Origin of the sequence: Eggerthella sp. 1_3_56FAA (assembly GCF_000185625.1) — a bacterium.
GTDB lineage: Bacteria > Actinomycetota > Coriobacteriia > Coriobacteriales > Eggerthellaceae > Eggerthella > Eggerthella lenta.
Map to the genome: position 1 here is coordinate 420,039 of NZ_GL622580.1, position 57,671 is coordinate 477,709.

The window sequence follows — 57,671 nt, forward strand, 5'->3', positions numbered from 1 at the left end:
GACGGGCGCGGGCGGGGCGGGAGAACGGGAGGCCGACGCCCGGACGGGCGGCACCCGGGCGCCCGGATGTTTCACGTGAAACACTCCCAGCTCCCCGCCCCTTCTGCCGTCAACGCGCGCGGCGCTCGTCCTCGTCCGCACCTGCGCCTTCGAGCGCGAAGACGTGGGTGCAGCACTCGCGCATGAACTCGTTGTCGTGCGTGATGACCACCACGGCCGCCCCCTCCTCGGCTGCGCAACGCAGCGCGTCGGCCAACCGGCGCATGCTGAGGGCGTCAAGCCCGCTGGTGGGCTCGTCCAGGATGAGCACCGACCGCCTCGACGCCAGCCCGCAGGCAATGGACAGCCGCTGCTTCTGGCCGCCTGACAGCGAGGACGGATGCCTATCCCCCAGCTCGGCCAGGCCCAACCGGCCCAGCACATGATCGGCGTAGCGGCGCGCCGCGTCGTCCTGATCCGAGAACAAGAGCACTTCTTCGTCAACCCGGGAAGAGAAGAACTCCATGCTCACGTCGTTGGGGCTGTACCACACGCGGCGACGCAGCTCCCGCCGGGACAGCTTCCGCCCTCCCACGCGCACGCAGCCCTCGTCGGGTCGGCCCAAGCCAACCGCGACCTGCGCCAGGCTCGTCTTGCCCACGCCGTTTTTTCCCGTCAGCGCCATGATCTGCCCCGGTTCCACGGCGAAGCAGACACAGGAGAACAGCAGATTTCCACCGCGAGAAACGGCCAGGCCGTCCACCTCCAGGGACGCGGCTTCCAGACGCGCGCCGAAAGCTTCGCCGGACGCGGCCCGCTCGCCTTCCCGCGCGAGCCCCGCGGCAAGAGGCGCAGGCTTCAAGGAAGGCCGGGGGACGAAAGCAGGGCTGCGAACGCCCATGGCAACGCGCTCGGAGCCGTCCATGGCGAACACATCGTCGCGAGAGAGAACCGCCCGCATCCGCCCGGCCTCCATATAGCAGAACCGGTCGGCGCACTCCATCAGGTACGAGATGCGATGCTCGGCCACCACCAGCGCGTAGCCCTGCCGCTTCAGCTCCATCAGCACCGCGCCCAACTCTTGAGCCGCATCTTCGTCGAGGTTCGAAGAGGGCTCGTCCATCACCACGAGCCTCGGCGCAGGAGCAAGCGACGAGGCGATAGCCACGCGCTGCTTCTGCCCGCTGGAAAGCTCGTCCACCGCTATCGTGCGCAAACGGTCCAGACCCAAACGGCCGATCGCCGCATCGGTGCGCCTCACCACCTCCTCGGCGGGATAGCCGATGTTCTCGCACCCGAACGCCACCTCGCCCGCCAGCTGACTGGAGAAGAACTGGGCGGTCGGGTCTTGAAACACGCTTCCCACCAGCTCGGCTCTTCGCCACGCCTCCATATCGCGCGCAGAAAGCCCGCCCAAGAACACGTCGCCGGAAACGCTGCCGCGATAGTAGCCCCCGGCCAGGCCGTTCAAGACGCGCACGATCGTGGTTTTACCGCTGCCCGACGCGCCCATAAGCACGACGCATTCGCCGGCATGCACGTCCAAATCCACGGCATGCAGCGTTTCCGGAGCGCCGTAGTACGAGAAGCTCGCGCCTTTCAGCTGCGCGACAAGATCGCCGGTCATCCGAACCACCCTCCCCGCACAACCCAGACGCACGCAGCCAGCGCCGTCGCGACGGCCGCCAGGCAAACCGCGTCCGCCACTCCGAAAGGACTGCGATAGTAGCTCGTCCGCCTGGTCGGCGCTTCGGCGGCGCGGGCGATGGCGGATGAGGAAAGGCGGTCGGAGCTGTCCACCAACGAGAACATCAAGGGAACCAGCGCATGCTCGAGCGCCTGAACGGGGCTGCGCGCGACGTTTCCCGCCGAAAGCACCCCGCGCCTTTTGCACGACTCGGACAAACGCCGGAAGCTCGAGCGAACGGTGGGGAAGAACCTCAGCAGTACGAGCACGCCCACGATCAGGCGCTTCGGAATGCGAGCCTTCGCCAACGCGGCGCTGATAAGCCCCGGAGGGGAAAGCGCCACCGCGAAGAACGCAACCATGATGGGATAGGTTTTGATCGCGGCGTAAAAATGAACCGGCGAGAAAACGATCACGGTCATCTTCCCGTATGCAAGCGCCAGGCACGCGCCCCACAGCGCCGCGTAGAAAACCAGCATCTTGAAAGCCATGGAACGCTGTCCGCATGCAGCAAGGTAAAGCAGTAAAAAGCAGGTCAGCGCAGGCGACAGCCGCACGCTGTCCACCAGGGAAACCGTCGCGATCGTCGCAGCCAGCACGATGGACTTCGTCGCCATGGAGAACCGCTCCCCGTCGGGCGCCGTCGCCGAACGCCCGACGGCGCGAGCGCCCGATGAGAACCGCTCGTTTCGGATGCCCTCCTCCACGTCAGATCACCCCTGCCTTCAGGAAGTGCTTCCTCATCAGACGCTTGCCCACGAGGGCTCCCAGGAATCCGGCGAACGCCGTGAGAGCGACTATGAACACGATCCATTCTGCATTCCCGTAGTACTTGAGGTACGCGTTCACGTACTCCTCGCCCATCATCCTCACTTCGGCAAGCTCTTGCAGGTACCCCTGAAGGTTGACCAGTATGGGGATGATCGACGACAGCGAGTACAGCGCGCTGAACGTCGCCCACGCCGCTACGATGCGGTTCGGCTTAGCCCGCTGCGCGGCCGTGCGCAGGAACAGCGCATCGATAGCCAAACCTCCCACCAGGTAGAACGGCAGCATGTACCACAGGTTTCCGAACATGAGGTACACCAGCGCCATCACGCACGCGTAGAACGCCGTGACGCCGAAGCGGTTCACCCTCATAACCATGAGCATGTACAACGGCGCAACCACCAAAACGTACGTCGCCGCCATGAACAGCATGGAGAAATCCACACCCAGCATGGTAACCGACCCCACCACGAACATGACGACGATCATCAAGGCGCTGAACAGCACCGCGGTGACGACCTCCTTGACGCCCCACATCTCGAACGCGGCCCCTTTGCGGGACTTCGACGTCTCATAAGGCGAATGTTCCATATCGACCTCTCTTTCCCATGCGTTTTGCATGTCTTGGTTCATCTGATGTTCCGGCACCGAACGCGCCGGATCGAATCCGAAGCGCTACTGCTCGCTGGCCAGCCGCCAACCGGCCGCCTGCTGGCGCTCGCGCCAAAACGACCGATACCGGCCGGGCACCTTCACCAGATCGCCGTGGGTTCCCTGCTGGGTGATGCACCCCTTCTCTAGGACGGCTATCTGATCTGCGGCGGCGATGGTGGACAAGCGATGGGCTATGGCGATGACCGTGCGATCGCGCGCCAACTCGTGCATAGCCTCCACGATGGCCGCTTCGTTTTCCGCATCGAGCGCGGCCGTGGCCTCGTCGAACAGCACGATGGGCGAGTCCTTCAGCAAAGCGCGCGCGATAGCGACGCGCTGGCGCTCTCCGCCCGAAAGGCGGCAGCCTCCCTCGCCCACGGGCGTGTCCCATCCCTGCTCCAGACGGGCGGCCACCTCGTCAAGGCGCGCGACGTGCGCGGCGCGGCGCGCCTCCTCGGGCGTTGCGTCGGGGCGCCCCGCCAGCACGTTCTCCTCGATGGTTCCGTCGAACAGGTACACGTCCTGGAACACGAGGGATATCTGCTGCATGAGCTCGTCGGGACGCATGTCGCGCACGTCCACCCCGCCGATCGAAACGCTGCCCTCGGAAACGTCCCAGAAACGCGCGACCAACCGCGTCAGCGTCGTCTTTCCCGAGCCGGAAGGGCCCACTAAAGCGGTCAGGCTGCGCTCGGGGCACGTCAAGCTCACGCCTTGCAGCACCGGACGGGATTCCTCGTAGGCAAAGCCCACGCGATCGAACGCCACGCTGGATCCGCAAGGAACGCGGGGGTTGCGGGTTTCGGGCAGAGGGGGCGTCTTCAATATCCCCTCGGACGCGTCCAGCGCGTTCTTCGCCACGCGCAGCGCCATCCCCTGCGACCCGATGAGCGTCAAAGGATCGACCAGCCTCAAGGAGAGCACCGCCACGAACACGTACGATGCCACGTCGATCTGGCCCCAGGCCAAAAGAGCCGTGGCCGTTGCGAACACGACGGCGAACACGACCTGGATCAGCATCGTGTAGCGCGCCACGGGTGCCGATGCCGTGCGCAAGGTGGCAACCGTCGCCGCACGGTCCCGCTCGATGGCCTGCTGCAAAGCGTCCCAACCCTCCACCGAACGCTTCGTCGCGCGCAAAACGGGCTGGGCGTGCGCGAACTCCAACACCCGGGCCGCCACTTCAGCGTTCGAGAGCTCCTCCTGCCTATGGCCTTCGCCTGCGGCCTTCGCCATGGCGCGCGAAGCCCACAGCAGCAGCGGAGCCGCAATCACGAACACCAGGCCGATGCGCCAATCCACGAACAGGAACAACACCACCACCGCAGCCGGCGTGGTGACGGCGATCACCATCTGGCGCAAAAAAGTGCTGGGCACGTCCATGGCCATCTGCAGCTCCTTGGTGAGCAGAGCCGCAACCTGCCCCGAGCGCTCTTTCGTGAACCACCCCAGCGGTAGGCGCACGATATGGTCGCCCAAGGCGTCCTGCAGCGCATGGCAGATCTGCTCGATGCCGATACAGTAGCCGCGATTGTCCGCGAAAAAGCCGATCACGGAATGCAACAGCGCCAGCGCTGCAGCCAGCGCCACCAGATACCCCGCCGCAACGTAGTCGCCCGCTATCAGCGAGCGCAGCAGCGGAAGCAGCGCCACGTACACGGCCGCCTCCGCCAGGCCGCACAGCACGTACAGGAAAGCCTGCGTCTTCACGCCGGTCGGCCGCCCTACCAGATCGTCGATTTGGGTCGTTATCATCGTTCCTCGCTTTCGCGCGAATCGGCACCGTTCGGCTCCGCTTCGCCATCCGCTTCTTGCGGCCCCGCGGCCGCGCCGCGCATCGCGGCTCCTTCCACAAGTAGCGCCTTTTCCAGCGCATCCACCTGCTGAGATCGCCACAGCGCCGCATAATGGCCGTCGGCCGCCAGCAGTTCCTCATGGACGCCGCGCTCCACCACCTTGCCCCCGACCAGCACTAATATCTGGTCCGCATGCACGATGGTGTCCAGCCGATGCGCGATCACGACGGTCGTCCTGCCTTTCGCCAACGCGTTCAGCGCTTTTTGGATGGCCGTCTCGTTCTCAGGATCCGCATGGGCGGTCGCCTCGTCGAGCACGAGAATAGGCGCATCTTGGACGATGGCGCGCGCGATGGCCACGCGTTGCGCCTCGCCGCCCGACAGGTCCGAGCCTTCGCTTCCCAGCACCGTGTCGTAGCCTTGCGGCAACTCCATTACGCGATCGTGAATCTGGGCCTGGCGCGCGGCGGCCTGCACCTGCTCGTCGGTGGCACCGGGACGGCCCAAACGGATGTTGTCCGCGATGCTCGCTCGCAAAAGCATGCTGTCCTGGAACACCACGGCAACACGCGAAAGCACCTCGCCGGAGGCCATCTGGGGAAGCTCCGTTCCGTTCATGCGCACCGACCCTGAAACGGGATCCCAGAAGCGAGGGATCAAGCGGGCGAGCGTCGTCTTGCCGCTGCCCGAATCTCCCACGAGGGCCGTCACCGTTCCCGGCTCCAACGCGACGTCGACGTCTTGCAGCACGAAAGGCAGGTTCTCGCCGTATGCGAACGCCACGCCCTCGAACTCCATGCGCACGGGTCCTTCGGCCGCCGGGCGAGGCCGCTCGGGTTCGGCCAACGGAGCCACGTTGAGAACGGAGGCCAGATGGTCGGCGGCCTGCAGCGACATCTGCAGCATTCGAATGCTTCGAAACAGGTTGACCAGCCCCGCGGGAACTCCCACGCCCAACACCAGAAAAGGGACGCACCGCTCCAAAGGCAAAACGCCGTTCGCGACGAAGGCCAGCGTTGCAGCCAGCAGAACCACCAGCATTGCTCCCGGCGAGAACAAGGCCGACACCCAGCTGAACGCGTTGCCGTTGCGCTTCGTCCACACATAGCACGCTTTCGCCAGCTCCTCGGTAGCCGCCCGGTACCGTGCGCCCGCGCGGCTTCGGGAACCGAAGGTCTTGATGACGGCGATGCCCTCCACCATCTCCACCGCAGCGGAGGAAACCTCCACCATCGCTTCGTTGAACCTCTTGTTGAGAGGACCGAAATCCCTCATCATGAACGGCCACGCAACGCCTATCACCACGACGAAGTACGCCACCAGAAGAAGGGCGAAGCGAACGTCCACCGTGAACAGGTACACCAAGGGGATCAAGGGCGAGAGCAGCGCGGCGGTCACGTCGACCGGCGCATGCCCGACCGATTGATGCAGGTTGAGAACGTCATCGGTGGCAGCTTGCTTCACCTGCGCCGAGCTGTTGTCGTTGAACCATCCCAGCGGAATCTTCCCCAAGTGCTCTATCAGCACGGTGCGCACGTGAACGCGAAAATCGGCGTCGGCGTAATGGCAGCGGCCGGTGGCCATGCTGAACAGCATCCTTCCCGCCGCCGCGCCCGCGACGGCGACCAGAACCCACATCGCCAGCACGTCGGACGGGGGAACGCCTTCCGTGATGGACAGCTGGGCAACGCGCGCGATTGCGAGGTAGGGGACGAACTCGCACGCCGACGACAAGGCCGCGATGGCGACGTTGCCTATGATCCTCCCTTTCACCGGCTCGATCAGACGCAGATACGTGCGCCGAGCGGCGGCACTGTCGACAGATTCCATAAGCGGCACTCTTTTCTCTCTCGGAAACAGGGGCGGCGGCGGGGCAAGCCGGCCGATGTGCAGATGTTAGCCATAGCTAACTTCAAGAAATGATTTTGGGGATTTCACCATATAATCTACATACATTCTTATTCCGCACTTGCATGAGTCGGAGACAACAAGTAAGTTAGACATGGTTAACATATAGCGAGCAGACCCGCTCCCGGCATTCGGGCGGCTTATGCCCGACAAGGAAAGCGAGGAAGCTCATGGCTCGACAGGTTCTACAGCAAGACAAACGCACGCTCATGCTCACGCAAACGCCCGGCAAGCTCATGATGTCGCTCAGCCTGCCTGCCATCGTCGGCATGGCGGTCATCGGGCTGTACACGTTCATGGACGCCGTGTACGCAGGACAGCTTATCGGGATGGAGGCCATGGGAGCCGTAGCCGTGGCCTACCCGTTCACGTTCATCAATTCCGGCGGCGCTTCGATGATCGGCATGGGGTCGGCCTCGGTGCTGTCGCGCGCCATCGGCGCGAAAGACCAGCGCACCATCGACCAGGTGATGGGCAACCTCGTGGTCATGAACCTGGTGCTGTCGCTCACCGTCACGATCGTCGGCACGGTGTTCGCGCGCCCGCTGCTGGCCCTCACCGGCGCACAGGGACAGGTCCTCGACCTGGCCGAATCCTACCTGCGCATCATGCTCGTCGGCAGCCTGTTCGTGAACTTCGCGCAAAGCTCGAACATGGTCATGCGCGGCAAAGGCGAGCTGGCGCGGGCCATGGCCATCATGGGAGGAGGCGCCGTCCTCAACATGGTGCTGGCCCCTCTGTTCATCCTGGCCCTGCGCGACCAAGGGCTCGGCATCCAGGGGGCGGGCTGCGCCACGGTGATCACGCAGATGATCCAAGCGGGCGTCATGCTGTGGTGGTTCGTCAAGCGCGAGAAGACGGCGCGCATCGTCCGCGTGGCCGTTTCGCCCGCGATACTCCCCGAAGTGCTGAAGGTGGGCGCGTCCGCCATGCTCATGCAGGTGCTCGTGCTGGTGCAGCAAGCCATCGCCTACCGCGCGGCCGCCGCATGGGGCGGCGCGGAATGGCAGGTGCTGCTGGGAGCCGCGCTGCGCATCCAGGCGTTCGCCTTCATCCCTTTGTGGGGCATGAGCAACGGCCTGCAGCCCGCGGCCGGGACGAACTACGGCGCCGGACTCTACGGTCGCGTGCGCAAGCTGACGATCGTCTTCTGCCTGGGCTCGATGGCGCTGGCGCTGCTGTTCTGGGTACCCGCGATGCTGGCGCCGGAAGCCACGCTGTCGCTGCTCGTCTCCGACCCGGCCGTCGCTGCGATGGGCGCCGACGATTTCAGGGTGTTCTTCTCCACCTACCTGGTTGCAGGCCCCATGGTCATGGGCATCACGCTCTTGCAAGCGCTCGGACAAGGCGGCAAGGCGGCGATCCTCACGTTCGCGCGACCCGTGGCCCTGTTCGTCCCGCTCGTGCTGATCCTGCCGAACGTCGCAGGGCTCGGCATCCACGGCGTATGGGCCGCATCGGCCCTGTCCGACGGCGTCATGATCGTGGTGGCGGCGTTCATGGTGGCAAGCGTGATCCGCAGCCTGGGAAAGGACGAAGGCTCCGCAGCAGACCGCGTGACCATGGAAGAGGAAGCCGCCCGAGCCTAGCGGGCCGGCGCGGCGCCCTCTTGCCGCTGCCGTCTTGCTCGTGCATCATGCAGGCGTTACCCTCGAAGAGCTGGCCGCGCAACGGTTCTGCGCATACGGCATCACGAGCAAACCGCCCGATGTTTCACGTGAAACATCGGGGTTCGCACGCTGCCCGTCGCGTCGTTCAGCCGCAAACCTTTCCGAGCACGCATGCAAGCCCGTCTATGTCGACCGGTTTCGCTACATGGGCATCCATGCCCGCATCGAGCGCGGACTTCACATCTTCGGCAAATGCGTTGGCCGTCAGCGCGACGATCTTCACTTCTTCCGAGCGGGCGCTGCTGCAAGCGCGCAGAGCGCGCGCTGCCTCGTAGCCGTTCATCACCGGCATCATCACGTCCATGAACACCGCATCGTAATATCCTGCCGGGTGCTTCGAGAATGCATCGATCGCCTTTTCGCCGTTCTCAGCCCACTCCACCTTCGCGCCGCGGCAGCCGAGAAGCTCTATCAGTATCTCAGCGTTCAGCTCGTTGTCCTCGGCCAGGAGAAACCTCTTGCCCTCGAATCGATAGGAGGTGCTCTCCGGCACGACTTCAAGCGGCGGACAAGCATCCGCCGACGAGACGACGCGAAGTTCCAATGTCACGCGAAACGAGCTGCCTCGTCCTTTTTCGCTGTCGACCTCGACAATGCCGCCCATGGCGTCGATCAGCGCCTTCGTTATGGACATCCCCAACCCGGTTCCCTGTATCCGCGCGATAGACACCTCTTCGCTGCGCTCGAACGGATCGAAAATACGCTCGACGAATTCCGGCGACATGCCCATGCCGTTGTCGGTTATCGTGAAAGCAACGCTCGCATAGCTGGGCCGCGTTTTCGCCAGCTCCTGCACGACGAGGGCTATGGTGCCGCCCTCCTGCGTGTACTTCACCGCATTGGACGCAAGGTTCAAAAGGATCTGGCTTATGCGCAGCTCGTCTCCCGAGAACGCCTTATGCTTCATCTTCGAGCAATCGATGCGCAGCTCTTGGCTCTTCGCCTGAGCCTGAGGACGGATGATGGCCTCTACCCCGCCCACGACGTCATCGATGTCGAACCGACGCTCCTGAAGCTCCATCTGCCCGCTTTCGATGCGCGACATGTCCAGAACGTCGTTTATAAGCTCCAGCAAATGACGAGACGACGCGGTGATGGCATCGAGGCAACCGGCTATCTTCTCGCTGGCCTCGCCGCTTTCCCGTGCGATCTTCGTCATGCCCACGATGGCGTTGATAGGAGTGCGTATGTCGTGCGACATGTTCGCAAGGAACTGGCTCTTCGCCTCGTTCGACGATCGCGCGATATCGAGCGCCTGCTCGAGCATCAAACTTCCTTTTTGCTCGTTCGTGCGATCGGACAGCACCAGCACGTACTTATCCACCCCTTTGATGGATTCCCGGTACAACGTTTCCTGGTACCAGCGACGCTCTCCTGTGCGCGCTTGAATGCGCTCGCGAAACACTTGAAGGCACTCGCCCTCTTCCAACGACGCAATGTCATCGATTCGAGGGTCGGACGATGGATCGGCCGCCGAATCCGACAGCGCTCGTATGTTGTTCTTCACCGCTTCGACCGACACGCCCAAAAGCTTCTCCACATTGGGACTGACGTATTCGACCTCGTACGCATCGGGAGAGAACATAACGTAGATATCGTCGGCATTGCGCACCAGCATGCTGAACAGCTGCTCGCGGCTCTCGATGGCCAGCTCCTTCGCATCAGCCCGGCGCCGCACGCGGCGAAGCAGGGTCAGCAAACCCGCCAACCCGAAGATGCGCGTCCAGCGCGCATTCGGCGCTCGCTTCATGCGTCAGCCAATCTCTGAGCCATCGACATCCCCTCGATCAAACCGACCTGCCTGAGTGCAGAAATTGTTATACCTGATCAAACATAGCCTTATTGCATGCGGTGTCAGAGTATAGCACCCTATTGGGAAGGAGGTAAACCGTCGGAGCCCGCCGCGGTCCTAGGGCACGATCGTGCGGTCGACGTCAATCATACCCGCCCTCTCGAGAAACGCGAGCACGGACTGGAGCATAAGGCGGTAATACGCGGTCATCGATTGGGAGAACCCCTCGTCGTCGGCTCTGCGCGCCTGCCCGAGAGCGATGCTTTCGAGAGACGAGAGAGCGGACGCGCTTTCTCGCGAAGCCGCGAACAGCGTAAGGAAGGCTCCCCAGCGCAGCAAATCGTTCAGCTCCCGCAGAATCGTCTGCAATGCGCAAGGCTCCGTGCATTCGATCAAACCCGTCATGAGAGCCTTCGACACCGCCCAATCCCCCTCCTCGACCGCGAGGGCGCGTTCCGCAGAAGAGGCCACCTCCTCCGCATGACCTTGCACGCGGCTCAATGCAGCAGGCAGCACGGCGCACATCATCTGCGCCGCATGGACGTACGTGCCCACATCTCTCTTGAACGAGTGATCTTCCAGCCAGCGCTCGCTGAACGTCGCATTGCCCAACTGCACGCGCGTGCCCAACCCGTTGACGGTGCGCGCGACGCCTATGACGTTGAGCGCGCCGTACGCTTTCTGCACCGTGGAAGCGGAGACTCCATACTGCGCCGACAGCTCGGCGATGGAAGGAAGCAGCTGGCCGTCGACGAATTCCCCCCGAACGATGCGTTCCACAAGATTGCGAGCTATTTGTCCGTGCACGAATTCCAACCCGGCCTTCGCATTCCACGCGTACCCGAACGATCCGATGTCCACGGCGGGGGCATATGCGTTCTCGAGCGCGTCGAAATACGCCCCGACGCGCTGCGCGACGCCGCGATACATGCAACCGAACCGATACTGCACCTCATCAGCATCGCGCAAAAGCAGAGAGGAGAACATCCACGTCATCAAACCCCCGTCGACGTCGACCGCACGCGAGGCAAAAGGGCTTTCGAAACCCGGAACCACCGGCACCAGACCGATGCGCTCCAAGCTTGCGAAGCACGACGTGAACAACGGGTTGCCTGCCTTTGCCACCAGGCCGTGCAAAACAATCGATGCGTGCGATATGCGCCACCCTTCCGATACGCCAGAGCGATCAACGCGCTTCGCATCCTGAGCCAAAGCGAAAAGATCCTCGTCAGAGCAGCATCGAGCGGCTAAGTAGAACAACGGGGGCATGACCAGTTCGAGGGTTCTGTAGCAATCGGCAACCACCTCGCGACGCGCCAGCAGCGCACGGATGCGACCGTCATCCGCGTCATCGGCCGGACGGTACGCCACGACAGCGCGCTTTCGCTCCTCCACGACAATGTACCCGTCGGCCTTCAAAGCACGCTGCACGTCTCGGATGGTTCTGATGCCCACCCGAAATCGATCGCACAAGTCGTGCAGCGACGGCAACGCATCGCCATAGCGCAGCGCTCCCTGCTCGATGTCGCTGACAAGCTGACGATACACGTACTCGAATAAGGTGGCTTTCTTTTCCAAACCTCTCCTTCGCCGCTTCCATGATGCGGTATTGTACCGCGGCGGCTACCAATCAAGCAGATTGCTTATCGAATGAAGCAGAAAATATTTTATCGGATATCTAATGAAATCCCCGGTCAAACAGCTGCTACGACAACGAGAGGAAGCAAACGAGCACCGATGTCGATTCACCATGCTAAACGTGGTTGACATTAAATGTTTTACCGTCTAAACTACTGGAAGTCGTCATAATTTGACGAATTCACGGGGAATGTTAGGACATGGTGTTGATGTTTGAGCTGAACGTCAAATCCTACATCAAGCGGAACCCACGCTTACGCCAAGCGAAGATGGGTATGCTCATGAGCAAATGGGCTTGGAACCGCAAAGTCTGCCCCCGCCAGTTCAAGCGCTTCTTCTCCAGCTTCACGTTGCCGAAGACTTCCGCGCTGTTCGCCTCGTTCTTGAATACTCGCCGCGTTGCGTATTCCTCCGCAAACTACGGAGACGCCTCGGCAACCAAGCTCTTCATCTTCCTTTCCTAAGTTGGTGCCCCTCGGGGGAAGTGCGCCCTTCGTCGGGTCGCGCTTGCCTTGTATCGTTGTGCCCGAAGTAAGGAGAGAAAGGGGGTGAAGGCAGGACGTTGACGTCCTACCTTCCCGGAGGATCTCCGGATGCCCCTAACAACCGATCCTTCTCACCAGATCGTTGCCAAAAGTATACGAACACCAGCCGATCTCAGCAAGAGTTCGGCAAGCGGTCGCATATTTTCCTCCGATCTCCTATCGGTAGTTAGGTTCCGCATCCCGCCTCCCGGAAGGCGACGCGAAAGTCGAGGGCACGGCTCAGCGTCACTCCACTGAACATCGTTTTCACCAGGACCGCCTCATAGCGGCCAGGGCGAAGCACGGTCTGCGGTGGATATCGATCCGCAAGAATCGTAACTGAATCGCGGACGGTCCCTGCGACCGAACGCACACAGGAGGTAAACATGGCTACCACTACAGCCAAAAAGAAGGGGATCCACTTCGCATGGTTCGTCCTCATCGGCGTTCTGCTGATGATGGGTCTGTGCCGTGGCGGCATCAACAGCGGCATGGGCTTGTTCTTCCAGCCTATCAGCGCCGACATGCACATCGGCGTGGGCGAAGTGGCAATGATGTCGTCCATCTCGGCATTGATCACTATGTTCTGGAGCCCGTTCGCGGGTCGCCTGCTCGACAAGTTCGACATCCGCATCATCACCGTAGTCGCCGTCGCCATCCAGGCGGGCTGCTTCGCCGCGCTGTCGCTGGTCGACGCGGTGTGGGGCTTCTACGCGCTGGCCGGCATCATGGCGTTCGGCTCGGTGTTCGCCACGCAGCTGGTGGGTCCCATGATGATCAACCGCTGGTTCAAGGATAAGAACGGCCTGGCCATGGGCATCATGATGAGCTTCGTGGCCATCTGCTCCGCCGTTCTCTCGCCGGTCGTCGCCTCCATCATCGCATCGAACGGCTGGCGCATGGGCTATATCGTGCTGGGCGTGCTCGCGCTGGTTATCGTGATCCCGGCCGTGCTCATCTGGTTCCGCACGCCCGAGCAGAAGGGGCAGCTGCCCCTCGGCGCCACCGAAGCCGACATCGAAGCCGCCAAGAACGCCGATCCGAAAGCCGCCGCCGAGGCCGCGAAGAACCTGCCGGGCCTCACGTCCAAGCAAGCGCTGAAGACCCCCACGTTCTGGTTCTTCTTCATCTTCATGGTGCTGCTCACCGGAACGCTGGCGTTCGCCTCCATCGTTCCCACCCTGGCTATCGAAGCTGGTTTCGATACTGTGACCAGCGGATTCGCTATGACGGCGTTCATGATCGGCACGGCTATCGCCGCCGTCGTGTTCGGCACGATCTCCGACAAGCTGGGCCCCCTCAAGGCCACGATGGTGGCGTGCGCGTGCGGTTTCATCGCCCTCTTGGGCCTCATCTTCTTCCGCACGAACCTGTACATGTTCTTCGGCTCGCTGTTCTTCTACGGCTGCCTGTCCGCCACGCTGGGCGTCATCGGCCCGCTGGTGCTGGGCACGCTGTTCGGCCAGAAGGAATTCGGCTCCATCTACGGCATCGTCATGATGGCCACCGGCATCGGCTCCATGATCCTCATCCCGGCGTACGGCTTCATCTACGATGCGACGGGCAGCTTCACGCCCGCCCTCATCATGATCTTCTGCTTCATCGTCGTCTGCCTGATCTCCATGATCATGGCCTTCAAGACCGGCAAGAAGGTTCAGGCCATGTGGATGCCGAAGGCGTAAATCAGACGCGCCACCCGGCGCTTTGCGCGGAATGCGCTGCGCGCCACCCGTTTGGTTCCACTGCGGGGCACGAGCCCCGCAGCCGGCGGGCACCGGAAACAACCGGACCGCCCGTCACACTACAGTCCTTTTGAAAGAGGAGGAAACGCATGGCTCTGAAACTTCTGGAAGGCATGAAGGTCATCGAGATCGCCGCGTTCATGGCGGCTCCGATGGGCGGACGCATCCTGGGCGAATGGGGCGCCGACGTCATCAAGGTCGAGCCTCCCACCGGCGACAGCAACCGCGGCATCGGCCTTGCCCGCCATATCTACAACGGCGACCAGGCCGGTTGGGACTCCATCAACTCCTGCAAGCGCTGCATCACGCTCGACACCCGCAAACCCGAAGGGCTGGCCATCCTCAAAGAGATGCTGAAGGACTGCGACGTGTTCCTCTCGCATCTGCGACCGAAGGATTCCAAGAAGCTGGGGCTGGACTACGAGAGCCTGTCGAAGATCAATCCGAAGATCATCTGCGGCAATACCTCCGGCTACGGCACCAAAGGCGAGTGGGCTCCCCGCGGCGGGTTCGACGCGGCCTCCTACGCCGCGCGTGCAGGCTACGACTTGGACTGCCCCATCAAGGGCGACAACCCGATGATCCCGTACTTCGGCTTCGGCGACATCCCCACGGGCACCTATCTGGCCATGGCCGTGCTGGCCGCCTACATCGAGCAGCAGCGCACCGGCAAGGGCCAGGAAGTGAACGTGGCCCTCATGCACGCCGGCATGTGGAGCGTGGGCGTCCCCATCGTGACCGCCGCCTACGGCGACGAGTACCCCACGGATCCGAACTCCGTGCTGCCCCTGGCCCGTCCGTACATGTGCTCCGACGAGAAGGCCATCGCCCTGATGGGCCTGCAGTGGCACAATTCCTGGCCTGAGTTCGTGCATGCCTTCGGCATGGACGAAGACCTCATCGCCAAGTGGCCCGACTATCAGACCGCGCTGGCCGCTTCTGCCGAGATCACGCCGATCATCACCGAGGTGCTGGCCAACGTCACGCGCGACGAGGCCATCGAGAAGCTCATGACCACCGATATCCCGTTCGACCTCTGCCAGCATTTCGCCGACCTGCAGGATGACCAGCAGGCTTGGGACGCCGGGTTCTTCCAGGGCATAGATTATCCTTCCGGCAAGCACATCGGCATCGTCAAGGCTCCGGCCATCTTCTCGTCGGGCGAGGCCGAGTTCGGTCCCTCCGGCTATCCGGGCGAGTACACCCGAGAGGTGCTCAAGGAATACGGTTTCGACGACGCGAAGATCGACGAGCTGCGCGAGCAGGGTCTCGTGACCGAAGAGGATCAATGGGACAAGGATCAGTACAACATGGAGAAGCTGATGGCCCAGGCCGCAGCCGCTAAGAAGAAGGCCGAGTAACAGCTGAGACGCCGTTAGTGGAAAGCGGATCGCCAGCTGCGACGGCGATCCGATGAAGTACCGTTTTCAACCGCACGGATACCGGTGATCCGCGATCCGTGCAAAACAACCGCCAAGGAGGCACAGAAATGATCGATTTCTCTAAGACCGAGGAACAGGAACTGCTCATCGAAAGCATCAAGGAGCTTCTCGAGCGCGAGATGCCGGCCGAGAAGGAGCGCGAATGCTATCGCAACGGAGAGTTCCCCTGGGATGCTTGGAAGGCCATGGCCGAGGCCGGCTTCACGGGCTTGGGCCTGCCTGAAGAAGTGGGCGGCACCGACGTCGACCTCATGACGGTGGCCCTGGCCAACTTCACCATCTCCCGCTACGGCGGCCCGCTTGCGGCGTTCTACTCCATGGGCATGCCCACGATGTACGACGTGTGCGAGTTCGGCACGCCCGAGCAGATCGAGAAGTACGTGAAGCCCTACATCGCGGGCGGCGCGCCGCTGGCCCTGGGCATCTCCGAGCCCTCCACCGGCTCCGACGTTGCCGGCATGCAGACGTCCTACGCGTGGGACGGCGACACCGCGGTCATCAACGGCGGCAAGCACTACACCACCTGCGGCATGGAAGCTCCGGCCATCATCGTCATCGCAAAGGATCCGACGGTTGACAACGTCCATCGCGGTGCGACGATGTTCTTGGTCGATCGCGACACCCCCGGCGTGACTATCAACAAGCTTCCCAAGATGGGCCACGAGAACGCCCCCACCAGCATCTGCGAGGTGTTCCTGAACGACGTGCGCGTGCCCCGCTCGGCTATCCTGGGCGTCGAGCACAACGGCTTCATGCAGACCATGGCGAACTTCACCCGCGAGCGCATCGCCAACGTGTCCGGCGTCATCGCCACGGCGGTCAATGCGTTCGAGGACGCCTGCGCCTACGCCAACCAGCGCGAGCAGTTCGGCCAGCAGATCGGTCGCTTCGAGCTGGTGCAGGAGATGATCATGGAAATGTCCTGCAAGATCGAGAACATGATGAACATGCTGTACAAGCTGTGCTGGCAGGCCGATCAGGGCCAGGACGTGCGCATCCTCGCCGGCATGGCCAAGTACTACTGCTCCAAGGCCACCTGCGAAGTGGTTGACGACGCCATCCAGGTGCTGGCAGGTATCGGCGTGGTGGGCGACCATCGTGTGGGCCGTTACTACATCGACATCCGCAGCGCCCGCATCGCCGGCGGTTCCGACCAGGTCATGGTGTTCAACACCGCTCCGCAGATCCTCAAGCGCTACCGGTAAGACGACAGAACGAGCAAGGGGCGGGCTGACGAAAGCCTCGCGTCCGCCCCGTTCAACGCACATGAGGAAACGGGCAGCGCTTGCTGCTGCAGAAGGAGGTGAGTAACGCGATGGATCGATGTGACGGCATACCGATTGACAGGGTTGCTTTTTCGAAACAGCTTCAACAGCTTGCCGAAAAGTGGGGGGACGAGACGGCTCTCGTCGATGTCTCCCGCGACGGATCGGAACGGGCGTTGTCTCGTCGAGAGCTGTTCGAGGCGATCGAGAAGGTCGCCTGCCATCTCAATGATCGAAACGTTCAACAGGGAGATTACGTCGTCATAGCCCTTCCCAACGGTTACGAGAACGTCGTTGCGACGCTTGCCGCCTGGCAGCTGGGAGCGTGTTGCGTATTCATGTCCCCCAAGGGAACCGATGAAGAACGCAACCATATACACGCGCTGTTCGAGCGCAAGCTGCTGATATCGACATGGGATTGCGACGACGAGGATTGCATATCGCAGCAAGACGTGCGGAACTGGATCCGAGGAGAGTTCCCCCATGGAGCCGAGATCCTGCCGTTCTTCGCCTGCGAGCCCTCGCGGGCTATCCCGACGGGAGGGTCGTCGGGAAAACCCAAGCTCGTCGTGCAAAAAGTCAGGCCGGCCTACTGCGAGATGGATCTGTCGGCTTGGACGGCGATGACGGGGCAGACCCCTTGGTCGAAACAGCTTATCCCCGGTTCCCTGTTTCACAACCTGTACAGCAATGCCACGTACATCGGACTGTTCTTCGGGCAGACCGTGTACCTCATGGAACGCTTCGATGAAGGACAGGCGCTCGAGCTCATCGAAAAGCATGGGATTCAATTCATAGGCTTGGCTCCCACGATGATGGACAGGATGATGCGCCATCCTTCCTTCCAAACCAGAAACCTGGAAAGCCTGGAGGCCGTGTTCCACAGCGGCGGCCCCTGCCCCGACAAGGTCAAGCTCGCCTGGATCGAGCGCATCGGCGCCCGGAAGGTGTACGAGATGTACGGCGAGACCGAGATGATCGCAAGCACGTTCATACGCGGCGAAGAATGGCTGGAGCACCGCGGCAGCGTGGGACGCCCCTTCGGTTGCGAGCTGCAGATACGCGACGAGGAGGGTCGGGCGCTTCCCTGCGGCGAAGTAGGCGAGATATTCGGCAAGCCGGCTATGGGGCTTTCCGCAAAGTACGTGGGGCCGCAATCCATCAAATCCGAGGAAGACGGGTTCTTCAGCGTCGGCGACCTCGGTTGGCTCGACGAGGAAGGCTTCCTGTACATCTCCGACCGTCGTTCGGACATGATCGTGACCGGCGGGAAGAACGTGTACACCGCCGAGGTGGAGAACGCCATTTTCGACTATCCCGGCATCTCCGACGCTGTGGTTATAGGCATTCCCGACCAGCAATGGGGTCTTAGGGTGCATGCGATTCTCGAGATCGAAGGCGCGGAAAGCGAGTTTTCGACGGATGGTCTCAAAGAATTCCTCCACACCAAGCTGAGCGGATACAAATGCCCGAAGACCTACGAAATCGTACAGGACATGCCTCGCAACGAAATGGGGAAAATCCGGAGACGCGAACTGATAGAGCAACGTGTGTCCAGCTTATCCGAACGCGAACCCGGAACGAAAGCGTGAGAAAGCGATGCAAGAGTCGCATCGCGAAGACTAAAGAAAGGGAGTTTCATTATGGCAGAACGAGAGCTGAAGGCGACCTTGGCCGAAAAGCGCGACGGCGTGGGCATCATCACGCTGAACCGGCCTGAGAAGCTGAACGCCATCAATCAGGACGTCATGGACGACCTGTACTACCTGTTCGACGCGTACGAGGAGGATCCCGAGGTCCGCGTCATCGTGCTGACCGGCGGCGACGGCAAGGCCTTCTGCGCCGGTGGCGACATCGAGGGCGAGATCCAGATGGACGTCGTGGGCTCGTACCATGGCGGCATCGAGGGCAACCGCCTGAACACCCGCATCGAGAAGTGCCGCATTCCCGTCATCGCCGCTATCAACGGCTTCTGCCTGGGCGGCGGCTTCGAGATGGCGCTCGCGTGCGACATTCGCCTCGCTTCCGAGCGCGCACGCATCGGCCTGACCGAAGTGAACATGGGCGTCATCCCGGGCTCTGGCGGCACCCAGCGCCTGCCCCGCCTCATCGGCCCCAGCCGTGCGAAGCTGCTCATGATGACGGGCAACCACTACAAGGGCGAGGCTGCGCTGGCCATGGGCCTGGTGGACATGGTGTTCCCGGCCGAGGAGCTGCTGGAAGCGGCCGTGAACATGGCCAAGGAGATGGCCGCGAAGCCGCCGCTGGCGCTCGAGTACGTGAAGTGGGCCGTGAACGAGGGCATGCAGATGGATCTCGACCGCGCGCTGCTGTTCGAATCGGCCTTGTTCGCCCACTTGTACAGCACCGAGGATCAGAAGGAAGCGATGTCGGCATTCCTGGAGAAGCGTCCCACGCGTCCGTTCCAGGGCAAGTAGGAAACGCGGCTCATCCGCAAAGGGCGGGAAGGCCGCAACGACCTCCCCGCCCCGGCGGAGCCCCGCGCTCCGCGAAACATGATTTTGAAACAGCTGCGCGCATGAGGCCGCAGCGAGTGAAAGGAACGAGCAATGTCTGATTTGAAGCTTCTTGATGGCGTCAAAGTCGTCGACATGTCCGCGTTCGTCGCGGCACCGATGGCCGCCGAGATCCTGGCCGAATACGGTGCGGACGTCGTTCGCATCGAACCGCTGACCGGCGACGGCATCCGCGGCTCGGGCATGACGCAGAACATCTACAACGGCGACGCCCCGCTGTACGACGCCATCAACGGCAATAAGCGCCACATCGCGGTGAACACGCGCACGGCCGAGGGCATGGGCGTGCTGTGGAAGCTGCTGGAGACGGCCGACATCTTCATCTGCCACATGCGCGAGAAGGACATGGTCAAGCTGGGCATCGACTGGGATACGCTGCATGCGAAGTTCCCGGCGCTGATCTATGCCAACACCACCGGCTACGGCAGCACGGGCCCGCTGGCCAGCCGCGGCGGCTTCGACATGATCGCCTACGCCACGCGCACGGGACTCACCACCGACGTGGTTCCCGAGGGCGCGCATCCCTACATGCCCTACCAGGCGCAGGGCGACATCCCCACGGGCCTGTACCTGTCCATCGGCATCATGGCCGCGTACATCAACCGCCTGCGCACGGGCCTGGGCGACCAGGTGTCGTGCAGCCTGTACGGCTCCGGCATGATGAGCGCGATGGTGCCCATCCTCTCCGGCCAGAAGCCCTACAACAACCTGTGGCCGAAGGGCCGCGAGAACGTCCTTCCGTTCTCCTGCATGTACCGCGGCTCGGACGACCGCTGGATCATGGTTGCCGGCCTGCAGTGGCATAAGGACTGGCCGCGCTTCGTGGCGCGCCTGGGCCTCGACCCCGAGCTGGTGACGAAGTACCCCGACTACATGACCGCGCTGGCGAAGTCGAACGAGATCATCCCCATGCTGGACGAGCTGTTCGCTACCAAGACCGTGCAAGAGTGGAGCGACATCCTCACCGAGGAAGACATCCCCAACGACATCTGCCTGAAGTTCAGCGAAGTCGCCGACGATCCCGCGGTGCTGACCGGCAACCTTATGAAGGAAGTCGAGATGCCCAGCGGCGAGGTCATCAAGATGCCGCGCACCCCGGTCTACTTCCGCGAGGCCGGCGCTCCCGACCCGGTCGTCGCTCCCACCGTGGGTGCCGACACCGAAGTCGTGCTGAAGGAATGCGGCTATACCGACGAGGAGATCAAGAAGATGGCCGAGGAAAAGGTCGTCGGCCTGGGCGACACCTGGGATCGCTCCATGTACGTCATCAAGTTCTAACTGCATCACGAAACGATTTCGCGGGTCGCACGGAGCATCGCGCGCGACCCGCGCATCGGAACAAGAAGCGCAACCAACTGAGGAGGAGTCAGAATGCTGCAAGCACCTTTGTATTTCGAAGACGTCGAGGTCGGCTACAAGTTCCAGTCCCCCGGCGGCCGCACCATCACGAACGCCGAAGTGGTGAACTTCGCGCAGATCACAGGCGACTACAACCTGGTTCATCTGGACCACGAGTTCGCGAAGACCGGCATGTACGGCGAGAACATCGCCCACGGCGCCCTTACGCTGACGCTGGCCGGCGGCATGTTGAAGCGCACCGAGTTCTGGTCGGCCACGGCCGAGACGCTGGGAGACCTCACGGGCTTCAAGCACGTGAAGTTCATGGCCCCGGTGAAGTTCAACAGCACCATCCACCTGGAGTGCGAGATCACGGACAAGACGGACAACGGCGACGGCACGGGCACCATCGAGCTGGCCGTGCATGGTATCGACCAGGACGGCACGCTGGTTCTGGACAACGTGCGCTACTACAACATCGCCAAGAAGAACTAGCCCTCGCCCGCCATCATCCTGAAGGAGGAATTCAACATGAACGAGCAACTGCAAGCTGCTTTCGACAAGAAGTTCAAGGACACCTGGTTCTTCGAGGACGTGCCGCTGAACCATGCGACCCCGGCCACCACGGGCCGCACCATCACCGAAGCCGACATCCTCAACTTCGCCGGCATCTCCGGCGAATGGGCGCCCATCCACATGGATCTCGAGTATTGCAAGGCCCACGGCCATGACTCCGTGCTGGCTCAGCACATGCTGATCTATACGTTCACGCCGTCCATCAACCCGTCCGATCCCATGATGGCAAAGATGAACAACTCCATTCTTGCGACCAAGGGCACGAAGAACTGGAAGTTCCTGAAGATGCCGGCCGTGGGCGACACCGTGTACACCACGTCCGAGATCGTCGCCAAGGACGACAACAAGCCCGAGCGCGGCGTCATCATCATCCAGATGTCGATGATCGACCAGAACGGCGACGTGCTGCAGACCGGCGAGTACCACCTTGTCGTAGCCAAGAAGATCTTCTTCGAGAAGCAGTTCGAAGCTGCCGCCGCCAAGGCGCAGCAGTAGCACCCCGCTCGCCCGTTGCCGCGGCCTTGGAGGGAGGGTCGCGGCAACGCCCGCGGGCATGGACATGCCGGTCAAACGGGAACTGACCCTCGTCATCCTGAGCGGAGCGCCGCAGGCGCGAAGTAGAAGGATCCCGTGCGGCGCCAGCCGCAGCACTCCCTGTTAACGCAGCACGGGATCTTTCGACTTCGGCTTACGCTCGGAACGACAGGCAAGCAGTTTGCCCGGCATGTCCATGCCGCAGAACGGCAGGACGATAGGAGAAGAAAGGAAAGGCATCCATGAACATCATTGTTCCTATCAAGGTGCTGGCCGACGATCAGGACATCGTCGTAGCCGCCGACCGGAGTCTGGACGACTCGAAAGCCCATCGCATCGTGTCCACGTACGACCTGAACGCCATCGAGGCCGCCGTGCAGCTCGCCTCCGCCCACGAGGACTCGAAAGTCGTCTGCGTGTCGGTCGCCGACGCGAAGGCCGACGACTCCAAGCTGAAGAAGGGTATTCTCGCCCGCGGCGTGGACGAGCTGGTCATGATCGCCGACGACGCCTGTGCCGACCTCGACGCCCACGCGACGGCCGCCATGCTGGCGCGCCTTGTAGACGGGCTGGACGCCGCCGACCTCATCGTGTGCGGCGACGGCTCCGCCGACAACTACGCGCAGCAGGTGGACGTGCAGCTGGCCGATGCGCTGGGCCTGCCCGTGGTCACCGCCGTGTCCGCCGTGTCGGTGGAGGGCGCCGTCGCCACGTGCGACCGCATGCTGGAGACCCAGTTGCAGACCGTGCAGGTGGACTTGCCCGCCGTGATCAGCGTGGTCCCCGACATCGCGCTGCCTCGCATCCCCGGCATGAAGGACATCCTCGCCGCCGGCAAGAAGCCGTCCTCCGTGAACGCCGCTTCCGATGTGGAGGCCGCGGTCGTCGACGTCGTGGAGACCAAGGCGCCGCAGCAGGCCGAGCGCAAGATGGAAATGCTGGACGCCTCGGTCGACGGCGATCTGGAGAAATTCGCGGCCGCCCTCAAAGCGGCCCTGTAGGAAAGGTGATGTGGACATGAAAGCATGCGTTATCGCTGAAACCTCCGCCGCCGCCCGCGCCCTGTGCGCCGGCGCCCGCGGCATGGCCGACGAAGTGGTGCTGATCGCCCCCGGCGTCGAGGCTCTGACCGGCGTGGCCGACAAGGCCGTGCATATCGACGTTCCCTCCGGAAACGCCATCGACGACGCGTACGCCAGCGTGAACTCCGTCGTGGACGCCGAGGCTCCGGGCATCGTCCTGGTCGAGCCCACCCGTTCCATGAAGGTTCTGGCCGGCAGGCTGGCCGCCCATATGGGCACGGCGACCATCACCGACGTCATCGAGTTCGAAGGCGACCTGGCCACCACCATGTACTTCGGCGGCGTGGGCCAGCGCAAGAGCAGGGCTAACGGCACGGCCATCTACACGGTGGGTGCCGGCGTGTTCGACGAGGCCTCCGCTTCGGGCACCGACGCCGTCGAGGAAGCTCCCTTCGCCGCCCCAGCTCGCGCCCTGCGCGTGACGGGAACGAAGGATCTGCCGAAGAGCGACGTGGACCTCGCAGCAGCCGGCGTGGTGGTGGCCGGCGGGCGCGGGTTCGCCGAAGAAGCCGACTTGCAGCTCATGCGCGACGTGGCCGCGAAGCTGGGCGGCGAGTGCGGTTGCTCGCGTCCGCTGGCCGAAGGCGTGGACTGGATGCCGCGAGAGGCCTACATCGGCGTGTCCGGCATGATGCTGGCGCCGAAGGTGTACCTGGGCATCGGCATCTCCGGCCAGATGCAGCACATGGTGGGTGTGAACCGCGCGGGCACGATGTTCGCCGTGAACAAGGACAAGAACGCCCCCATCTTCAAGCAGTGCGACTACGGCCTCGTGGGCGACCTGAAGGACGTCCTGCCGAGGCTGGCGGCGGCTCTGTAGGCTTTTCAACCTGTCCGGGAGGGTGCCCGGCATGCCCAGACGCTCAGACAGTCCTCGCTTCGCTGTGGAACTCGCTTGGTGGGCACGCCGGGCACCCTCCCTTCGATTCACGTCGCTGCCGCCCGCCTTGGACGGCAGGGCGGCTTTGGAGAACTTGAGGGATGCCACGGAGAGAGGCGGCCCCCTTCGGGTGGCCGCTTTCGCCTCCGCGATGCGGGGGGCAGGGCGCCCTTACCGTATTGGAAAAAAGAGAAGGAAGAGAGAGGAGAGGAACGTGGCTGAGACCGATTTCGACGCGATCGTCGTGGGCTCCGGGTGCGCGGGCGCCGTGGCGGCCTACGAGCTCGCGAAGGCCGGCAAGTCGACCCTCGTGGTCGAGCGCGGCAACTTCGCCGGCGCGAAGAACATGACCGGCGGGCGCATCTACTCGCACAGCTTGAAGAAGGTGTTCCCCGACTTCGAGCGGGAAGCGCCGCTCGAGCGCAGGATCACCCACGAGCGCATCGCGCTCATGGACCCGGCCTCGCAGACGGCGATCGACTTCACGAGCCCCGAGCTCGCCGAGGAGGGCAAGGACTCCTACTCGGTCCTGCGCGCGCCCTTCGACCAGTGGCTCGCCTCCAAGGCCGAGGACGCGGGCGCGGAGTACATCTGCGGCATCGCGGTCGAGGAGCTCCTGAAGGACGGGTCCGGCAGGGTCGTCGGCGTGCGCGCCGGCGAGGACGAGATCACCGCCGAGGCGACGATCGTCGCCGAGGGCGTGAACAGCCTGCTCTGCGAGCGCAGCCTGGGCAACCCCCGCCCGAAGCCCTCCCAGATGGCCGTCGGGATCAAGCAGGTGTTCGAGCTGCCCGCGCAGACGATCGAGGACCGCTTCCTGGTGCCGGAGGGCGAGGGCGCGGCCATGCTGTTCGTGGGCGACTGCACGCACGGCAAGGTCGGCGGCGGCTTCCTGTACACCAACAGGGACTCGATCAGCCTGGGCCTCGTGGCCACCATCTCGCTGGCCGCCGACGGCGCGAACGAGACGCCGGTGTACCAGATGCTCGAGGACTTCAAGGGCCACCCGGCGGTCGCGCCGATCATCCGCGGCGCGAAGCTCGTCGAGCACTCCGGCCACATGGTGCCCGAGGGCGGCTACGGCATGGTCCCGAAGTACGTGTTCGACGGCTGCCTGGTGGCCGGCGAGTCGGCCGGCCTCTGCATGAACATGGGCTACCAGGTGCGAGGCATGGACTTCGCCGTGGCCTCCGGCCAGATGGCGGGCCAGGCGGCCGTGCGCGCGCTCGACGCGGGCGACACGAGCGAGGCGGGGCTCGCCTCCTACAAGGAGGCGATGGAGGGCTCCTTCGTCATCCAGGACCTGCGCACCTTCTCCAAGTGGCCCCACGTCATGGAGGGCTGGGACCGCATGTTCACCGAGTACCCCGTCATGGTGCGCGACGTCTTCAACGCCATGTTCAGCGTGGACGGGAAGCCCCAGAAGCCGCTCATGAAGCGCATGATGCCCATAGTCAAGCAGCGCGGCCTGCTCAAGCTGGCCGGCGAGGTTCGGAAGGCGGTGAAGTCGCTGTGAGCGAGGTCAAGGAGATCACGGTCAACGTCGACGAGTTCCTGGCCATCGACAAGTACGAGGTGGACGAGGAGAGCGCGCACATCGAGCTCGTGGACGACCCCGGCGACGAGGAGTTCCTGAAGCTCGTGCGCGTGTGCCCGGCGGCGCTCTACAAGATCGACGAGGACGGCAAGAAGTCCTTCGACTACGCCGGCTGCCTGGAGTGCGGCACCTGCCGCATCGCCTGCGAGGGCACCATCGTCAAGAAGTGGGAGAACCCCCAGCCCACAATGGGCGTGGAGTACCGGTTCGGGTAGGAGGAGAGCAGCATGCGCGAAACGTACAGTACCATCCGCCATCTCCTACATCTGGCGACGGAGCTTGATCGCGCATGCGCGCTGTTCCTCAGCACGCACGTCAGCATCACCCATGACGAAGCCCGCGTTCTGCTGGAACTGGGCGCGGCTCAGCACTTGTTGCGCCCCGGCGCGCTTGCGAAGCAGCTGAACTTGCAGCCCAGCACGTTATCGCGCGTGTTGAGAAACCTGGAGAATCGCGGCTTCATCGAACGGCACCGCACCACCGAGGATGCGCGTAGCCTATCGCTGAGCCTTACCTACTTGGGAGCGCGCACGGCAAAAGAGACCGAGCAGACGCTTGATCGGTTCTTCGACGGGCTCGGCAAACATTTGGGATACGACGACCTCGACGGTCTTTTGAATGCTTTTCAGGACGCAACCGACTATCTGTCGAGCTGCTGTCCTTCGTGCGAAACCCCATCGTAGGAAAAGACGCGTCCTTTCCCATCTAGCGGGAAAGAAAACCTCGGAGCTACGTTCGTCTGCGCTTCATGCTTCATGCGTCAAGCGGACGAACGCAGCTCCGAGGAAGATGTCGAAAATAGCGAGCGCCGATTGTTTCACGTGAAACATAAATCGTAAAGTCTCACAACAATGCGACAAGTGTTTCACGTGAAACATGTTGATACGGATAGACATCCGTTATCGCCCGTCGAAGAACGAACCCGACCTATCATCTGCCTCGATCGTTCCTCGCCCTTACTATCCTCATTGATTGTTTCACGTGAAACACCTTCATAATGCAAAAAAAGGACGGCCAAAGCCGTCCTTTTCGTCATCAGTGAGAGCGAGGTTATTTCGCAGCGCCGATACGGCAAATCGTGGTACCGCAGTCGGGGCACTTGCCCTTCGTGATAGGCTTACCGTTCTTCGTCAGGCTCTCAACGGGATCCTTCATCTCTTTCTTGGCCTTGCATTTCACGCAATAAGCTTCAATAGCCATGGCTGCAAAAACACCTCTCTGTTCTGTACTTGAGCAGGACGCTTTCATCCCGCACTTTATCGTGGCATACCCTGGCAATAACCAGCGCATACAAACCCGTATTATAAGGCAGGCTGAAAAACGCCCACCGAGGACGGATAGGGGCACCTATATATTCTTCAACAACTCCATAACAAAGTCGGCATTCGTTTCAAGCGTTTGCTCGTCAACGTTTTCCAACACATCATCGCCTTGCGCAAAGAACGCCGGTTTCGCTCCGTTCATGCCTACCAGATGCATTGCCTGGTACCCTTGTTTGATGGCGTAGGAAGCAGCGCTGTCCTTCCATTTGATCTGCGCGCCGCCCACGTTCAAACCGGTGGCTTGCGAAGCCTTCTTGATGTAACGCTTCATACGCGAGGACGTCTTCACCGTCCGGTACATGCCCTCCTGCTCGATCATGCAGAGGTCGCCAGCACCCAAGCCGTCGAGATCGATGATGATAGAGCCGCGAAGCTCCTGCTGATGCTCGGTGATGAATGCGCGCATACCGCCGTTTTGAGCGAGCTCCGAACCCAGCGCGACGAACCACACTTCCGTGTTGATGTCGGGGTTGCGGAACTGGTATATCTGCTTGAGCTCGGCAGGGACGTCGGGATCATCGAAATCGAGGGATTCAGACGATTCGTTCGAAGCGCTGTTGAGGTCGAGTTCAGCCTTCTCCATACGACGGGGCGAAAACGCTCCGCCATGCCAAGGACGACGCTCGTCAGGCCCGTATCCGTCATCGTATTCGTCAACGCCCTCATAGTCGTAAGAGCCGTCGAATCCGTCTTCTTCGATCGTATCGTACTGGCCGTTCTCGTAGCCCGCGTTGTAGGGATCCAATTGTGTTGTCGCACCGGGATCGACGACTCCCTCATCCTCTCGGAAGCTTTCCCAGCCGCCGCGCTCAGCTCCCACCGTGCGAGCATCGAAAGACTCATCCACTTCAAGCCACTCCTGAGGCGAAGGCTCTTGGTCTTTGCTCTTACGGCGCAGACGGTCGAACAGACGATGAACGCGCGATTTGGGCATTTCCACGTACCCGGGGCCGGCGAAGGCTCCCGACTCGGTGAAGTTCTGCTCGTACGCGGAATCATCAGCATCGTCGATGTAGATATCTTCAGGGTCGACATTATCCAGCAGCTCATCGCCAATAGGCGCGAACGTGCCCGTTGCTCCCGCAGGAACGAACGCGCCCGCTGCGCTGACGTTCGAAGTTTTGCCCTCTGACGCATCGGCGCGGCTGATCGAACCCGAAAGCGATGGCAGCATCGAGCGGAGCGAATGATTCTTCTCAACCGAATCGCCGCTCACGTTCGAGGCGTTTTCCCCCGATGCGCTTTCCGTCGAATCGCCGCTCACGTCGATGGAGGGAAGCATGCTCAGCAGGCTCTTCGCGGCAGATTTACCAGACGTCTCAACTTCTGCCAACGGAGCACGTTGCTTCGGCAGCTCTGATATGGGAGGCAGATTCGTAGCCGAAACTCCTATATCAGGCAACACGATAGGCCGGTGGGCAGACGTTTCGGCCTGAGGGACGGCTTCCTCGGCGGAAACCTCGTAGCTTTCGATGTCGACGTCGATTCGTCCGCTTGCGCCGATGGGGGCGCCCGTCACGTCCACTCGGTTGCCAGAGCGCTGCATGTCGGCTTGAGCAGCGCGGGCTTCTTCTTGCACCTTGCGCGGATCCAGGAACGAGGGCATGGGAACATCGCTGATGGGCGGCATGTCATCCGGACGAAGCCCGCTTACGTCAATAGGCGGCATGGCAGTTGTCGATAACGGATCGCCTTGAGCATCCTCGACGGCAGCCTGGTGCGCGGCGCTCGACGGAGCTTGCAAGCCCTCCTCGCCGGACGGGACCTCGTAATCGCCATCGTCTGAGAGGCGCTGCGAACCGTCCGCAGCGCTTGCTTCCGTCATGTGCCATTGGGGAACCTGCACATCAAGAGAATCGTTGCTACCGGAATCGAATACATCCGCCGTTCCATGATCCGAGGGCTTGCTCGCCTCGGCGAAACTTCCGGCGCTTTCGCTGTCGGCTGCATCAAGAGCGCTTGCGAAACGAGAGCGTTGCACCGGCTTGTCTGCGTTACGGGGCTTCTTCGCCTTCTCCTGAGCTTTCTTGAACCAGTCCGGAACCCCGTTGCTCGTTCCGCCCGCCTGGCTCACGGCATCGTACGACGATGCTGCCATGCCGGCCGTTGCCGCCGCAATGGCGGCCGCCTCCTCGGCGGCGCGGCGAGCTCCCTCGGCAGCTGCAGCCTCGGCGTTCGCCAGAGCCTCCTGCATGGTATCCTCGGGAATGCTGGACAACGCTTCGCGCGTCTCGTCGCGCAACTCTCGATAGCCTTCGTCAGTAGCCGCAGGCAACGGGGGTTCTTTGATCTGGACGAGGTTCTGAGCGATATCCGACGCTGTAACCCCTGAAACGGGCTTGCCTGACAGCGCGGCGATGGCGGCTTTCGCTGCAGCCAGGCGTGCTTCGGGAGTCTGCGGAGCAGGCGCAGGAGGCTTCACGTTAGCGGCTTCGTACACCAGCTGCGCGCCTTCAGGAACCAACCCCGCCTTGCGCGCCGCATCTTCTCCGTGGATCGCAGCATCGGCGTTCGCGGCCAGCTCGGCTTCGCTCACACGGCCTCGACCTACACGGCGTGCGACTTCCAGCATCACGGCCGTGCCCGCGGCGTTGCAGTTCGCTCCTTCGTTATACGAAGCCAGCTTGTGCAGCAGCGCGAACACCAGGGGCAAAGCAACCAGAACCAGCGCGATGCACGCCAGCACGTTCAACACGATGGCGGTAGCGCCTTCGGCGTTGAGGAATACCACGTTACGAACGATCAGCAGCACTGGCAGGAATACCATGGCGCCGAACGTAACCCATTGCAGGATGGGAAGAATCGAGAGCAGCGGGCCGTTGAGCTCGGCGTTCACCTTGCCGCTGTCGTAGCGCGACACCACGATCACCTTGCGCCGACGCGATCCGCCCGTTTCGGCCGAGTAGCCGGGCTCGTACTTCGCCACGACGTTCTGGCTGACACCTCGGGCGAAAGCGCGGGACAGCACGGGTCGGTTGAACACCTCGGCGGCGAACAGGAGAGCCGCCAACAGCGTGACCACGATGGACACTACACCCGCCGCTGGCAAAAACAGTGCAAGAATAGTGACTATCAGCGTAGCCGCGCAGCAGATAACGCGCGGGGCTTCGGCTCCGGGAGCTCCGCTGAAATCTTCTATGATTGCGGAAAGACCCGCATCCTTCTGCATCTGCTCGGTAATGTACAACGCCGCTTGCTGCTCTTCTTCAGTCCCCGCAGGACGAGGTCCGATTTCCTGTGATAGATATGCGACGTGATCTAGTATGTCCGGCATACTCTTTTGCCTTTCGTTGATGATTCTACAAGGCACACATAATGCAAGTATACGCTATTTGCTCTCCGCACCCAAATAATCACTAATAAAAGCGTCTGCGCTGCGCGCTTGTAAACGTGCTGTTGAATAGGCCTTTGCAACATCCGCCGTGGCTTCTGCGAAGGTTTCGTCGATGATGACCGCAGGATCTTCGGGAAGCGATTTCGCAAGCACCGCCGCTTCGGCATCGGCGATGTTGTAAGCATTGTTCTGAGCCGTGGCTTCTTCCTTGTTCTTTGCCAGAATCGCATCGTCCGACGCGATGGCATAACCGAGCGATTCCTGACGCTTGCCAATATAATCGAAGTACTGCGAGAAATCAGCCGACGCATACGTCGATTGAACGTCCGAAAAAGCCTGATAAGCCTCATCGAAGGCAGCCAGCGCTTCTTTCGTCTTGTTCTTAGACGCCTCGACGTTTTCAACCGTCGTCTCGGTGACCAGCTGAGCGGCCTGGCGCGCCAAATCGTCGCCTTTCAAAACGGTTTTCCAAGCACGATCCACCTGCTCGGCGGCGAGCTGAGCCTCCGTCGCGGCGTTCATGAGAAGCTGGCCCTGTTCGACAAGCGTGTAGCGCGCTGCGATCGCCGCTACCGTTTGGTTTGCGGCCTCCTTCTCGCGAGCACCGTTCAGCTCCAGCGAGACGGTGCGCGCTTTTTCATCAGCATCCTGCAGCTTTCCTTCGACATCCTCGAGCTGCGCTTGGATATCAACACGCTGCTCATCGCTTCCATCAGCAAAAGGATTCTTCACTACCTCATCGAGCTTTTCTATGGTCTCGTCAGCCTCTTTGACGAGCAGCAACGCATCGTCAAGTACCGCAACGTGTCCTTGTTGGGTTTGATAATCGCGATAGAGGTACACGCCTCCCGCACTCAACAGGCCGGCGCTCACCACCACGACCACCGCAATCGCAAGCCATTTGCTCAGACGACGCCGCGCTTTGCGGAGGGCTATCTCTTCTTCGGGAGAGCGTTTTGGTTTGACAGGGGCAACCGCTAAGGCCGTGGAAGGGTTTTTCTCCGTCGAGCCGGACGAACGCGGCGGCGGAGCAATCATTCCAAGCTTCGACGTCGGTCCACTATCATCAACCGACACGAAACCGCCAGTTGAAAGCGGCAATCCACGTTCCTTGGTCGGCGTGGGAGCAGGCTTTTTCCGCTTGCCCGGAAGAGTGAAGAGCGAGATGCGGCCTGGCCTGTGCTTCAGGCCGTCGTCATCGCCTTCCAGCGCGTTCTTTGCCGCGTCGAGCACGCTGAACGATATCTCGTTCGACGTGCCGCGCGTATGCCTTTTGATATGCGCGGCACGCGTTATCTTGTCTTCCCTCTTACCCATTCGTACCAGCCGGATCGCCTTGCGTTACCCGTTGTTGGAGCGCTCGAGATCGGCTACAATCTCAGCCGCCGTCATCACCTTGATGGTCCTGCTCGGAAGGGAATTAAGGAACGCTTTGCCGTAGCTTTTCGTCAACAAGCGACGATCGGCGAGAATAAGCACGCCCGTATCATCAGCTTTCCTGATAAGTCGACCAGCAGCCTGTTTCGTCTCAAGGACGGCGGCGGGTAGCACGTAGCGCCTCCACGCCTGATCGTCGCGAGCCGCCCGTTCGCACGACAAAGGATCGGTCGGCTTCGCGAAGGGCAGCTTGGGAATGACGACCCCTTTGAGCGTAGCGCCCGGAGCATCGAATCCCTCCCAAAAGCTTTTGAGAGCGAAGAGCGAAAGATGCTCGTCCGCCAGAAAATCATCGCGCAAACCTTTTACCGACACACCCCATTTTTGACACACGACGCGCAGGTCATCGACTTTGAGTTGGGGTTGTACCTCGTCAAAGCAACGCTCCATCTCGCGACGGTTCGTGAACAAGGTCAGCATCGAGCCGTTCTGCGCGCGGTGAACGTCCACCAGCAGGCGCTGCAGCGCGGCAAGATACGCGGCTTCGTTCGGTTCCGGCATATCGCTGGCCACGTACACTGTCATATGAGCGTCGAAATCATAGCTTGAATCCAGCTTGCACATCTGACAGGTCGAATGCTCCGAAGCGTTCAATCCCAGGGCGCTTTCGAATGCGTCGAATTTATCGTCCACCGCCAACGTGGCGGACGCGAACACCGTCGAGTGCGTGCGCTCGAACAACGTCTCGTTCATCACTTCGCCCACGTTGATCAGCAGCGCTTCCAGCTTTTCCGCGACGCGATCTTTCTTGCGACTCAAAGTGGCCGCATAGGCATACGTTTCCGGAGCCCTGTCCAAGATGATGTCGGCGGCGTTCATCTGGTCTTTGAGCTCCATCGCGGTCGATGCTATCTCGCGCTGGATCTCTGCCGCGCCTTCGAGCTCTTCCAGATATCCCACGAGCTCCTGACACACGCGCACCAGCTTCTCCGCTGCTTCGGTCATCGCTCGACCATAGCTTGCTACCTGGGCAAACGTTGCGCTGGAACGCACATCTGAATTGATCCACAGCTCGACGATCTCGTAGCCTTTTCCTTTTTTGTTCTGATCGAAGAACAGAAGGTCCTTGAGGTGAGCGGAGAATTCCCGCGCAGCATCAGCGTAGGCCTTGCCCGCAGAGCGCGCCTTGCCGGTAAGGGCGTAGAACAGCGAAGAACCCTCTTCCATGCCGGGCACCACCACACGGCGCTCGGCACGCACGAACACGTTACGGGAAGCCTCATCGGCACCGACACGGTTGGCCAGGCGCGTTATGTCCTCGGCCGAAAGCGACAACGAGAAAGCCCGACGAGCTTCGGCTTCGGCTCCATGGGCCTCATCCACCACCCAATAGCGGATCGGCGGCAGCAATCCACCATCTGCTACGAGATCGCAGAACAGCAAACTATGGTTGGTGACCACGATATCGGCCGCCTCGGCGCGCCGGCGCGAACCGTGCACAAAGCATGAAGTACCGAAATAAGGACACTTACGTCGTAAACAATCGTTCGCCGTCGTAGTGATAAGACGACGAGGCAACACGCGATAGTCGATTTTCAAGCTGTCCATGTCATCGTATTCAGTCTGCTCGATAAACGACAGCAAGGCGGCAAGGGAGGGAGCCTGGGTCTGCTCTTTGTTGCCGAACAGCTTCGTCTGCGCTCCTTCCTCGACGATATGGCCGATCTTACGCAAACAAGGATAGTGCGAGAAACCCTTGAGCGGAGCATACGTCAGAGACGGCCTGTCAGGGTCGGCCAACCGAAGCGCTTTTTCCAATGCAGGCAGCTCATGGTAAACCAACTGATCGAGCAGGGTATTAGTCTTCGTTGCAACGCCGACGGCTATATTGTTGGCCCGCGCCGTCAACGTGGCGGGAACCAGGTACGCCATGGACTTTCCAACGCCCGTTCCCGCTTCGACCAACAGGTTCTCCGAAGAAGAAAATGCCTTTCTCACTGCCTCTGCCATAGCGACCTGCTCTATGCGAGGCTCGAACTCTTCGTACAACGACCCCACGAGCCCGGTTTCCGAAAAGGCTTGAACGATATCCGCATCTGAAGGGAACGCAAGCGAGCGTTGCGGATCGGCCGCGATATCGTCGGCGTCCAGCTTCGCCGCGCGCTCCAGCTTGCCCAAGCGGTCACGACGAAGGGCGCGCAAAGAGAATCTCAAACTTGGTGTTTCACGTGAAACATCTTGGTTCGCTTCCACCTCGTACTTTCGGGCGAACTGCTCGAATACCATCCTCGTCGACCACTCGTCAGGAGTCGCCATATGGGCGATCTCGCACACAAGCGCCGGCGGCATCGCGGCGACACCTGCAAGCAGGATGCGGAAGATGGCGCAGGTTGCCTCGACGTCGGCATCGGCGCGATGTGTCGACAAAGGCGCGCCGAAAGCCCGTACAAGATCGAGCAAGCGATGCGATTTCATGCGGGGAAGCGCGATTCGCGCAAGATCGAGCGAATCGATCCAGGTATTCTCCAACAGGGGATAACCGCTGGGATGACGCGTGGTGAACGTACGATCGAACTCTGCGTTATGCGCGACCACCTTCGCATCGCCAATGAATTCCACAAGCTTGGCCAGTGCGTCGGCGGGAAGCGGAGCATCGGCCACATCGCTATCGTGGATATCGGTCAGGTGCGCGACATCTTCCGGAATGGGCTTTCCCGGGTTCACGAACGTGATGAACCATTCGACTATTTCGCCTTGTTCCATGCGAGCTGCAGCGATCTGCGTCAGCTCATCATGGTTGAAAGAGAAGCCGGTGGTCTCGGTGTCCAGAACCACGACGTTATGGTCGAGATCGCCGAAATCCATCGTCGCTGCGATTTCGGGAAGCGACGCATACCGGTCGCGGACGGCCTGGGAAGTGCCATCGCTTATGAAACTTTGCAGGGTATCCTGCGAGAGCATATTTTGTTTATCCATACCGTCCAGCCTATCATCTATCATGGGATCATACAAACTGTTACGCCGACGTTGACAAAAAGAACGGCTCAAAGGAGAGAACATGCAGGCTGAGCGTTACTTCGGTACGTACGCACGATTCAATACCCTTTCAAAGAAAGATGCTGCAATCCTGCTCGGAGCCGATAATCCTATAGGCGACGTGTTCGAGATCGTATTTCAAACCGACAACGGGGTGTCCACAGCTTGGATGAAAAACCGCTTCGGCGCGCTGATCGGATTTCTCGATGCTGAGCTTTCACGCCAGCTGAGCATTCTCGCCGCACGCGAGTGGAAACTGCAAGCCTTGTTGTCGTTCGTCGCGTTCACCGACCATCCCGAACCGGGCCACTACTGGGGCCAAGTCGCCATCATCTGCTACGATTCCAATCTCGATCAAGCTTTCAAGCCTTTCATAGCTACAACGGCGCAGCGTCTTTCCGATGGCGTGCGACCGGAAATCGATCTCGGCGAGCAAGGTGTCGAACAGGTAATCTCCAGCAATGGTAATTGGACTCCAAAACAGACCGTAGCATTTCCTCCAAAGGAAGCGGGAACGGTGATCATGAAGAGTCGACGTAAAATGTCCGAGAAACTCATCGAGCAGGGGCGCAAAGGAAACAAGGGCTGCTATGCGGTCAGCTGGCTGTTCTTGCTGGCGCTCGTAGCCCTTGCTCTTTTCAGCCTCAAATCATGCGGCGCGTTCTAGTCTTTCTTCAGGAGTGGAATGTTTCACGTGAAACATTCCACTCCTCCGTTTATTAACTGAGGGCATAACCGATAAGCCGCGTACAGAGTTCCGGAAAAGAAATGCCCGCCGCACGCGCGGCATCGGGAAGCAGCGATGTTCCCGTCATGCCGGGAATGGTATTCGTCTCCAGCGTCCAGCACGAACCGTCTTCTTCCAAAATGAAATCAGAGCGCGAAACCCCTTCGCACGACAACGCGCGGTGGGCACGAACCGCAAGCTCTTGCACCATCCGCGTCGTTTCATCCGACAGCGGCGCGGGACACAAGTGCTGCGAACCACCGGGAGCATATTTCGACTCGAAATCGTAGAAATCGCTTTTAGGAACGATTTCGATTATTGGCAACGCTTCGACTTCTGCGTCGCCAATGACCGCAACCGTCAACTCCTTACCTTTTATATAGCGCTCAACAAGAACCTCTGAATCGATGTCGAACGCCTTCTCAATTGCTTCGCCGATCGCCGCAGCACCTTCGACGATGAACACCCCCAGTGCGCTTCCTTCCGTGCCGGGTTTCACCACACAATGCGTGCCCAGCTTCTCGACGATAGAATCCACGTCGTAAGAATCCCCCTTCTGCAGCGGCACAGAGGGGGGAGTAGGGATGCCGGCTTGTTCGTAGTACAGCTTCGACTTCACTTTATCCATTGCCAAAGCGCTCGACCATACCCCGCTACCGATATAAGGGAGCCCGATCGTTTCCAAAAGACCCTGCACGGTGCCGTCTTCCCCATATTTCCCATGCAAACAGAGAAAAGCAACGTCGAAAGGACCGTCGATCAAACGTTTCAGATCCTCCTTGTCGGCAGGATCGAGCTGCGTAACGGTATATCCGGCTTCTTCAAGGGCCTCTCGCGCGCCTTCGGCCGATGCGAGAGACACCTCGCGTTCCCCGCTCTTTCCTCCGGCGAGCAACGCCACGCGGCATTCAGACATGCATCCTTCTTTCATCATCCTTGATACGTTCGTTGCAGTATAGCAAAGGGATGTTTCACGTGAAACAATGTATAATGGCGGCTATGGATAAATCAATCAAAACCTATTCGCTGCCCGAACTCGCTTCAGTAATGAAAGAACTAGGGCAGCCCGCTTTTCGCACGCAGCAGCTGCAGGAATGGCTCTACCAACGACATGCGTCCAGCTACGACGAGATGACGAATCTCCCTGGTTCTCTGCGAGCAACCCTTGCTGAACGTTTTCCACTCACGATGCCGACTGTCGTCGATCGTCAGATTTCGAAAGACGGGACGCGGAAATACCTTGTTGAGTTCGACGACGGTATCCGCGTAGAGACCGTAGGCATCCCTTCGCGCAACGGCGATCGCTTGACCGTATGCTTCTCCACGCAGGCAGGGTGTCCCATCGCATGCGCGTTCTGCGCGACAGGCCAGGAAGGTTTCGCGCGCAATCTCACACCGGGAGAAATAGTCGACCAAGTACTTATCGTCCAAGAAGACATGGGGAAGCGTGTCACGAACGCCGTAGGAATGGGTCAAGGAGAACCGTTTCTCAATTACGACAACACCATGGCCGCATTGCGCATCCTTAACCACAAGAAAGGTCTTGAGATCGGAGCACGCCATATCAGCGTCTCAACCTGCGGGATTTTGCCTGGTTTGGAACGCTTCTCTGAGGAACCCGAGCAATTTACCCTCGCGGTTTCACTCCATGCAGCGCGTCAACCGATTCGCGACCTCATTATGCCTAATGTTGCTCGCTACGAATTGCCTTCGTTGAAAGAAGCGCTTCAGAACTACGTGGCGAAGACAAACCGCCGGGTTACGCTCGAATACATCATGATCGAAGGCGTGAACGACGCACCTGCCGACCTTAAGGCTCTTCAAAAGTTCTGCTCGAATCTTCTATGCCACGTCAATCTCATCCCTATCAATGCAATAGAAGGTTCGGAATTCCAACCGAGCTCGCCTGAAACGATTAATCTATGGCTTTCCGAAATTTCTAAGAAAGGAACGGAAGCTACGCTGCGCGACTCCCGCGGTTCTGATATCTCCGGCGCCTGTGGCCAACTGAAAAACACCTTCAAGCCTTGCAACTGAAGTGTTTCACGTGAAACACTTCAGTTGCCTACCGTTGCAACGGATATACAAGAGAATACGTATACAAAAATAAGAAAGCCCGGAATGTTTCACGTGAAACATTCCGGGCTTTCTTTTGGGAACCTTTCGACCTTTAGGACGCTGCAGCTATGAGCTCCTCGAACAACCTCTCGAGATCTTCCTCATCTTGGAATTCAATCTCAATCTTGTTCTTTCCGTTAGAAGACTTCACCTTTACGGGCGTATGCAACACATCTTTCAAAGCTTTTGCCACCGTTTTAAACGTCTTAGGCAACGGCTCCTTCTTCGTCGGGGCGTCATTGCGCTTACCCGAGAACAGACGCGCGATAGCCTCTGCTTCTCGAACCGTAAGTTTTTCCGCAACAAGCTTGTCCGTCAGCTTCTGACGCCCTTCTTTCGTGGGAATGGACAGGATTGCGCGTGCATGACCCGCCGATATCTTCTCCTCGAACAATAATTGCTGCGCCTCTTCGGGAAGCTCGAGCAAACGCAACGCATTAGCCACAGTAGAACGGCCTTTTGACATAGCCTGTGCTACTTCGGACTGCGTGAGGTTACGACGCTCCATCATGCGGCGATAACCGTATGCCTCTTCTATAGGATTAAGGTCGGAACGCTGAATATTCTCCACAAGAGCAAGCTCGAGCGCTTGATCGTCGTCCGCATCCTTAATGCGTACCGGCACGGTTTTCAATCCTACGATTTTACATGCCTGCCAACGACGTTCGCCCGCGATGATCTGATATTCATTGGTTCCAACGGGACGAACGAGAATCGGCTGCAGCAGACCATCCTTCTCGATTGATGCTGCAAGCTCCTCAAGCGCCTCTCTTTTGAAGTTCGTGCGCGGCTGATCGGGGTTCGGGCTGACGGACTCTATCGGAACCTCGTCGGTTCGGCGCTGAACAACGCTTTTAATGGTTACCTGGCTTTCACCATCGACGATCGATTCCTCTTTCATTGGCGTGATTGTTTCACGTGAAACATTCTGACGTTCAACCACGGGTTCGGTATGCATAGGGATCGGTACGGCAGTCTCTTCGCGTTGTTGCTCCACCAACACCCGTTTGGGCGTAGATTCGAGAGGGGCTGCTTCCTCAAACGCTCCACCAAGAAGCGAGTTCAAGCCACGACCTAATCCGCTTTTGTTCGCTTTAGCCACGTTGTACCACTTCCTTTGCGAGGTTTACATACGATTGCGCTCCCTTGCCCGATGGATCGTATTGGGTGATAGGCTGGCCGAAGCTCGGTGCTTCAGACAATTTAACCGTACGGGGAATAAGCGTCGTAAAAACCGTTTTACCGAAATAGCTGCGCACCTCTTCAACGACTTGTCGAGAAAGAGTAGTACGACCATCGTACATAGTAAGAAGAACACCGAAGATATCAAGGGTAGGATTCAGACGAGTTTTGACACGTTTCATTGAATCAAGGAGTTTTGTCACACCTTCCAGTGCGTAAAACTCGCATTGAATTGGTATCAACAGCTTGTCCGCAGCAACAAGCGCGTTGACCGTCAATAAGCCGAGAGAAGGAGGGCAATCGATAAATACATAGTCGTACTTGCCTCGAAGGCTTCCTACGGCGTCTTTTAAGCGATTCTCACGGGCCATCTCGGATACAAGCTCTACTTCTGCCCCTGCAAGATTTATCGTGGCTGGTACGAGATCGAGCCCTTCGCCCACATCCGGGATGATGACATCCTCTATTGCAACGTCGTTCAATAAAACGTCGTACACGCAATTGTGCACTTGGCTCTTCTCGATACCTAAACCACTCGAGGAGTTGCCCTGCGGATCAAGATCGACCAACAAAACTTGCTTGCCCAACTCTCCCAATGCGGCGGAAAGGTTGATCGCAGTCGTGGATTTTCCAACGCCGCCCTTCTGATTGATGATGGCCATCACCTTTGTCTGACCGACCACATGTTTGACAGGCGCTTTATCTTTGATCGTCTTGATAGGAGTAGGAGGAACTTCTTGCTCTGCCAAAGGCTTCACAGTCTCTCGTTCAACCACTTCAATATGGTCGATGATCAACTCGTCCTCTACGATCTCTTCTTTTTTATGTTGCTTGACAGTCTCTGCTGCTTTTTTGTCTCGTTTGAGACCATCGAATAGTCCCACAGGGACCCCCTTTCTTGACCGCGAACACAGTATACCTTGTTTAGTGTTTCACGTGAAACACTCGCCCAAAATGTTTCACGTGAAACATCGGGAGCCTGCTAGAACCAAAAGTGTTTCACGTGAAACAAATATAGAAACCGCGTTGGAAAACAAGGTAAACGGCGTGATATCCGCATAGACCTCACGCTAGAAACCTGCCATATGCACGTAAGACCACATCTGTACAATACTAAATAGGAAAAAGGAGGTTGCTGATGAATACCACGCGGCGCCAATTACTCGCTCAGCGGGCAGAAAACATGCGTAATCAAATGACCTATCCCGAGCGAAGGCTTTGGTTCTCGTTCTTACGAGAATATCCTACACCGTTCGTAGCTCAAAAAGTGATTGGATCATACATTGTTGATTTCTATTGCAGAAAGGCGCGTCTCAGCATTGAACTGGACGGTGATAGCCATTATACCGAAAGCCAGAAGGAATACGACCGCGTTAGAACAACCTTTCTCGAAATGCTCGAGATCAAAGAGCTGAGATTCACTAATAACGAAGTAATGGAGAACCTCGAAGGCGTGTGCGAAGCGATCCACGCTGAAGTCCTCAAGCGTCGTAACGACGTTCACGGAAGCCTATTCCAAAAAATGAAGGACAAACATTAGACTCCGCTGGATCCGAATTCAATTCACTATCTGCGTTGTCTATGCGAGAACGCGGCGTTTGGCGTTTACTCTGGATCCGAGCTAAATGCGCGTAGGCTGCGTGTTAGAACTGAATGGAATCCGCGTAAGGTTAGCGCTAGATTCTAATGCAGAATGTTTCACGTGAAACATTCTGCATTAGAGCGGGCGTTTTTGCGCGAAGCCTGTTTTGCGCGGAAGCTTTACATGCGGGGTACCCGTTTTTTCGAAGCAAATGATGCGGCGGTGATTCTTGCCAAGCTCAACGATACGATCGGATACAAGCTTCATCGCCAAGCGGTTTTGCAACGATAGGGCATGCTCCATCTCTTCATCGGATACATTGGCTTTATAGCAAATCAACCGCCCACCTTCCTGCAGCAACGGGCTGGCGAATTCCATGAGTATCGACAGCTGAGCAAGCGCCCGAGCGGTCACCGCAGCGAACGAGGCAGGTTCTTCACGAGCAAGGTCTTCGATTCGGCCGGTATACACATCAACGTTATCAAGACCTAACGTTTGCACCATCGAAGCGAGGATCGTGGTTTTCTTACCGACGGAATCAGCTAGAAGCGTAGAACGACCGCTCTCTATAGCTAGGGGAATACCCGGATAACCTGCCCCTGATCCAATATCGACCATTCGACCTTCCGGTGCTTCTCTCAATTCAGGCAGACCAACTAAAGAATCCTGCACGTGGAGAAGCATCCCTTCATCCCATGTCGAAATACGCGTGATGTTGGTGGTCTTATTGGCTTCGATAACCAACTCCAGATGGCGTTTCAAAAGATCCTCGCGCATGTTCACTCCTCTATAATCGAATGCCCTCAGTATAGAGGAATGTTTCACGTGAAACATTCAAATCACGACGTTTCAAATGTTTCACGTGAAGCATTTGAGCGAAACGCACCTCAGGTAAGAGTGTTTCACGTGAAACATTCATGACGCGAAACAGACTGAGGTTAGACCATTGTCTATTGTTTCACGTGAAACACTCACGACAATAAACCGAGCTCTTGACCCTTTTCTAATGTTTCACGTGAAACATTTAGCGTAAGGACAAAGGAGAATCAGGTTTAAGGCGATTCGCTTTCGAAACACGAAGGGAGACGGGGGAGCCATCATCGAAAGTCTCGATTGAAAGGAACTTCTAATGTTTCACGTGAAACATTAGAAACAAAAAACCCGCACCTTTCGATGCGGGCTTGCGGCTAAACTGAGACTTACAAGTTTAGCGAGGAAGAATCACCACATGACGGGCGCTGCCTTCGCCTTCAGATGCCGTCTCCACACGGTCGTCGTCGCGAAGGCAGATGTGCACGATACGACGCTCGTACGGCGTCATCGGACGAAGCTTGATGCTGCGGTTCTGGCTAGCTGCGCGGTTCGCGGAAGAACGGGCAATCGATTCCAGCTTCTCGCGCTGACGGCTCTTGTAACCTTCGACGTCCACGATGACCGGGTAGCGGAACCCGATGGTGCGCACGGTAATCGCCGACACGAGGAACTGCAGAGCGTCGAGCGTCTTGCCGTGACGGCCAATCAGCACCGCCAGATCGTCGCCCGTGATGTCGAGGATCAGCTCACCTTCGTCGCCTTCGTACTCGTCGATGGTCACTTCGCCCACCTCGAAGTACTTGAGAATATCTTGGAGCGCTCCAATCGCCGTATCGGCAATGCGATCTAGATCCTCGTCGGTCAGTTCAGCGGGTTCCTCATCAAGAGGCTTCTCATCAACCAATTCTTCAGCCATGACAGACTCCTCAATGTTTCACGTGAAACAATCGCGGTTACTTGCGCTTCGTCGTATCCTTCTTGGTCGGACGGGGCTTCTTCTGCTTGCGGGTCACGTCCACCTCGATAGGCTTCACCTCGATGGTTTCAGCGGCCTCGGCGTCGCGCTTCTTCATGATGCGCATGGAGATCTGCTGCTGCGCGATGCCCATGAGGGAGGACGCGCCCCAGAACAGAAGCACGCCGGCGGGCGAGCTCCAGCTGATCCAGAGCATGAACACGCTCATCACAGCGGCCATGATCATGGTCTGCTTGCGCTGCGGGTTGTCCTTGTTTCCCATCTGCATGAGAACCATGGGCAAAAACGTGGCGCCCGCGAAGATCACCATAAGGATCAAATAGGGAACAAACGTTCCAAAACCAACGGCCAGAGCCTCAGAAGGCCTCATAACCAAGCTGGGAACCAGGTTGTAGAACTCGTAGGTGGTGCCCGATGTGCGCGAACCCATCTCGCTGAGCACTTGAAACAACGCCATGAAGATAGGCATCTGCAGCAGCATGGGCAGACAGCCCGCCAGCGGGTTGAACTTCACCTCGGCGTAGAGCTTCTGCATCTCTTCCTGCAAGCGAGGCTGATCGTCAGCGTACTTGCGCTGCAGCTCCTGCATGAGCGGCTGCACCTTCTGCATCTGAAACGACGATTTCGTCTGCTTGTGCATCAAAGGCGAGATCAGAATACGGAAGATGACCGTCACGATGATGATGGCCAGGCCCCAGTCGCCGCAGAAGTCATAGAAGAAATGGATAATGTCGAATATCCAGTCCTTAAATACGTCCCACATGTTCAGTTGTTCCTTCCTCTATACCAAAGAAGCCCGCGCGACGACCTCAAGGAACAGGATCGTAGCCGTGCGAACCCCCCGGACGACAACGTAGCACACGCTTCACCGTGAGCTTGAAACCCCGGCAGAACCCGTAGCGCTGGAAGGCTATGAGCCCGTATTCGGAGCACGTCGGCGTGAAGCGGCAGCAAGAAGGGAACAGAGGGGAAATGGCAGCCCGGTAGAAGGTGATGAGAAACACCGCCACTTTGCACGGCACCTGTTTCAGAAATGCCTTCATTCCTCTCGTCCCTAACGTAATTCAGCCCGCTTCAACGTCTCGGCACATGCTGTATGCACTTTACTATAAGAACTCCTCATGATACCCGACTTCGCGAGAAATATCACATCGTAGCCCGCCCACGGACCACCCAGTTCGTGACATATGGCTCGCATGCGTCGTTTAGCGCTGTTGCGCCATACCGCATTCCCTGACTTTTTACCCGCAATAAAAGCAACACGACCTTGCTGGCCGTGCTGCTTCGTGGGTAACACTATGAACGTAAGGTACGGCGTATGCAGACGCTTACCGCATGAGAACAGATCGGAGATATCCCCGCGGGATTTAATGGTCTCCAACCTAAAGCTCTCTTTACACGCAGAGACGCTTGCGCCCCTTGGCGCGACGAGCAGCCAGCACCTTGCGGCCGCCCTTCGTCGACATACGAGCACGGAAACCGTGGCACTTAGCCCGCTTACGAGTGTTAGGTTGATACGTGCGCTTCATATTGATTCCCTTTCATGGTTTTAGAGCAACCTCGAAAGTATAGCTCACGTTACCGGGGAGTCAAGGAAAACTCACAAGAAGGGTTCATGATTTTTTCCAGGTCGCTTCGAATAGAACGAACCCCAGGGAAGGTCTCTTCGCCGTGGAAAACCTCGAAAGTTTGTTCTGAATGCCCTTGACCATGCCCGGGTGGCTATTTTTTCAACCGTTTTCCTCTTTTTCGCGCAGCTCGATTGTGGAAAATGTTGAAAACTCTCGATTCATTCGAGAGCCGTTGTGGAAATCTCTAACGTCATCGGTTTGTCAAGGGATATTTTCTCATTCTTTTACAAGCCTCTCATCAGGCATAAAAGGTGATCGTAGTTATTAACAAAGCTTTGACCTGGTGTTATATATTGCTTGCCGGGTGATTCACCCATGCGACCGGGCAATATGTTACCCAATCTTCACGTAAACGAATTCAAACGGTCACGTCCTGCCGGAGGACGCGTTTCGGCCCAGGAAGCGCCAATCCGCTTGGAGGCTATCAACATTTTTGCACGTTTTTCACCAACGTTCGTACGTTTTCCAGAATATGTTCTTCAACGTTTTCCACATTTTCTGAATAGAAAGTGGAAAACGTTGAAAAGCCCATGTGGAAAGCAATGCAGGATTTAGAAATAGATGAATACATAGTTTTGAATGCTATGAATTCCCCAGGTGGATAGATTCAGAATCGAAAAAACGCTACAATGCCTTTGAATGTTGCTGAAAAATGCTGAATATCGAATCTGAAAACGGAACACCATTGGACAACCAGATTGAAAAAGCAGATCATCAGGATGAAACCGCTGATGAAAACGTGGAGCCTTTCGACTACACGCATGTACACGCCGTAGCGCGCATCGCGCTGTACGACGATCTTCGCAGCGCCCCGCGCGTGACGGAGATACACCCGGCGCCGACGGCTGAATTCATTGAAAGCCTTGCATCGAAAATTTATGAACAGGCTAAAAACGCCGGAGGGACCATTCCGTACACCGTCATCCGCGAAGTATCGGAAAACTTCATCCACGCGCGTTTCGCCGAGGCTACCGTGTCCATCCTGGACGAGGGCAATACCATCCGTTTCGCCGACCAGGGCCCGGGCATACCTTATAAGGATCAAGCGCAGATCCCCGGGTTCACATCCGCCGTGGAGCCGATGAAACACTATATTCGCGGCGTGGGGTCGGGCTTGCCCATCGTGAAAGAGTACCTCGATTTCTCGCACGGCACCATCACCATTGAGGACAACCTGGGAACAGGCGCCGTAGTGACCATCAGCCTACGTGCGGGCGAGGCGACCGATATGCCGCCCGTCGACCAATCGAGCGCGCTTCACCCTGCATCCGCGCAACCATCGGCCATGGAACCCGCTTACCCGATGCACGAGGCGCCGCAGCAGCTGCAGCAGCAGATTCCTCCCCAGCAGCCGATGCAGCAACCCGCCTACCCGGCGCAATACGGATACGCAAACCCACCGTATCCGCAGGAAGCCGCGCCCGCACGACCGCCTTACGGTTACGAGCCCGAACCGCAGTACGCGCCCCCGCGCTATGCGCAGAATCCCTACGCGGCAGGCGCGCCCTACTATCCCCAGCACGGTGCCCCGGCTCATCGCGCTCAGGGCATGGACATGCAAGCCCAGCATGCGATGGCGCCGCTTATCCCCCCGTTGTCGCAACGCGAGCGCGACTTCCTGCCCATCTTCCTGAGCGAAGGAGCCCTGGGAGTAACGGACCTGTCGCGTTTGACCGGCGTGCCGCAATCAAGCACGTACGTGGCGCTGTCGAAATTAGAGGAAGCCGGGCTTATCGAGAAAACGGTCGGACAGAAGCGCATTCTGACCGATCTGGGATACCACGTGGCAAATTCCCTATAATCGGCCTTTACCCGGCTTCGATCTGTTAATACAATCGAAGCGGCGGCGGGTGGCGCCCGCTTGACGCACGAGAGAGATGTTTCACGTGAAACATTCGCGATGCCCCCATCAAGGAAGCAAGCTATGAACAGCGAAAAACTCGAGCAGGTCTGGTCCGAAGTATGCGGCCAGGTGAAAAGCTACAACAATATCGATCCGTCGCAGATCAACGCGTTCTTCTCACGCCTGCATCCGCAGGCTATGAGCGACGGGTTCCTCATGATCACCGCGGACAACGACTTTATAAAGACATGGATCGAGCGTCATTATGTCGAGTTCATCAAACGCGCGCTGAACGACCTGTACCACATGCCGTTCACCGTGATCATCGAAGTGGACATCACAGCCGCCGAACCTCCCGCTCCGGCGCCTGCTCCTCCCGCCGCGCAGGCAGCCCCGGCGGCAACCATGGCGACGGCGGCAGAAACGCCTGCGCCCGTCAGCTCTCCGCAGCCCGCGCCGGCTCCTGCCGCGAATGCCGCAAGTTCGCCGCAAATCGACGCAGGCCGTCCCGAAGCGCATAGAGGGGCGGTAGGGGAAGAGGTCGCCGGCGTCGGCGCGAAACGAGAAATAGCGCTCGACGGCCCCGACAGCCCCGCGTCCACGCTTACGTTCGAGAACTTCGTCATCGGCGATTCGAACCGCATGGCGTACTCCATGGCCGTGGCCGTGGCCGAGATGCCGGGCAAGGCGCACCTCAACCCGCTGTTCATCTACGGCAAGTCGGGTCTGGGGAAAACGCACCTCATGCGCGCCATCCAGAACTACATCAACGAGACGATGCCGCAGCTTTCCACCATCTACGTGGACTCGGCCGAGCTGTTGAGCGACTACATGGAGGCCAGCGCGGCGCACGACAAGCAGAAATCCAGCTACAAGAACTTCAAGACGCGCTACGAGGAAGCCGACGTGCTGCTCATCGACGACGTCCAGTACCTGCAGGGCAAGAAGCAGACGCTCGACATCGTGTTCCAGATATTCAACAAGCTGACCAGCCAGGGCCGCCAAGTGGTGCTGTCGGCCGACCGCGCGCCGAAGAACATCGACATCGACGAGCGCTACCGCAGCCGCTTCAACTCGGGCGGCACGTTCGACATCCAGCCCCCCGAGATCGAGACGAAGCTGGGCATCGTGAAAAGCTTCGTGGACGAGTACCGCGAGTCGGAAGGGTCGCACGACTTCAACATCCCCGACGACATCCAGATGTACATCGCGGAAAGCTCCAGCTCGAACATCCGCGAGCTGAAGAGCGCCGTCACGAAGGTGATCTACCAGATGACGTTCTTCAACCAGCCCGACCTCAAGCTGGACGACGTGCGCACGCTGCTGGAGAACCACTTCACCGGCGGCCCTTCGAAGCGCCTCACCATCGCCGACATTCAAAAGGAAGTGGAGAACTTCTACAAGGTGAGCCACGCCGACCTCGTGGGCAAGAAGCGCACGCGCAACATCATCTACGCGCGCCAGATAGCCATATACCTGTGCCGCCAGATGCTCGACCTGCCGTTCAACGACATCGGCAAGAAGTTCAACCGCGACCACTCCACCGTAATGTACTCGGTGACCAACGTCGAGGAGAAGATGAAGGAGAACCGCGAGCTGCGCGAGGAGCTGGAAGCGCTGCGCGGGCTCATCAACGAGATGTAGCGTACGCGCGTTCGGCGGAAAGATGACTGAAACATGACTGACAAGTTGCCGAAAAGCGGTGCAACCCTATGGAAAGATAATAAAAGCGATAATTGATGTTGAGGGAGGGTGCTCGGTCTGCACGATCGATTCAGGAAGAATTCCAAGGGTTGACATGCGATAACGTAGGTTTTCCACATTTCCACCGCCCTTATTATTACAACTATTAAAACCTTAGATATATTAGAGAAGATCAAGAGCAAAGAGCAAAACCCGAAAACCCGCATTCATACGTCATGCCGATCATGCGCAATGTTTCACGTGAAACATTCGAACCTCTATAATGACGGCAGCGCTCGCTGCTTCTAGAGAAAGGGAACGTCTTGAAATTCAGCATCAACCAATCGGAATTGCAGAACGCGTTGTCCGTGGTGCTCAAGGGCATCGCAACCCGATCGACGCTTCCCATTCTGTCGGGCATCTACCTCGACGCGCACGACGACACCCTTACGCTTCAAGCGACCGACCTCGAGCTGTCCATCCAGTACTCGGTTTCGGCGCTCATCGAGGAGACGGGCAAGGCCGTGGTTCCCGGCAAGCTGTTCTCCGAGATCGTGAAGAACCTGCCCGACGCAGCCGTGCACGTGGCAGCCGAGGACGACTCGGCGGTCATCACGTGCGACACGGCGTCGTTCTCCATCAAGACGCTCGACGCGGAGGACTTCCCCGGATTCCCTCACGTGGACGTGCAGCAGGAAGTGTCCATTCCCTTCACGCAGTTCGCTTCCATGGTGAAGCGCGTGGCGCGCGTGGTGTCGAAGGACGAGAGCCGCGCCATCCTCACGGGCGTGCTGATCACGCTGGAGGACACCACGCTCAAGATGGTGGCCACCGACTCGTATCGCCTCGCCATCACCGAAGCCGAGCTTCCCGAATCCAGCGCCGAGGAGTTCCAGGCGGTCATCGCGGGATCGTTCTTGCAGGAGATATCTTCGCTGCCGCGCTCGGAGGACGACCTCAAGCTGGCGCTGGCTGAGAACCAGATCGTCGTCACGTACCACGACACCGTATTCATCAACCGCCGCCTGGAAGGCAACTTCCCGAACTACCGCCAGCTGCTGCCCGATTCCTACGCCACGCGCGTGAGCATGGACGTGGGGCACCTCGTGGCCGGCGTGAAGCGCACGTCGCTGCTGGGACAGACCAGCTCGCCGGTGCGCTTCGACATCAATATGGCGTCGCAGACCGTGCAGCTGTCCGCCGTGGCGCAGGACGTGGGTTCGGCCCAGGAGACGCTGTCGTGCGAGGGCGAAGGCGAGGACGTGGAGATTGCGTTCAACTACGCCTACGTGCTGGACGGGCTGTCCTCCGTGAACACTGACAACGTGTTCCTCGAAGTGCAGTCATCCATGAAGCCCGGCATCTTCAAGGCGGACGAGGGCGAGAACTTCCTGTACCTCGTCATGCCCGTGCGCATCGCGTAAGGACGCGCGCGGCATATCGTGGATCTGGCCATCGCCCATATCTCGTTTCTGAACTTCCGCAGCTACGAGGCGTTCGATCTCGACGGCATCGGTCCGCTCACGGTGCTCGTGGGACCGAACGCCGCGGGGAAGACGAACGTCGTCGAGGGAATAGGCCTGCTGACGGCGCAATCGTCGTTTCGACATGCGCCCGTCGACCAATTGGTGCGCGCCGGGGCTCCCTTCGCGCGCTTGACGGCCGACGTCACCGACGGCAGCCGTCAGCTTGAGCTGGCGGTACAGATGGCCGAGGGCAAGAAGAAGCACCTGCTGAACGGGAAGCCCAAGCGCACAGCCGACCTGAAGGGCCTCGTACCGTCCGTGACGTTCACGCCCGACGACCTGGAGCTGGCGAAAGGGGCCATGTCGGTGCGCCGCGCCGCGCTGGACGCGCTGGGCTCGCAGCTGTCGGCCAACCACTACCTCATCCGGCGCGATTACGAGAAGGTGCTGCGCCACAAGAACCGCCTGCTGAAGGACGAGGCGCCGGCTGCGCTGGTGGGGGCGATGAACGAGACGCTGGTCACGTGCGGCGCGCAGCTTTCGTGCTACCGCGCCGCGCTGTTCGAGAAGCTGGCGGCTTCGATGGCGTCGTACTACGCTGAGATCACCGACGGGCATGAGCGGCTGGACGCGGGCTTCGTCCCTTCGTGGGAAGAGCACGATCCCCTTTCGTTCGCCACGCGCACGTTCGGGCGCGACGAGGCGCGCGAGGCGCTGGCGGATGCGCTTGCGCGCCGCGGCGGCGAGGAGCGCGTGCGAAAGCGGGCGCTCGTGGGCCCGCATGCCGACCGCATCGAGTTCTTCATCGACGGCAAGAACGCCGCCCTGTTCGGCAGCCAGGGGCAGCAGCGTTCGGTGGTGCTGGCGTTCAAGCTGGCCGAGGCCACGCTGATCCAGGACATTTTGCGCCAAAAGCCGGTGCTGCTGCTGGACGACGTGATGAGCGAGCTGGACGCCGCGCGCCGCCGCGCGCTGGTGGCGTTCATCTCGGGCGACATCCAGACGTTCATCACCACGACGAACCTCGCCTACTTCGACGACGACCTGCTGGGCGGCGCTCGCATCGTAGAGCTGGAGAAACCGCGCAAAACCGGCGAAATGCCTGACGAGGATCGAATGTTTCACGTGAAACATTCGCCGATCGACGCGCAACCGGCGCGCGGGGAGGCCGAAGAGCGCGACGGGCAGCCGTCCGATCCGGCCGAACAACCTTCGGCGCGAATCGAGGGGGACTCATGAGGAAGCTGGGCGAGAGCATCAACGAGCTGATGGCCGCGCTGGCCGCCGGCGACGACGCGTCGCGCAAGGCGCAGCGCGCCGCCGCCGTGAACGTGGCGTGGCGCAACGCGGTGGAGGCCGTGTACAAGGATGCCGCGCAGATGGTGCTCGACCACGTGAACGCCGTGTACATCATGGCCGCCGACGAGGTGGTGAAGGGCGCGACGACGAAGGCGTCGCATACGGGCACGGGCGCGCAGCTGGTGGTGTACGCCGACGACAGCCTCATCCGCTCGGATCTCGATGCGCGCCAAGAGTTCCTCAAGATGAAGTTGAAAGAACAAGGCGAGCACGTGGAGACGTTCAAGATCCTGCCTTCGCGCTTCGAAATGAAGGCTCACCATCCCTTCCGCCGCGCGGAAGAGGACGGTGCCGTCGAGCGCGCTGCGCGCGCGAGTCGCGAGGAAACCCCGCGCACGCCTTTGTCGCCCGAAGAGGAAGCTGCTCTCGAAGCCAGCGTGGGGGCGGTGGAAAGTCCCACGGTCCGCAGGGCGCTCGAGAGGGCGATACGTGCCGATAAAAATCGCATTTAGCGGTTCGATGCGAAAAATAATGATCGAATACGAGATCGCGGCTCGTACGGCTTCTAAAACCCTTCATACTTGATGGATTTTATTGGTATCAAGGCATGGTTATGGTAGAATTTTCAGGTTAGCGCGAATCAGCGCTGCACTCACACATCGCACTATAAAAGGAGCATGTCAGTGGCAAACAAACCTGACCATTACGACGGTTCTGACATTCAGGTCCTCGAGGGCCTGGAGGCGGTCCGCAAGCGTCCGGGCATGTACATCGGCTCGACGGGTCCTCGCGGCCTGCACCACCTGGTGTACGAGGTCGTCGACAACGCCGTCGACGAAGCGCTCGCCGGATACTGCGACGAGATCAAGGTGTGGATCCATCAGGACAACTCGATCTCGGTCGACGACAACGGGCGCGGTATCCCGATCGACAAGCACCCGAAAGAGAAGATCCCCACCGTCGAGGTGGTGCTCACCATCCTGCACGCAGGCGGCAAGTTCGGCGGCGAGGGCTACAAGGTGTCCGGCGGCCTGCACGGCGTGGGCGTCTCCGTCGTGAACGCGCTGTCTTCCCGCGTGGAAGTGCAGGTGCGCAAGGAGGGCAAGGAGTACTTCATCGGCTTCGACCACGGCAAGACGTCCGAGAAGCTGCGCGAAGTTGGCCCCACGAAGCGCGGCAACGGCACGACCGTGTCGTTCTGGCCCGACCCGGAGATCTTCACCGAGACCACCGTGTACGATTTCGACACTCTGGCGAACCGCTTCCGCGAGATGGCGTTCCTCAACAAGGGCCTCAAGATCGTGCTGTACGACGAGCGCGTCACCGATGCCGACGGCAAGCCGCGCACCGAGGTGTTCCAGTACGCCGGCGGCATCGTCGACTTCGTGAAGTTCCTGAACGAGGGCAAGGAAACGCTGAACAAGCCCATCTACTTCGAGGCCGAGAACGACGACGGCACCGTTGAAGTGGCCATGCAGTGGTCCACCTCGTACTCCACGAACTCCGTCATGGCGTTCGCGAACAACATCAACACGCACGAAGGCGGCACGCACCTCGACGGCTTCAAGCAGGCCGTCACGCGCACCATCAACGAGTACGCCCGCTCGAAGGGCATCCTCAAAGAGAAGGATTCCAACCTCTCCGGCGACGACACGCGCGAGGGCTGCGCGGCCATCGTGTCCGTGAAGCTGCACGACCCGCAGTTCGAGGGCCAGACGAAGACGAAGCTGGGCAACACCGAGATCCGTCCGCTGGTGCAGAACGCCGTGACCCAGGGCCTGGCCGAGTACCTCGAGGAGAATCCGACCCCGGCCAAGCGCATCATCGGCAAGGCCACCCAGGCGCTCAAGGCTCGCGAAGCCGCCCGCAAGGCGCGCGAGATGACGCGCCGCAAGGGCGTGCTGGACTCGTTCGCGCTGCCGGGCAAGCTGGCCGACTGCTCGTCCAAGACCCCGGAGAACTCCGAACTGTTCATCGTAGAGGGCGATTCCGCAGGCGGCTCGGCCAAGCAGGCCCGCGACCGCAAGACGCAGGCTATCCTGCCCTTGCGCGGCAAGATCCTCAACGTTGAGCGCGCGGGCTTGCACCGCTCGCTTTCCAGCGACACCATCAGCTCGCTGATCACGGCTATCGGCACGAACATCGGCGACGACTTCGACGCCGACCAGTCGCGCTACCACCGTATCATCATCATGACCGATGCCGACGTCGACGGCGCGCATATCCGCATCCTGCTGTTGACGTTCTTCTACCGCTACATGCCGGAGCTCATCAATCGCGGCTACATCTACATCGCACAGCCGCCCATCTTCGGCCTCAAGAAGAAGAACTCGCGCTCGCCGAAGATCGAGCGCTACATCTACGACGAGAGCTCGCTGGGCTCGGTGCTGGCCGAGTACGACGATCCGAACAAGTTCGACGTGCAGCGCTACAAGGGCCTGGGCGAGATGGACCCGGATCAGCTGTGGGAGACCACGATGGAGCCGGCTACCCGCACGCTTCTGCAGGTGAGCATCGACGACGCCGCCGAGGCCGAGCGCGTGGTGAGCGACCTCATGGGAGACCAGGTGGAGCCGCGCAAGGAGTTCATCCAGAAGCACGCGCGCGACGTCCGATTCCTGGACATCTAGCGTTCTGGTGGTCTGACGACCGCCGGAATACCTCGCTGACTTACTACGCCAACCTGTAAGGTAGGAGATTTATGGCAGACAACAACGATTCTTTCGACGAGTTCTTGAATCGCGCCGAAGAGGATTACGACGCGGGCGACATCGAAGCGGCCGAGGCCGGCGACGAAGACGACGTGCTGAACGACGTCGAGGGCGGTGAGGACGAGTCGCGCCCCGGCGCGTTCGTGTCCGAGGAGAACAAGGCGCGCTCGCTGATCGACATGTCGTCGATCGCGAACCCGCACGGCTCCATCGTCGAAGGCGCCAACGGCGGCGAGGGCACCATCGTGCGCTCCGCCTACCTCGGCAAGGAGATGCAGACGTCGTTCCTGGAATACGCCATGAGCGTCATCGTCTCGCGCGCCCTGCCGGACGTGCGCGACGGCTTGAAGCCGGTTCACCGCCGCATCCTGTACGCCATGAACGAGTCCGGCTACACGCCGAACCGCCCGCACATGAAATCGGCCCGTACGGTCGGCGACGTCATCGGCAAGTACCACCCGCACGGCGACTTCGCCGTGTACGACACGATGGTGCGCTTGGCCCAGCCGTTCTCGATGCGCGTGCCGCTGGTGGACGGCCACGGCAACTTCGGCTCCATCGACGGCGACGGCGCGGCGGCCATGCGTTACACCGAGTCCCGTCTGGACAAGGTGGCCATGGAGCTGCTGCGCGACCTGGACAAGGAAACGGTCGACTTCCAGCCCAACTACGACGAGAGCCTCGAAGAGCCCACGGTTCTTCCCGCGCGCTTCCCCAACCTGCTGGTGAACGGCTCGCAGGGCATCGCCGTGGGCATGGCCACGAACATCCCGCCGCACAACCTGGGCGAGACCATCGACGCCACGTGCCTCATGCTGGACAACCCCGACGTCACCACCGAAGAGCTGATGAAGGCGCTGCCCGGCCCGGACTTCCCCACTGGCGGCATAATCATGGGCAAGAAGGGCATCCGCGACGCGTACGAGACGGGCCGCGGCTCGCTGACCGTGCGCGCGAAGTGCAAGGTGGAAGAGGGCAAGAACGGCCGCAGCTCCATCGTGGTCACCGAGATCCCCTACCAGGTGAACCGCCAGCGCCTGCTGGAAAAGCTGGGCGAGCTGGTGCGCGAGAAGAAGCTGCCCGAGATCAGCAACATCCACGACGGCGCCGACCGCCACGGCATCGACATCATCATCGACCTCAAGAAGGACGCCATCCCGCAGGTGGTGCTGAACAAGCTGTACAAGCACACGCAGCTGCAGGTGGGCTTCGGCGTGATCATGCTGTCGCTGGTGGACGGCGCGCCGCGCGTGCTTTCGCTGAAGGAGATGCTGCACTACTACATCGCGCACCAGGAAGAGGTCATCGTCCGCCGTACGCGCTACGAGCTGGCGAAGGCCGAGGAGCGCGCGCATATCCTCGAAGGCTTGATCATCGCGCTGGACAACATCGACGAGATCATCCACATCATCCGCTCGTCGCAGACCGACAAGGAAGCTGCCGAGCGCATGACCGAGCGCTTCGCCTTGACGGACAAGCAGACCGCCGCCATCCTCGAGATGCGCCTGCGCCGCCTCACCGGCTTGGAGCATCAGAAGATCGAGGACGAGCTGAAAGAGCTGCTGGAGAGGATCGCGTACTACAAGCGCGTGCTCTCCGACGACCAGCTGGTGCACGAGATCATCAAGGAAGAGCTGCTCGAGGTGAAGAAGAAGTTCGGCAGCCCGCGCCGCACGCTCTTGTCCGAGGCGGCGAAGGACCTCGACGTCGAGGATCTCATCGCCGAGGAGAGCATGGTCGTCACGATGACGAAGGCCGGCTACGTGAAGCGCCTGCCCGTGGCCACCTACCGCCAGCAGAAGCGCGGCGGCAAGGGCATGTCGGGCGTGAACCTCAAGGACAACGACTACGTCGAGCACCTGTTCGTGGCGTCGACGCACTCCTACATGCTGTTCTTCTCCACGAAGGGCAAGGTGTACCGCCTGAAGGTGTACGAGCTGCCCGAGGCGTCGCGCCATGCGCGCGGCACGGCCATCGTGAACCTGCTGCCGCTTGAGAAGGGCGAGACCATCTCGGCCGTCATCGCGACGAAGGACTTCCCGTCCGACGAGTATCTCATGTTCGCCACCGAGCACGGCATGGTGAAGAAGACGTCGATGGACCTGTACGACCGCACGCGCCGCGACGGCCTGATCGCCATCAGCCTGAAGGACAACGACCGCCTCATCTCGGTGAAGCGCGTGGCTCCGGGCGAGAAGGTGCTCATGGTGTCCAGCGCCGGCAAGGCCATCATGTGGGACGAGGGCGAAGTGCGCGCCATGGGCCGCGACACCATGGGCGTGCGCGGCATGAACGTGCCGCCCATCGCCAAGGTGCTGGGCATGGAGATCGCGCAGCCCGACACCGACCTGTTCGTCATCACCGAGAAGGGCTACGGCAAGCGCACCCCCATCGCCGAGTACCCCGAGCACCATCGCGGCGGCCAGGGCGTGTTCACCATCACGATGACCGAGAAGAAGGGCCTGCTGGCCGTCATGAAGATCGTCGCCGAAGACGACGAGATCATGATCATGTCCGAGGAAGGCGTGTGCGTGCGCACCCCGGTGTCGGGCATCTCCGAGCTCGGCCGCTCCACGCAGGGCGTGTGCGTGATGAAGACGGCCGACAAGGACCGCGTGACCGCGGTGGCCATCTCCAGCCGAGGCAAGAAGAAGAAAGCCTCCGGCGCGCAGGTGGAAGGCGAGGAGCTGGACGAGAACGCCATCGACGAGCTTGAAGACGGCGCCGAAGGCACCGCCGAGATCGAGAGCGTCGAAGAAGCAGAGAACGCGGAAGGCGACGAAGAGTAGAAAACAGCCTCCAGCGTAACCTTGAACGCCCCGCCTCGCATCCTGCGAAGCGGGGCGTTCTCTTTTTGGCGCGCCGCGCTGCTACCCAGCGAATGTTTCACGTGAAACATTCGCTCCCGCACTGCACCTGTCACGCGCCCGAATGTTTCATGTGAAACATTCAGCCTCTTTCGCGTTATCGCTTGCGGCTCTCTTCGTTCGCGATGTTTCACGTGAAACATTTTCTTTCCCTCTGCCTCATGAATGCGAAAAACATGAAGGAACCCGCAGCCCCCTGGCGGGTTGTTGACGTGCCGTATACTGCACGCCTCATGACTGTTATCGACGGCCGCCAACGCGGCCGTTCATGCGAAAGGAGGACGGAAACCCATGTATCGAGCAGCTGCCGCGCAAGCGGCGCGCCTGTCGTCGAAAGCGCGCGGAGCCGCGAAGCGCGCGCAAACGACGCGCCGCGAACGCGCCCTGCGTTCTCCGGCGGAGAAAACCACAGCCGGCGACGTGTTCGTGCTTTCCGTCCCGCTGTTCGTGGAACTGTTCATGCAAATTATGATCGGGAACATCAACCAATTTATGCTGGCGCCGCTGGGAACCGAGCCGGCCGCCGCGGTGGGAAACGCGCTGCAGATCCTCAACATCGTGACCATCGCGCTGTCGGCCATGGGCACGGCTTCCACCGTGCTCGTGACCCGCGTGCTGGGGAAATCGTCGGCGACCAGCAAGGTGTCGGAGATCGCCACTGTGGCCCTCGTGGTGAACGTAGCGCTCGCGGCGGCCATGACCGCGGTGCTGTTCCTCTTTTGGCCGCAGTTCTTCTCCTGGCTGCACATCGACGGGTCCATCACGGGAATGGCGTCGTCGTTCCTGCTGATCGTCGGCTCCACCACGGTGGTGCAAGGCGCGTTCTTCGCGTTCACGGCTTTGCTGCGCAGCTACGCGCGCGGCGCCGACGTGATGCGCGCCAGCCTGGCGATGAACGCGGTGAACATCGCAGCCAGCGCCGTGCTCATCGGCGGCGTCGCGTTCGTCCCGGCGTTCGGGGTGGAAGGCGCGGCGGTAGCGAACGTGGTGGCGCGCGTCGCAGGCCTCGCGGTGGCATGCCGCCTCGTGCTGCGCCATACCGATGTGCGCATGCGCCTGGCGTACCTGCGCCCGTTCCCCTGGAAGACGCTTCGGCGCATGCTGGGCGTGGGCATCCCCTCGTCGGGCGAGCAGATGAACTACGACCTCGCACAGATCGTCATCCTGTCGTTCATCAACGTGCTGGGCACCACGGTGGTCACCGTGAAGGTGTACTGCTCGATGATCGCGGGCATCGCCTACCTGTATTCCATCGCGTTGTCGCAGGCGACGCAGATCGTGCTGGGGTATCTGTTCGGCGCGGGCAAGTTCGATGCGGTCGCGCGGCGCGTGTGGGTGGCCGATCTCATCGCCGTGGCGCTGACCACCTGCGTGTCCACGCTCATCTGGATCAACGCCGACGCGGTGTTCGGCCTGTTCACCGCCGATCCGATGGTGCACGAGCTGGGTCGCCAGGTGCTGCTTGTGGAGATATTCCTGGGTATCGGGCGTGCGCTCAACATCGTGATGGTAAAGGCGCTCATCGCGGTGGGCGACGTGAAGACCCCGGTGACGGTGAACGTCATCTCGTCGTGGATATTCGCGGTGGCAGGCGGCTATGCGCTGGGAATCGGCTTAGGCTGGGGCATCGTGGGCATGTGGGTGGCCATGTGCGTGGACGAGTGGCTGCGCGCCGGGTTCCTGCTGGTAACGTTCGCACGCGGAGGATGGCGGCGGCGCGCTCAGGAGCGGCGGCCCGAGCCTCGGCTCGAAACGCCTCCGGATGCCGTGGAGACTCCGGCCGTGTCGTACGCGAAGCCGTCGATGTTCGTGTTGAAGAAGCCCAGCGCAACGGGCCGTCCGAAAGAACCGGGCGCCGTCAGCCTGTCGGCGATTATGGGGCTGGCGCTGGCCGACGACGGGGGCTTGACGCATGGGATCGTTCAGGCCGTCATCGATGCCTTGACGGCACTGTGGTAGGCGGCGGAAAGCTTTCCGCCGGCTGAATCGGTCAGCCCTCGAAATCTTCCGGGGCGAGACCTTCGAGAAACTTTTTGAACTCGGACAGTTCGGCTTCGCTCGCTTCCGGTTCCGTCCGCCTCAGCACATAGGGGAACGAAGCACGCTCCAGCACATCCTCCTCGATATAGATGGGAGCTTTCTGCCGCACGGCCAGCGCCAACGCGTCGCTCGGGCGCGCGTCGAGGTCGATGAGGCGGTCGTGCTGGCGCAGCGTGAGCCGCGCGAAGAACGTCGCACCCTGCACGTCGTTGATGACCACGTGGTCGATCTGCGCGTCGAGGTTCGTCAGCGCGT

The 57,671-nt window shown here is 60.3% G+C and carries 47 protein-coding genes (1 of these 47 only partly in view); 26 read left to right on the plus strand and 21 right to left on the minus strand.

The annotated features are described in order from the left end of the window. Positions 1–109: 109 nt before the first annotated feature. From HMPREF1023_RS07220 to HMPREF1023_RS07240, 5 genes are all read right to left on the minus strand, one after another. Complete coding sequence (locus HMPREF1023_RS07220; protein ID WP_009305543.1) at positions 110–1,606, minus strand: ABC transporter ATP-binding protein; 1,497 nt, start codon at positions 1,604–1,606, stop codon at positions 110–112. Further along, positions 1,603–2,373, minus strand: coding sequence for an energy-coupling factor transporter transmembrane component T (locus tag HMPREF1023_RS07225; protein WP_009305544.1), 771 nt, complete (start codon positions 2,371–2,373; stop codon positions 1,603–1,605). Before HMPREF1023_RS07225 ends, HMPREF1023_RS07220 begins: the two co-directional genes overlap by 4 nt. Position 2,374: 1 nt before the next feature. Beyond that, on the minus strand, positions 2,375–3,025 hold the full coding sequence (locus tag HMPREF1023_RS07230; protein WP_009305545.1) for an MptD family putative ECF transporter S component: 651 nt from the start codon (positions 3,023–3,025) through the stop codon (positions 2,375–2,377). An 84-nt stretch (positions 3,026–3,109) separates the two neighbouring features. Next, positions 3,110–4,843, minus strand: coding sequence for an ABC transporter ATP-binding protein (locus HMPREF1023_RS07235; protein ID WP_009305546.1), 1,734 nt, complete (start codon positions 4,841–4,843; stop codon positions 3,110–3,112). Continuing rightward, positions 4,840–6,714 carry an ABC transporter ATP-binding protein gene (locus tag HMPREF1023_RS07240; protein WP_009305547.1) on the minus strand — a complete coding sequence of 625 codons (1,875 nt, stop codon included), beginning with the start codon at positions 6,712–6,714 and terminating at the stop codon, positions 4,840–4,842. The genes HMPREF1023_RS07235 and HMPREF1023_RS07240 overlap by 4 nt, the downstream gene beginning before the upstream one ends. A 248-nt stretch (positions 6,715–6,962) precedes the next feature. On the opposite strand from HMPREF1023_RS07240, the gene HMPREF1023_RS07245 reads away from it, so the two are divergent. Next, positions 6,963–8,381, plus strand: coding sequence for an MATE family efflux transporter (locus HMPREF1023_RS07245; RefSeq protein WP_009305548.1), 1,419 nt, complete (start codon positions 6,963–6,965; stop codon positions 8,379–8,381). A 166-nt stretch (positions 8,382–8,547) separates the two neighbouring features. On the opposite strand, the gene HMPREF1023_RS07250 is transcribed toward HMPREF1023_RS07245, so the two are convergent. Then, positions 8,548–10,212 carry an ATP-binding protein gene (locus tag HMPREF1023_RS07250; RefSeq protein ID WP_009305549.1) on the minus strand — a complete coding sequence of 555 codons (1,665 nt, stop codon included), beginning with the start codon at positions 10,210–10,212 and terminating at the stop codon, positions 8,548–8,550. Between the two features lie 159 nt (positions 10,213–10,371). After that, the gene (locus HMPREF1023_RS07255) at positions 10,372–11,832 is read right to left on the minus strand and encodes a GntR family transcriptional regulator (RefSeq protein WP_009305550.1); all 1,461 of its coding nucleotides are present in this window, start codon (positions 11,830–11,832) and stop codon (positions 10,372–10,374) included. Positions 11,833–12,101: 269 nt separating this feature from the next. Here HMPREF1023_RS07255 and HMPREF1023_RS07260 point away from each other — a divergent pair, with 269 nt between their 5' ends. The 14 genes from HMPREF1023_RS07260 to HMPREF1023_RS07325 all read left to right on the plus strand — a co-directional run bounded on the left by HMPREF1023_RS07260 (position 12,102) and on the right by HMPREF1023_RS07325 (position 26,092). After that, entirely contained in the window at positions 12,102–12,356 is a 255-nt protein-coding gene (locus tag HMPREF1023_RS07260; RefSeq protein WP_015761538.1) for a hypothetical protein, read from the plus strand. 446 nt (positions 12,357–12,802) lie between these two features. Next, on the plus strand, positions 12,803–14,098 hold the full coding sequence (locus HMPREF1023_RS07265) for an MFS transporter (RefSeq protein ID WP_009305552.1): 1,296 nt from the start codon (positions 12,803–12,805) through the stop codon (positions 14,096–14,098). Between the two features lie 149 nt (positions 14,099–14,247). Then, a complete protein-coding gene (locus HMPREF1023_RS07270; RefSeq protein ID WP_009305553.1) occupies positions 14,248–15,519 on the plus strand; it encodes a CaiB/BaiF CoA-transferase family protein in 1,272 nt (423 codons plus the stop codon). Positions 15,520–15,647: 128 nt separating this feature from the next. Beyond that, positions 15,648–16,805: an acyl-CoA dehydrogenase family protein gene (locus HMPREF1023_RS07275; RefSeq protein ID WP_009305554.1), complete on the plus strand. Its 1,158-nt coding sequence runs from the start codon at positions 15,648–15,650 to the stop codon at positions 16,803–16,805. 110 nt (positions 16,806–16,915) lie between these two features. Next, positions 16,916–18,457 carry a class I adenylate-forming enzyme family protein gene (locus HMPREF1023_RS07280; RefSeq protein WP_035577404.1) on the plus strand — a complete coding sequence of 514 codons (1,542 nt, stop codon included), beginning with the start codon at positions 16,916–16,918 and terminating at the stop codon, positions 18,455–18,457. Between the two features lie 51 nt (positions 18,458–18,508). Continuing rightward, entirely contained in the window at positions 18,509–19,303 is a 795-nt protein-coding gene (locus HMPREF1023_RS07285; protein ID WP_009305556.1) for an enoyl-CoA hydratase/isomerase family protein, read from the plus strand. 132 nt (positions 19,304–19,435) lie between these two features. Continuing rightward, positions 19,436–20,680 (plus strand): CaiB/BaiF CoA-transferase family protein, encoded by a 1,245-nt coding sequence (locus HMPREF1023_RS07290; protein ID WP_009305557.1) that lies wholly within the window; start codon positions 19,436–19,438, stop codon positions 20,678–20,680. 93 nt (positions 20,681–20,773) lie between these two features. Beyond that, positions 20,774–21,235, plus strand: coding sequence for a MaoC/PaaZ C-terminal domain-containing protein (locus HMPREF1023_RS07295; protein ID WP_009305558.1), 462 nt, complete (start codon positions 20,774–20,776; stop codon positions 21,233–21,235). Between the two features lie 36 nt (positions 21,236–21,271). Beyond that, positions 21,272–21,811 (plus strand): MaoC/PaaZ C-terminal domain-containing protein, encoded by a 540-nt coding sequence (locus tag HMPREF1023_RS07300; protein WP_009305559.1) that lies wholly within the window; start codon positions 21,272–21,274, stop codon positions 21,809–21,811. 281 nt (positions 21,812–22,092) lie between these two features. Continuing rightward, complete coding sequence (locus HMPREF1023_RS07305) at positions 22,093–22,851, plus strand: electron transfer flavoprotein FixB (RefSeq protein ID WP_009305560.1); 759 nt, start codon at positions 22,093–22,095, stop codon at positions 22,849–22,851. A gap of 16 nt (positions 22,852–22,867) precedes the next feature. Beyond that, on the plus strand, positions 22,868–23,752 hold the full coding sequence (locus HMPREF1023_RS07310) for an electron transfer flavoprotein subunit alpha/FixB family protein (RefSeq protein ID WP_009305561.1): 885 nt from the start codon (positions 22,868–22,870) through the stop codon (positions 23,750–23,752). A 274-nt stretch (positions 23,753–24,026) separates the two neighbouring features. Beyond that, positions 24,027–25,328: an FAD-dependent oxidoreductase gene (locus tag HMPREF1023_RS07315; RefSeq protein ID WP_009305562.1), complete on the plus strand. Its 1,302-nt coding sequence runs from the start codon at positions 24,027–24,029 to the stop codon at positions 25,326–25,328. Continuing rightward, positions 25,325–25,624, plus strand: coding sequence for a ferredoxin ydiT (locus HMPREF1023_RS07320; RefSeq protein ID WP_009305563.1), 300 nt, complete (start codon positions 25,325–25,327; stop codon positions 25,622–25,624). The genes HMPREF1023_RS07315 and HMPREF1023_RS07320 overlap by 4 nt, the downstream gene beginning before the upstream one ends. Before the next feature lie 12 nt (positions 25,625–25,636). Beyond that, positions 25,637–26,092 (plus strand): MarR family winged helix-turn-helix transcriptional regulator, encoded by a 456-nt coding sequence (locus HMPREF1023_RS07325; RefSeq protein WP_009305564.1) that lies wholly within the window; start codon positions 25,637–25,639, stop codon positions 26,090–26,092. A gap of 367 nt (positions 26,093–26,459) precedes the next feature. Here the strand turns inward: HMPREF1023_RS07325 and HMPREF1023_RS15725 are convergent, their stop codons facing one another. The 4 genes from HMPREF1023_RS15725 to HMPREF1023_RS07345 all read right to left on the minus strand — a co-directional run bounded on the left by HMPREF1023_RS15725 (position 26,460) and on the right by HMPREF1023_RS07345 (position 34,418). Further along, positions 26,460–26,609 (minus strand): DUF5679 domain-containing protein, encoded by a 150-nt coding sequence (locus HMPREF1023_RS15725; RefSeq protein ID WP_009305565.1) that lies wholly within the window; start codon positions 26,607–26,609, stop codon positions 26,460–26,462. 147 nt (positions 26,610–26,756) lie between these two features. Then, positions 26,757–29,918, minus strand: a complete 3,162-nt coding sequence (locus HMPREF1023_RS07335) for a hypothetical protein (RefSeq protein WP_009305566.1) — start codon at positions 29,916–29,918, stop codon at positions 26,757–26,759. Between the two features lie 141 nt (positions 29,919–30,059). Next, entirely contained in the window at positions 30,060–31,382 is a 1,323-nt protein-coding gene (locus HMPREF1023_RS07340; protein WP_009305567.1) for a hypothetical protein, read from the minus strand. 24 nt (positions 31,383–31,406) lie between these two features. Beyond that, entirely contained in the window at positions 31,407–34,418 is a 3,012-nt protein-coding gene (locus tag HMPREF1023_RS07345; protein ID WP_227111377.1) for a helicase C-terminal domain-containing protein, read from the minus strand. A gap of 82 nt (positions 34,419–34,500) precedes the next feature. Between HMPREF1023_RS07345 and HMPREF1023_RS07350 the strand changes: the two genes are divergently transcribed. Continuing rightward, positions 34,501–35,145 (plus strand): hypothetical protein, encoded by a 645-nt coding sequence (locus HMPREF1023_RS07350; protein WP_009305569.1) that lies wholly within the window; start codon positions 34,501–34,503, stop codon positions 35,143–35,145. Positions 35,146–35,197: 52 nt separating this feature from the next. Here the strand turns inward: HMPREF1023_RS07350 and HMPREF1023_RS07355 are convergent, their stop codons facing one another. Then, positions 35,198–36,139 (minus strand): D-alanine--D-alanine ligase, encoded by a 942-nt coding sequence (locus HMPREF1023_RS07355; RefSeq protein WP_009305570.1) that lies wholly within the window; start codon positions 36,137–36,139, stop codon positions 35,198–35,200. A gap of 41 nt (positions 36,140–36,180) precedes the next feature. Between HMPREF1023_RS07355 and rlmN the strand changes: the two genes are divergently transcribed. After that, complete coding sequence (rlmN, locus tag HMPREF1023_RS07360; protein ID WP_009305571.1) at positions 36,181–37,242, plus strand: 23S rRNA (adenine(2503)-C(2))-methyltransferase RlmN; 1,062 nt, start codon at positions 36,181–36,183, stop codon at positions 37,240–37,242. A 133-nt stretch (positions 37,243–37,375) separates the two neighbouring features. Here the strand turns inward: rlmN and HMPREF1023_RS07365 are convergent, their stop codons facing one another. Beyond that, positions 37,376–38,425: a ParB/RepB/Spo0J family partition protein gene (locus HMPREF1023_RS07365; RefSeq protein ID WP_035578704.1), complete on the minus strand. Its 1,050-nt coding sequence runs from the start codon at positions 38,423–38,425 to the stop codon at positions 37,376–37,378. Then, positions 38,418–39,302, minus strand: a complete 885-nt coding sequence (locus HMPREF1023_RS07370; RefSeq protein WP_009305573.1) for a ParA family protein — start codon at positions 39,300–39,302, stop codon at positions 38,418–38,420. The genes HMPREF1023_RS07365 and HMPREF1023_RS07370 overlap by 8 nt, the downstream gene beginning before the upstream one ends. Before the next feature lie 341 nt (positions 39,303–39,643). Between HMPREF1023_RS07370 and HMPREF1023_RS07375 the strand changes: the two genes are divergently transcribed. Continuing rightward, entirely contained in the window at positions 39,644–40,045 is a 402-nt protein-coding gene (locus tag HMPREF1023_RS07375) for an endonuclease domain-containing protein (protein WP_035578707.1), read from the plus strand. Positions 40,046–40,222: 177 nt separating this feature from the next. On the opposite strand, the gene rsmG is transcribed toward HMPREF1023_RS07375, so the two are convergent. The 6 genes from rsmG to rpmH form a co-directional block, all read right to left on the minus strand. Continuing rightward, positions 40,223–40,864 (minus strand): 16S rRNA (guanine(527)-N(7))-methyltransferase RsmG, encoded by a 642-nt coding sequence (rsmG, locus tag HMPREF1023_RS07380; protein ID WP_009305576.1) that lies wholly within the window; start codon positions 40,862–40,864, stop codon positions 40,223–40,225. Positions 40,865–41,294: 430 nt separating this feature from the next. Next, the gene (locus HMPREF1023_RS07385) at positions 41,295–41,816 is read right to left on the minus strand and encodes a R3H domain-containing nucleic acid-binding protein (RefSeq protein WP_009305578.1); all 522 of its coding nucleotides are present in this window, start codon (positions 41,814–41,816) and stop codon (positions 41,295–41,297) included. A 37-nt stretch (positions 41,817–41,853) separates the two neighbouring features. Then, positions 41,854–42,639 carry a YidC/Oxa1 family membrane protein insertase gene (locus HMPREF1023_RS07390; protein WP_009305580.1) on the minus strand — a complete coding sequence of 262 codons (786 nt, stop codon included), beginning with the start codon at positions 42,637–42,639 and terminating at the stop codon, positions 41,854–41,856. A gap of 46 nt (positions 42,640–42,685) precedes the next feature. Beyond that, positions 42,686–42,919, minus strand: a complete 234-nt coding sequence (yidD, locus tag HMPREF1023_RS15240; RefSeq protein WP_009305581.1) for a membrane protein insertion efficiency factor YidD — start codon at positions 42,917–42,919, stop codon at positions 42,686–42,688. 11 nt (positions 42,920–42,930) lie between these two features. Then, positions 42,931–43,257, minus strand: a complete 327-nt coding sequence (gene rnpA, locus HMPREF1023_RS15245; protein ID WP_009305583.1) for a ribonuclease P protein component — start codon at positions 43,255–43,257, stop codon at positions 42,931–42,933. Between the two features lie 13 nt (positions 43,258–43,270). Then, a complete protein-coding gene (gene rpmH / locus HMPREF1023_RS15250) occupies positions 43,271–43,405 on the minus strand; it encodes a 50S ribosomal protein L34 (RefSeq protein ID WP_013981168.1) in 135 nt (44 codons plus the stop codon). A gap of 754 nt (positions 43,406–44,159) precedes the next feature. On the opposite strand from rpmH, the gene HMPREF1023_RS07395 reads away from it, so the two are divergent. The 8 genes from HMPREF1023_RS07395 to HMPREF1023_RS07430 all read left to right on the plus strand — a co-directional run bounded on the left by HMPREF1023_RS07395 (position 44,160) and on the right by HMPREF1023_RS07430 (position 57,335). Beyond that, positions 44,160–45,308 carry an ATP-binding protein gene (locus tag HMPREF1023_RS07395; RefSeq protein WP_009305585.1) on the plus strand — a complete coding sequence of 383 codons (1,149 nt, stop codon included), beginning with the start codon at positions 44,160–44,162 and terminating at the stop codon, positions 45,306–45,308. Positions 45,309–45,431: 123 nt separating this feature from the next. Further along, on the plus strand, positions 45,432–46,994 hold the full coding sequence (gene dnaA, locus HMPREF1023_RS07400; RefSeq protein ID WP_009305586.1) for a chromosomal replication initiator protein DnaA: 1,563 nt from the start codon (positions 45,432–45,434) through the stop codon (positions 46,992–46,994). 362 nt (positions 46,995–47,356) lie between these two features. Next, positions 47,357–48,457 carry a DNA polymerase III subunit beta gene (gene dnaN, locus HMPREF1023_RS07405; RefSeq protein ID WP_009305587.1) on the plus strand — a complete coding sequence of 367 codons (1,101 nt, stop codon included), beginning with the start codon at positions 47,357–47,359 and terminating at the stop codon, positions 48,455–48,457. Positions 48,458–48,475: 18 nt separating this feature from the next. After that, complete coding sequence (locus HMPREF1023_RS07410) at positions 48,476–49,738, plus strand: DNA replication/repair protein RecF (protein WP_009305588.1); 1,263 nt, start codon at positions 48,476–48,478, stop codon at positions 49,736–49,738. After that, entirely contained in the window at positions 49,735–50,310 is a 576-nt protein-coding gene (locus HMPREF1023_RS07415) for a hypothetical protein (RefSeq protein WP_009305589.1), read from the plus strand. Before HMPREF1023_RS07410 ends, HMPREF1023_RS07415 begins: the two co-directional genes overlap by 4 nt. Before the next feature lie 165 nt (positions 50,311–50,475). Then, the gene (gene gyrB / locus HMPREF1023_RS07420; protein ID WP_157011223.1) at positions 50,476–52,428 is read left to right on the plus strand and encodes a DNA topoisomerase (ATP-hydrolyzing) subunit B; all 1,953 of its coding nucleotides are present in this window, start codon (positions 50,476–50,478) and stop codon (positions 52,426–52,428) included. Between the two features lie 71 nt (positions 52,429–52,499). Then, positions 52,500–55,298 (plus strand): DNA gyrase subunit A, encoded by a 2,799-nt coding sequence (gene gyrA, locus HMPREF1023_RS07425; RefSeq protein ID WP_009305591.1) that lies wholly within the window; start codon positions 52,500–52,502, stop codon positions 55,296–55,298. Positions 55,299–55,667: 369 nt separating this feature from the next. Next, positions 55,668–57,335 (plus strand): MATE family efflux transporter, encoded by a 1,668-nt coding sequence (locus HMPREF1023_RS07430; protein ID WP_009305592.1) that lies wholly within the window; start codon positions 55,668–55,670, stop codon positions 57,333–57,335. A gap of 31 nt (positions 57,336–57,366) precedes the next feature. On the opposite strand, the gene HMPREF1023_RS07435 is transcribed toward HMPREF1023_RS07430, so the two are convergent. Next, positions 57,367–57,671, minus strand: partial view of a bifunctional nuclease family protein gene (locus HMPREF1023_RS07435; RefSeq protein ID WP_009608949.1) — the 3' portion only. Its footprint extends 205 nt past the window's final position; only the last 305 of its 510 coding nucleotides appear in the window; its start codon lies off the right edge, out of view; the stop codon is at positions 57,367–57,369.

Excerpts from the sequence above, each read along its gene's own strand:
- HMPREF1023_RS07220 (WP_009305543.1), bottom strand. The coding sequence starts at position 1,606 with ATGACCGGCGATCTTGTCGCGCAGCTGAAAGGCGCGAGCTTCTCGTAC.
- HMPREF1023_RS07230 (WP_009305545.1), bottom strand. The coding sequence starts at position 3,025 with ATGGAACATTCGCCTTATGAGACGTCGAAGTCCCGCAAAGGGGCCGCG.
- HMPREF1023_RS07235 (WP_009305546.1), bottom strand. The coding sequence starts at position 4,843 with ATGATAACGACCCAAATCGACGATCTGGTAGGGCGGCCGACCGGCGTG.
- HMPREF1023_RS07240 (WP_009305547.1), bottom strand. The coding sequence starts at position 6,714 with ATGGAATCTGTCGACAGTGCCGCCGCTCGGCGCACGTATCTGCGTCTG.
- HMPREF1023_RS07245 (WP_009305548.1), top strand. The coding sequence starts at position 6,963 with ATGGCTCGACAGGTTCTACAGCAAGACAAACGCACGCTCATGCTCACG.
- HMPREF1023_RS07250 (WP_009305549.1), bottom strand. The coding sequence starts at position 10,212 with ATGAAGCGAGCGCCGAATGCGCGCTGGACGCGCATCTTCGGGTTGGCG.
- HMPREF1023_RS07260 (WP_015761538.1), top strand. The coding sequence starts at position 12,102 with ATGTTTGAGCTGAACGTCAAATCCTACATCAAGCGGAACCCACGCTTA.
- HMPREF1023_RS07265 (WP_009305552.1), top strand. The coding sequence starts at position 12,803 with ATGGCTACCACTACAGCCAAAAAGAAGGGGATCCACTTCGCATGGTTC.
- HMPREF1023_RS07270 (WP_009305553.1), top strand. The coding sequence starts at position 14,248 with ATGGCTCTGAAACTTCTGGAAGGCATGAAGGTCATCGAGATCGCCGCG.
- HMPREF1023_RS07275 (WP_009305554.1), top strand. The coding sequence starts at position 15,648 with ATGATCGATTTCTCTAAGACCGAGGAACAGGAACTGCTCATCGAAAGC.
- HMPREF1023_RS07280 (WP_035577404.1), top strand. The coding sequence starts at position 16,916 with ATGGATCGATGTGACGGCATACCGATTGACAGGGTTGCTTTTTCGAAA.
- HMPREF1023_RS07285 (WP_009305556.1), top strand. The coding sequence starts at position 18,509 with ATGGCAGAACGAGAGCTGAAGGCGACCTTGGCCGAAAAGCGCGACGGC.
- HMPREF1023_RS07290 (WP_009305557.1), top strand. The coding sequence starts at position 19,436 with ATGTCTGATTTGAAGCTTCTTGATGGCGTCAAAGTCGTCGACATGTCC.
- HMPREF1023_RS07295 (WP_009305558.1), top strand. The coding sequence starts at position 20,774 with ATGCTGCAAGCACCTTTGTATTTCGAAGACGTCGAGGTCGGCTACAAG.
- HMPREF1023_RS07300 (WP_009305559.1), top strand. The coding sequence starts at position 21,272 with ATGAACGAGCAACTGCAAGCTGCTTTCGACAAGAAGTTCAAGGACACC.
- HMPREF1023_RS07305 (WP_009305560.1), top strand. The coding sequence starts at position 22,093 with ATGAACATCATTGTTCCTATCAAGGTGCTGGCCGACGATCAGGACATC.
- HMPREF1023_RS07310 (WP_009305561.1), top strand. The coding sequence starts at position 22,868 with ATGAAAGCATGCGTTATCGCTGAAACCTCCGCCGCCGCCCGCGCCCTG.
- HMPREF1023_RS07325 (WP_009305564.1), top strand. The coding sequence starts at position 25,637 with ATGCGCGAAACGTACAGTACCATCCGCCATCTCCTACATCTGGCGACG.
- HMPREF1023_RS15725 (WP_009305565.1), bottom strand. The coding sequence starts at position 26,609 with ATGGCTATTGAAGCTTATTGCGTGAAATGCAAGGCCAAGAAAGAGATG.
- HMPREF1023_RS07340 (WP_009305567.1), bottom strand. The coding sequence starts at position 31,382 with ATGGGTAAGAGGGAAGACAAGATAACGCGTGCCGCGCATATCAAAAGG.
- HMPREF1023_RS07345 (WP_227111377.1), bottom strand. The coding sequence starts at position 34,418 with ATGGATAAACAAAATATGCTCTCGCAGGATACCCTGCAAAGTTTCATA.
- HMPREF1023_RS07350 (WP_009305569.1), top strand. The coding sequence starts at position 34,501 with ATGCAGGCTGAGCGTTACTTCGGTACGTACGCACGATTCAATACCCTT.
- HMPREF1023_RS07355 (WP_009305570.1), bottom strand. The coding sequence starts at position 36,139 with ATGATGAAAGAAGGATGCATGTCTGAATGCCGCGTGGCGTTGCTCGCC.
- HMPREF1023_RS07375 (WP_035578707.1), top strand. The coding sequence starts at position 39,644 with ATGAATACCACGCGGCGCCAATTACTCGCTCAGCGGGCAGAAAACATG.
- rsmG (WP_009305576.1), bottom strand. The coding sequence starts at position 40,864 with ATGCGCGAGGATCTTTTGAAACGCCATCTGGAGTTGGTTATCGAAGCC.
- HMPREF1023_RS07385 (WP_009305578.1), bottom strand. The coding sequence starts at position 41,816 with ATGGCTGAAGAATTGGTTGATGAGAAGCCTCTTGATGAGGAACCCGCT.
- HMPREF1023_RS07390 (WP_009305580.1), bottom strand. The coding sequence starts at position 42,639 with ATGTGGGACGTATTTAAGGACTGGATATTCGACATTATCCATTTCTTC.
- yidD (WP_009305581.1), bottom strand. The coding sequence starts at position 42,919 with ATGAAGGCATTTCTGAAACAGGTGCCGTGCAAAGTGGCGGTGTTTCTC.
- rpmH (WP_013981168.1), bottom strand. The coding sequence starts at position 43,405 with ATGAAGCGCACGTATCAACCTAACACTCGTAAGCGGGCTAAGTGCCAC.
- HMPREF1023_RS07395 (WP_009305585.1), top strand. The coding sequence starts at position 44,160 with ATGCTGAATATCGAATCTGAAAACGGAACACCATTGGACAACCAGATT.
- dnaA (WP_009305586.1), top strand. The coding sequence starts at position 45,432 with ATGAACAGCGAAAAACTCGAGCAGGTCTGGTCCGAAGTATGCGGCCAG.
- HMPREF1023_RS07415 (WP_009305589.1), top strand. The coding sequence starts at position 49,735 with ATGAGGAAGCTGGGCGAGAGCATCAACGAGCTGATGGCCGCGCTGGCC.
- gyrB (WP_157011223.1), top strand. The coding sequence starts at position 50,476 with ATGTCAGTGGCAAACAAACCTGACCATTACGACGGTTCTGACATTCAG.
- gyrA (WP_009305591.1), top strand. The coding sequence starts at position 52,500 with ATGGCAGACAACAACGATTCTTTCGACGAGTTCTTGAATCGCGCCGAA.
- HMPREF1023_RS07430 (WP_009305592.1), top strand. The coding sequence starts at position 55,668 with ATGTATCGAGCAGCTGCCGCGCAAGCGGCGCGCCTGTCGTCGAAAGCG.